A 57671-nucleotide genomic window follows, 5' to 3' on the forward strand; every position below is an offset into this window, starting at 1 on the left:
TGGTGGAGCCTAGCGGGATCGAACCGCTGACCTCCTGCATGCCATGCAGGCGCTCTCCCAGCTGAGCTAAGGCCCCAATTCATCGGAGACGCGTGAAGTATAGTCTCACGCGCTCCTGATCAAGTCCAATTATCAGGACTTCTTGTCTTCGTCCTCGTCATCCTCGCCGTCATCGTTATCATCATCAAGGTCGAGATCGTCCTCGCCCAGATCAACGTCATCTTCGAGGTCGAAATCCTCTTCTTCATCGTCGAGGGAGACTTCGTCATCGTCATCGTCGTCGATGCCGTCTTCGTTGAAGCCGGCCGGAACCTTGCCGGGTGCAGCTTCTTCGTCTTCATCTTCATCGCCGCCCTCGAGAACAACCTCATCGGCGTCTTCACCGAGTTCACGGGAGGTTTCGTCTTCCTCCTCGTCGTCCTCTTCATCTTCATCGCCGTCGTTGTCGTAATCATCATCACCGCCCTCATCATCGTCAGCAGTCGATTTTTTCTTGCGGCGCTTGGGCGATTCTTCTTCGAGATCCTCTTCCTCATCCTTCGGCACGGAGCTTTTGGCACGTTTGGCCTTCAGCTTCGCACTGGTCGAACGAACCTCGTCATCATCCGGGTCGAACTCAGTCTGACACTTCGGGCAAACAGCTGGACGCTTGTTCAGATCATAGAACTTTGCCTCACAGCTGGGACAAATCTGTTTGATACCAAGATCGGGATCGGCCATAGGTCTTGGGTCTCCGCACCTCGAATGAAATTATGCGGGGGCGCTTGCCAGAAAGGCGCGCCCCTGTCAAAGCGCTTTTCGCCAGCTTGTGCAGAGGAGATGCAATTGGTCTGGACCTCCCACCCTGTTCCCCGCTTACAGGGCGTCATACGGGCGCCCGGCGACAAGTCATGTTCACACCGTGCCCTTATGTTTTCAGGCATTGCAAACGGCACTTCGGAAATCTCCGGGCTGCTTGAAGGTGCCGACGTCATGAATACGGCCAGGGCGATGGCCGCGCTCGGCGCTGATGTCAAAAAAACAGGTCCTGGTAGCTGGACCGTTACCGGGGTTGGCGCAGCCGGGCTCAAATCACCCGGTGAAGACATAGATTTCGGAAATTCCGGTACAGCTGCCAGGCTCATGATGGGTCTGATGGCAGGCTATCCGCTGGAAGCCAACCTCATTGGCGACGAGAGCCTTTCAAAACGTCCGATGAACCGGGTGATCAGCCCGCTGGAGCGCATGGGAGCAAGGTTCAAGCATGATGGCGCAGGCAAACTGCCAATCCGGCTCAGCGGGTCCAGTACGCTGGATGCAATTGAATATGCCCCGGAGCAGGCCTCCGCCCAGGTAAAGTCTTGCGTTCTGCTGGCTGGCCTCAATGCCGTCGGCACGACCCGGCTGACGGAAAGCCGGCCAACACGAGACCATACCGAGAAAATGCTGCGTGGTTTCGGTGCCAGACTGTCGGTGCGACCTGGAAGCGGGAACCGCCAGGTTGTCGAGATCGAAGGCGGGCAGCTCCTGCAACCGGTCGACACGGTCATCCCCGGCGACCCCTCATCAGCAGCATTTCTGATCGCCGGGGCACTGATCTCACCTTCAGGCGGGGTTGTCGTCGAGAATGTGATGTCGAACGAGACACGCGATGGCTTTTTCCAGGCCGCCGCGCGGATGGGCGCGGCTATTGGCGCAGAAGATACAGGCGATGCCGCAGGTGAACGTCTCATCGACCTTCAGGCCGCCTCTGGAGGCCTGAAGGGACGAGCCATTCCGGAGACACTGGTCGCCTCCATGATCGACGAATTTCCGGTCCTCGCCGTGCTCGCAGCGTTTGCCGAAGGGGAAACCGTCGTGACGGGGGCTGAGGAATTACGCGTAAAGGAAAGTGATCGCATAGCTGCGATTGTCGCCATGCTGCGTGTCAACGGTGTTGGGGTGGAAGAACGCGCTGACGGCTTTGTCGTCCTGGGTTGTGCTGGGCCGCCTCCTGGCGGGGGATTGGTCGAGACCCATCATGATCACCGCATCGCCATGAGCGCACTTGTCATGGGAACCGCTTCCCGCAATCCGGTCTCGATTGATGATGCAGCCATGATCGCGACAAGCTATCCCGACTTTGCCGCGCACATGCACGAACTCGGTGCCGACATACGGGAAGGATAGGTGAGAAGGGATGGCACGCTGAAGGCCTCTTGTGCGTTATGCAAGACAAAGGACAAGGAGCAAGTATCGTGGCAGGAACCCTCCAACTTCATCGCGGCAACATTCTCGACATAACGTGCGATGTCATCGTCAATGCCGCCAACTCCTCCCTGATGGGTGGCGGCGGCGTAGATGGTGCCATTCACAAGGCGGCAGGGCCTGAGCTTAAAGAAGCCTGCAAACCGCTAGCCCCCTGCCCCACTGGCGAAGTCCGGGTCACGGATGGCTTTGGCGTTGGGGACCGGCTGATCTTCCACACCGTCGGCCCCGTCTGGCGCGGCGGCGACCAAGGCGAAGCTGAACTGCTGAAAGCCTGCTACAGTCACTCTCTCAACGAACTGCTGAAACGCGAACTCAGCTCAATCGCATTCCCCGCCATTTCGACAGGCGCTTACGGATTCCCTGCGAATGAAGCTGCAGGCATCGCCGTGTCAGTATGCCGGGATTATATCGAAACCCATCCGCTAACGATAACCCTGGCAGCCTTTGACGAAACCAATGCGACCGCCATCAAGGCTGCGCTCAACCAGCCTTAGCCAGCAAGCCTCTCAAGGGTTTCAAGCGGCGTGCGGATATTCAGGCCCTGTTCGTCAAGCCATGCCGGATTGAAATACGTATCCGAGTATCGCTCACCACCATCGCATATCAGGGTGGCGACACTGCCAGCACGTCCAGCTTCACGCATCTCCGCCATGAGATGAAGCGCGGCCCAGACATTTGTGCCCGTCGAGCCGCCGCATCGTCGCCCCAACACACCTTCCAGCCAGTGAATCGTCGCGAGCGAGGCTGCATCCGGCACCTGCATCATCCGGTCAATTACACGTGGCTGGAAAGAAGCCTCCACACGCGGGCGACCGATACCTTCGATCCGTGAGCGTGAGTTTATCCGCAGGTCGGATTCACCGCTGACATAATGGTCATAGAACACGGAATTTTCCGGATCCGCTACACAGAGCCGGGTCTTCGACGAAAGATCCGAGCGATACCGGATATAGCGACCGATAGTGGCCGAGGTGCCGCCTGTCCCCGCGCTCATGACCACCCATTCCGGCAGGCTATGCTCCTCGAGGGCAAGCTGGGCAAACAGGCTTTCAGCAATATTGTTATTGCCACGCCAGTCTGTCGCCCGTTCCGCATAAGTGAACTGGTCCATATAATGGCCGCCACATTCGCGGGCGATACGCTCAGCTTCCGCATAAATATCAGGCGCCGGCACAGCATGTGTCTCGGCTCCATAGAAACTTATCTGGTCGAGCTTTTTACGAGCCGTGCCTTCAGGAACCACGGCAATAAAGCGCAGACCGAGCAGACGGGCAAAATAAGCTTCAGAAACCGCTGTCGAGCCAGACGAACTCTCAACGATCACGGTATCAGGACCGATGGCCCCATTGCACAAGCCATAAAGGTAAAGGGAACGCGCCAACCTATGCTTCAGGCTGCCTGAGGGATGAATGGACTCATCTTTCAGATAGAGCGTCTGGTTCGGAAATCCCGGCAGGTCAACCCGGACGAGATGGGTATCCGAGGACCGGTTAAAGTCAGCACTAATGCGCCGCATCGCCTCACACACCCATTGGCGCTCCGCACATATTTCCTGCATGATAGGCCTTTCCTGTCCCAGCTTGTCCTCATGGTGAGGCCATAGCTGACTTTGCTTGGCAAGTCGTGCTTGACCGCTCACCCACCGTCGCGCATTTCTCCCCGCCATGATTATCGCCATCGACGGAACACTCGCATCCGGCAAGGGGACTATTGCGACGCGGCTGGCAGCGCATTACGCCCTGCCCCATATGGATACCGGCCGCCTCTATCGCGCTACAGGTGTTGCCGCGATACAGGCCGGCGTTGCCCTGGATGATGCCGATGGGCTTGCCGAACTGGCCTCAAGACTCGATCCGGGTATTTACAATGAGGCGGAGCTGCGCACGGCCGAGGCGGGAATAGCTGCGTCTAAAGTCGCTGCGCTCCTTCCTGTCCGGGCAGCGCTCCTGGAGCTGCAGCGGGCCTTTGCTCATCAGGCAACAGGGGCTGTTCTGGACGGTCGCGATATCGGAACCATTGTCTGCCCCGATGCAGATGTGAAGCTATGGGTCGATGCCGATGTCGAGACCCGAGCGACGCGCCGGCACAGGGAGCTGGCCACTGCTGGCGACACCATCACGCTCGATGAAGTTCTCCGGCAACTGGAAGAACGCGACAGCCGTGATCGCGACCGCAAGGACGCTCCAATGAAAATGGCGGCAGACGCGGTCTTGATCGACACCACTCATCTGACTATAGACGCGGCTGTGGAAAAGGCGCGGGCGGTCGTTGATGCGGCCAAGGCCCGTCAGGAGTAGCAAGGCCCTGAAGCACAATAGCTTCAAATCCAAAGGCCACGCCTCCGCCCAATCCGTAAAAGACTGACAGCGTATACGCGCCAGCAATTCCGCTCGGCGCCATGAACTGCGTTGATCAGACCTTTGGAGAGAACATGTCTGATACCGAAACAATGAATCCGAGCACCGACGATTTCGCCGCGATGTTCGAAGAGAGCACTGGCGCATCGACGCTTCAGGAAGGCCGTGTTGTGCCTGCCACGGTCGTTGCCATCTCCGGCGACAACCTGATCCTGGATGTCGGCCTCAAGGTCGAGGGCCGCGTGGCCGCCAAGGAATTCCTGCTCGAAGACGAGAAACCCAAGGTCGGCGACATTGTCGAGGTTTTCCTCGACCGCATCGAGAACCTTATGGGCGAAGCTGTGCTTTCGCGCGACAAGGCGCGCCGCGAAGAGAGCTGGATCAAGCTGGAAGACAGCTACAACAAGGAAGAGCCCGTAAAGGGTGCGATCTCTGGCCGTGTCAAAGGCGGTTTCACCGTCGACCTCGGCGGCGTCAACGCCTTCCTGCCGGGCTCGCAAGTCGACATTCGCCCTGTCCGCGATGTCAGCCCGCTCATGGGGGAGGTTCAGCCTTTCGCCATCCTCAAGCTGGACCGCCCACGCGGCAACATCGTTGTTTCGCGTCGCGCAATCCTTGAGGAAAGCCGTGCCGAGCAGCGCGCAGAAATCGTCGAAGCGATGAATGAGGGCGATGTCCGCGAAGGCGTCGTCAAGAACATCACCGATTACGGTGCGTTCGTGGATCTCGGCGGCATCGACGGCCTGCTGCACGTCACCGACATGAGCTGGAAGCGGATCAACCATCCGAGCCAGGTCGTCAACGTCGGCGATACGGTCAAAGTCCAGATCATCAAGATCAACACCGAGACCCAGCGCATATCGCTCGGCATGAAGCAGCTCGAAGCCGATCCGTGGGAAGGCGTCGAGAGCAAGTACATGGTCGGCACGCGCCTTCCGGGTACGGTCACGAACATCACCGATTATGGTGCGTTCGTTGAGCTGGAAGACGGCGTTGAAGGCCTGATCCACGTCTCTGAAATGAGTTGGACCAAGAAGAACGTCCATCCGGGCAAGATCGTCTCCACCTCGCAAGAGGTCATGGTCGAAGTGCTCGATGTCGACGCCGAAAAGCGCCGCATCTCGCTTGGCCTGAAGCAGACCCAGGACAACCCGTGGTCAGCTTTCATGGCGGAGTACCCGTCGGGCACCGAAGTCGAAGGCGAAGTACGTGGCATCACGGAATTCGGCCTGTTCATCGGTCTCGGACCGGAACTCGACGGCATGGTCCACATCAACGACATTTCCTGGGATGTGCCAGGCGAGCAGGCGATCGCCAACTTCAACAAGGGCGACGTCGTCCGTGCCAAAGTCCTGGATGTCGATGTCGAAAAAGAGCGTATCTCGCTCGGCATCAAGCAGCTGGCCGGCGACCCGATGTCCGATATGGACATTCGCCGCGGCAGCACGGTCACCTGCACGGTGTCGGAAGTGACATCGGGTGGTATCGAGGTTCAGTTCGGCGATCCGGCCATGACGGCCTTCGTCCGCCGCTCCGACCTGTCGCGTGACCGTTCCGAGCAGCGTCCGGAACGCTTCTCTGTCGGTGACAAGATCGACGCCAAGGTGACGCAGATCGACAAGGCAGCCCGCCGCGTCTCTGTTTCGATCAAGGCACTTGAGATCTCCGAAGAGCAGGAAGCCGTGAAACAGTACGGCTCTGCAGACAGCGGGGCTTCGCTGGGCGACATCCTCGGCGCCGCACTTGCCAAGACCGACGGCGACGCTGACGGAGAAGATGAAGCTCCGACATCGAAAGCCAAGAAAGCCTCCAGCAAGACAACGGAAACAGCCGATGAGGCCGAAACCAAGTCTGAAGAGGTCGAAGCTGACGCTGAGGAAAAGCCGAAGAAGGCTTCAACGGCCAAGAAGTCTGCCTCGAAAGCGGCAGACGAGGGCGACAGCGAGGCTGAATAAGCCAGTCTTTGCGGGATAAATTCCGCTAAATGACAAAAACAATATGATGTTTGGGGCGGAACCACTGGTTTCCGCCCCAAATTTCGTTTACATTCAAAGTCATGCTCAGGTCAGAACTTATCGACAAGCTTGCGGCCGAATACAGCCACCTGAAACACGACGATCTGGAGAAGATTGTCGCGGTCATTCTCGACGAGATTGCCCAGGCGCTGGCTGAAGGAAACCGGGTCGAACTTCGCGGTTTCGGGGCCTTTTCTGTACGGGAACGAAAACCTCGTGTCGGGCGTAACCCGCGTACCGGCGAGAAGGTCATGGTAGACGCCAAGACCGTACCGTTCTTCAGGCCCGGAAAGGATTTGCGTGCACGGGTGAACGGAGGCGACGATCCTGAAGCCAGATAGATGGCCTACTGCTCGTGACTGGGACACGACAACTTACTAGTTGACCACTACAAGCTTTACGCGAACTATCCTTCTTACTGGTGCGATAACCGCACGCAGATTGGAGGGACAAGATGTTCAAGGAATTCAAGGAATTTGCAATGAAGGGCAGCCTGGTTGACCTGGCTGTCGGTTTCATTCTGGGGGGTGCGTTTTCCACCATCGTCAAATCGCTGGTCAATGACATCATGATGCCTCCGATCGGCCTGCTACTTGGTGGAGTAGACTTCGCAGATTTGATCATGCCGCTTGATGGCAATACGTATGAATCCCTGGCGGCCGCGAATGAAGCTGGCGCACCTGTCATCGCCTATGGGCTATTCATCAACAACCTGATTTCCTTCATTATCATGGCGCTGGCACTTTTCTTTGTCGTAAAGGGCGTCAACAACCTCAAACGCAAGCAGGATGAAGCCCCCGCAGAAGCGCCTGCCCCGGCACGCCAGGAAGTCTTGCTGGAAGAAATTCGCAACCTGCTGGCCAAGCGGTCGTAAACTCTTAACCAGATTCAGCGACACGGATGCCAGTAGAGTTAGTTGCGTGTTTGAAGGGCGTGGCCTGTCTGGTCCCGCCCTTCTTTCTTTCTGGCGTTCAGCTTATTCAGACAGGATCAGTATTCGTAGACTTCCCAATCGGTCATCTCGATCGTGTAGGCCGTGTCCGCGAGATCGGAGGTCTGCTTGCGTGTGCGCAGCGTGCCCTCAATCCAGACGGCCTGCGAAAGGTCCTTCAGCTTGATCTTGTCTTCGGTCCTGACAAATACCGTCTGGTTCGGTGGAGGCGGTGGCGCATGCAGACAAGCTCCATAGTAAGGCACAAGCAGGAACTCACTGATGGCCGCGTCCGAGCCGTATTCGAAAGGCACTGTATAGCCAGGCAGGCGGACCTTCAGTCCATTTGCACCCTTGCCGTTGATTTCCTCGACCGTGTTGAAAGTCCCGATCTGAATTGCCTGGTCACGCACAGACCCTTCTGCTACGGCCCCACCTCTGGAGTATAACTGGGCCATTTGCGCCTGATACATTTCGGCTATTCGCTCCTCCTCACCCTCCGGCATCAGCTCTTCCCAGCCGATTTCCATGACACCACGCGCACTCAGCGCGTCGGCTCGGGCTTTTCCTTCATCGGCAGCTTCATCCGGATCGGGAACCCTGTCGCCGACTTCCGGCTCTTCCGATGTCTCTGCACGGGCCAGCTCAACCGCTTCGGGTGTGTCTTCAGGCGAGGCGGCCGCATCTTCGTACGGTGCCTCACTAGCCTGGCTGCAGGCAACAACTCCAAAAAAAGCCGCCGCAATGGCGCTTGTCAGAATCTGTCTCATGACTCTTACCTAGGTGTCCCTGCCTGATGCATCCATATTCATGTACACTCCTTGCTTCAGAGTTTCACGGTCAGTCCGTCAGCCAGTGACCGGCGCAAGGCCGTGGCTGCCGGGACAGTTCCGATGAGAAGGGCCGCACCGGTTACAGCTAACACAGTCCACAAGTCGATCATGGACAGTCCCAGTCCCTGTAGCTGGACTCCATAGGATGATGAAAGCACCGGCCCCAGAAGAGCGAGCCCGAGCTGAACCAAAACCAGACCAGACAAGGATCCGACCAGTCCCAGCAAACCGGCCTCGGCCACCATCAGGGTAAAGATATGGCCCGGTCTTGCCCCTGTCGCCCGAAGGATCGCCATTTCACGGCGGCGCTCATTCAGACTGGTGAGGATACTAGTCAGAACAGACACGAGGCCGACAGCGATCACAAAGATGGACACCGCGATCAGGGCGCGTTCCACCACACCGGTCACTTGCCAAAGCTCCCCCAGAGCCACGCCGGGTATTATGGCCAGCAAGGGCTCTCCCTGGCGGGTATTCAGCGCACGCTGGGTCGACAGGATGGAACCTCGACGCTCAAGACCGACGAAGACCGCTGTGATTGTGCGTGGTGTAAGGTCGAAATCACGGATCATATCCTCCGTAATCGTATCGGCCATGGGGCTTCTGGTTCCCGTTTCCCAACCAACGTGAATAGCCGTCATCCCTTCCAGAGGAATATGGATCGTCTGGTCCACAGGCGTTCCTGTGGGCTCCAGAATCCCAGTCACGATAAAAGGCCTGTCCTCGTGATCCGTCAGGCCCGCCGAGCCGAGCCCATGTGTGAGTACGATCTCGCTTCCTGTTTTGTAGCCCAGCTCCCGCGCGACACCTGCTCCTATCACCGCCTCATAGATATCTTCGAAGCGCTCTCCCTGTGTCAGGACGAGCGGCGTATCGTTCGAATACCTGTAGCGTTCGAAATAGGTCTGGTCTGTTCCCATGACACGGAACCCGCGATGACTGTCCCCGAGTGAAACCGGGATCGTCCAGGCAATATCTTCGCGTGCGGTAATATCCTGATAGGTCTGCCAGCTGATTTCTGCTGTCGCATTACCCAGCCGGAACACTGAATAGAGCAACAGGTTGATCTGCCCCGTGGGAGCACCAACGATCAGGTCGGTGCCCGATATCGTATTATCGAAGCCGGCACGCGCACCATTGCGTGCCTTGTCCACCCCCAGGAAAAGAGCCACCGAAAGGGCAACTGCAAGGATGGTAAGCAGGGCGGATGCCTTACGGTTCAACAGGCTGCGCCAGGCGAGACCAATAATCGAAGCGTTCATCATGCAATCGCCCCAGCCCGGTTTATTTCGCCAAGATCGACACTACGGTCGAAATGCCCGGCCAGCGTGGCATCATGGCTGACAAAGAGGAGTGCCGCACCGTATCTGGCGGCCTCTTCGTTGAGCAATTCGATGAATCGGTCACGCGTATCAGCATCCAGGGCTGATGTCGGCTCATCTGCGATCACTAGGCTTGGCCCTCCAATCAGGGCCCGCGCGACCGCCACCCGCTGCTGCTGCCCCACGGATAGCTCGGTGACCGGGCGCTGGAGCATCTTTTCTTCATTCAGACCGAGCCTGGCAAGCAGACGCCGCGCTTCTTCAACCGGATCCCCGGATATTGCCTGCCGCCGTGTTTGCGAAAACCGACATGGCAGAGTCACGTTCTGAACAACAGAGAGGTAAGGCACGAGGTTGAACATCTGGAAAATGACGCCGAGTCGATCGGCCCGCAACCTGTCCCGCCTGGCGCCAGACAGGCTTGCCATGTCATGCCCAAGAACATCGACACCTCCGGCTTGCGGAGCAAGCACGCCTGCAATCAGACCAAGCAGTGTCGATTTACCCGAACCGCTTGGCCCTCTCAGGAACAGTCGCTCCCCTGCCGCGAGCTCAAACGCCGGAATGTCCAGAAGGGCCGGCCCCTCAGTCCAGGCGAATTTCAGCCCCTTTATCTGAACAGCGGCGGTATCGCTGATCAATTCAGTGAACCTCCAGAACGGTATTCCCAGGCCTTAGCTGTGCCGCCGACTGTGTTGTCTGGGAAGCATATATAGCCTCGATGGATTCTAGGGACGGATACGACCCCATCATGAGAAACTCTACAGTCTCAATGGCTGCCGGGTTATCGCAGGAATACACATGCTCAACCTCGAGCGCCCCATGCCCATCACTGATATGAGTACCAGACGAGGTCGTGATCGGCAGGCAGCTTGCCTGCCCATTAATCGCGACCATGTTGCCAGGCACCACAAAGGCATCCTTAAGCGCATCAAGCGCAGCCTGCTGCTCTGGTGTCTCGGCTTCATGTTCGAAGCCGACAAGCGATGCCAGCGGGGCTTCAAATGTAAACGTGACCTGCTCACGGTCTACGGCAATTGCCAGCCTGCCGTGGCCATGTTCGTGCGCTTCAAGGCGCCCCCCTGCCTCACTCGGGTTGCTTGAACGCGAATAGGTGTGTGTCTCGACGCCGGGCGTCTCAGCCTTTTCGGAAGGCGAAACCATGGACTTGGTTGCGATCTCCTGCTGGCCGTCACATCCGGCCGCCCAAAAAAGGACTGAGGCCGTGCCAAAGAACAGAAATGTAAAAGCACGCATCCTGTCTTCCTGTGTTCGACTGCTGCTGACAACGTTCATCATGAGTGAGAAATCGTTCGCAATCCATAAAATGCGATACTATAACGTTCCGGCAGGGGCAATCACTCTGGAAGAATTTATCAACTGCCGATCAGGCAGTGCGCGATGGGCAAGGCAAATCTGTTAATGTGGAGTTCTCTTCAGGCACCGTTATTTTTCGGGCTGATCGCAGCTTTTTTTACGACCGTGGGGCTCGTTCTGGTTGCACAGCGCGCGCCGTGGAGCGAACGCAACGCGTCCCTGTTCGGACTTGCCGCCGCCGGCATGCTGACGACGCTGGCCTTCCTTCACATCATTCCTGAGGCTTTCTCATTATCGACTATGGCGCCAGCCTGGCTTGCCACCGGATTTTTCGCTGGACTGCTTCTCAACAATTTCGTCAAAGCCGTCTTTCCGGACAAGGAAGGCGTGGCCAGCAAGCACGAAGCCATCACCCCCATTCTAGCGATCGCCGTCCATTCTTTCATAGATGGTGTGATCTATTCAGTGACCTTCGCGGCCAGTTTTGCGTCCGGGGTCTATGCCGCCATCGGCCTGACACTGCACGAATTTCCAGAGGGCGTAATCGCGTTTGCAATTCTACGCCGTTACGGCGTGCGAAACATGACAGCCTTCTGGTTTGCATTTCTTGCCGCAGCAGCGACGACCCCCCTCGGTGTTCTGGTCTCCGGACCTTTCATGTATGGACTTGATGAACAGGCTATCGGTTCGCTCTTCGCTGTCTCGGCGGGGCTTCTCATCTATGTCGCCACAGGCCCGCTCATGGCACCACTGAAAGAGATGACTCCCGTCAGAGGACTCGGAGCTGTCGCGACCGGAGTCGCCGTCGCTATTCTGCTGGTCCTCGCACCAATAGGCGGCCATATCCATGATGCGAGTGATCATGGCGCCCTGCCAAGATTTATATCTAGCTCTAAAGCCTGAAAAATTTCAGCCCGGCTTTTCAAAGCCTTTATGTGATCTCTTATCAAAACCCATGAGCCAGGATCGCACTTTTCTAGCCAGAAAAGCCTGATTGAGCTCATGGCTCAAAGTTCCGGCATCGCTTTTGCAGGCAGGCATGGTTATCAAAAGGTAAACTGCCGGAGTGCCCCATGAAGAAACGGCTCTTGCGCTATCTTAGCGCGCTGATCGCTTCGCTGATCTGCACCTATACCGGCTTGCGTGCGCATGCTGAAACGATTGATCCCGCCTCATGCGGGCTAACGGATGTCTCTGCATGGCAGGTCGCGCTTGAAAACCCGGAAGAAGAAGGCACGCCCACATACATACAATCCGTCACGGAAAACTTTATCGCGCGTTGCCCGAACCGGCCTGAAAAAGGCGAGGCACACCGGATCGCAGGCACAGCAGCAGCATGGGCTGGTGACGTTCAAGCAGCAGCGTCTCATTTCGAGAAAATGGGCCATGTAACAGACATGGAGTCGCTTCTAATGCATGCCGCCGTAAGGTTTTCGCTTGGTGAAACAGAGCGCGCGACCTCAATTCGTGACAATGCCATAGATAGCTGGACTGGCCGGCTTGAGCGTCTTGGGCTAGCCACGGTCGAGACCGAGCGCACCCAACACGGTGAAATCATCCAGGTCGCATTCAACAAGACACATCCTGAAGTGCGCATGTCCCATATGTGGATTGCACGGCCTGATGCACTGGCCTGGCCTGCCGCATTGCTGGTTACATCCGAACGCCAGCTCAACGCCTTCCACCGCCTGAAGGCGGGGTATACAGCCCCCACCCAGCATTATATTCGACTTTACCGGTGCAAGGCACGCAAGCTCATGGCGAAGACCTCAACAAAATTGAGCCAAACCGATATGACAACTGCGGCACGGCTCAGCCTCACCGCCTATATGGCCAATCCCGACAGACCGACAGCAGGCAACCTCTCTGCCTGTCTGTTCAACAGCCGCATTCTGCCCGATGTCAGTTACACCAGCAGCATTCCGGTTCAGTAGGGATATCCTGCCACTTCTGCATTGCTGGCGATTTTCCTGGAGCGATAAGACGCGACATGCGTAAATCGGGCAATGACACTGGTTCGTGACAGCCTACTCTGCATCAGTGCAGCCTTCCTGTGCGCGCCACTGGTCGTATACCTGCTCGACTCGCTGGTCGGTCTTGGACGGATCGACCCGCTGACACTCTCCACACTCATTGGCGGGGCAGGAGCCTGTGGTCTTGCCCTTAGTCAGGGACGCCACTGGGGGCGGTTCTTTATCGCCTTGCTTGCCGGGCTTGGCGTTGTTGCCTTGCAGGTTTACGGAATTGCCTTTCTTGTCCTGCAAACCAGCCAACTCTAAGCCGGCTTTTCTGCACAGACCTTACTCTTCGCACATGCCCAGCCTGTTAGCCTTCCGCTAGCCACAATCAGTCCGTAGACAGATTCTTGATGGAATTGCCGCTGGCTGAAATATTCACGGACCGATAGATGAACGCCGCCAAGAGCGCCCATATGACACCGATCTGGCCCCTGGTTCTTGCCGGTGTTTTGATAATTGGCACCATACTGCTTCTCTCTGCGCCAGAGGTTTTCGCAGGCAACCTGGCCGGCAGCGATGACATGATGCGGATGCAGCAGGTGCGAGACCTGATCGGCGGACAGAACTGGTACAATGTCGACCAGGCAAGACTGCTTACCCCTGAAGGCGGGGATATGCATTGGTCAAGACTGCCAGATATATTCCTGGCAGGGATTATCCTCCTGGCACAGCCTTTGATCGGCCGCGAGATGGCGGAGGTGCTGGCCGTAACACTCTGGCCGCTGATGCTGTTGAGCTGGGCCCTTGCCGCCCTCGCGACCTGCCTGCGCCGACTCAAAACCTCCCTGCCTGGCCAAATCGCCGGCATGGTATTTTTCTGCGCCTCTTTTGCCATCGTGACGCTTCTGCCGGGCCGCGTCGACCATCACGGCTTCGGCATCGCGCTTGCCCTGACAGCCCTGGCCTGCCTGCTTTCGCCGCAAAAAAGCGCTCGGTCTGCAGCAATCGCAGCAACATGTGTCGCTGCAATGTTTACATTGGCGCTCGAGAATGTGCCTGCCGCCACACTCATAATTGCAGGTTTCGCCCTGGCCTGGGTTCTGCGGGGAGATGGGGAAACAAACAGGTTGCGTGTTTTTGGTGCCGCACTCGTGGTCGGGGCCCTTATCGCGTATGTCTTCGATACGCCAGGTGCAGGCGGGATACGTGTTGTCTGCGATGCTTATGGTCAGTCGCATTTTGTCAGCCTGCTGGTCACAGGTGCAGGGCTGTTCACTGTGGCGACTTTCATGCCCTCTGCGCCTCGCTTGTTGTTGCGCGTTGTCGCAATGCTGCTTGTCACCGGGGTCGTTGTCTGGAGTTTCAGAGCGGTCAACTCAGAGTGTTTCGCACTCCCCTATTCCAATCTCTCTGGAACGGTCGAATCCATATGGTTCAGCGCGGTATCGGAAAGCCGCTCACTTCCAGACATGTTCGCGGGCGAGCCGGCCAGCGTGTATTTCCTTTACGGTTTCCCGGTAATCGCATTCCTGGCCACCCTGTATGCATGGTGCGGGTCGCCCCGGGCAGACCGTTTCAACATAGCATGTCTTGGTGTCGGGCTTTTGGCGGCCCTGTTGCTTTCAACATGGCAAGTGCGTGCAGCCTCGCTGGCACATGCGCTTAGTGCAATCTCTTCAGGATATTTCATTGGTATCCTGCTCGGAAGACGTGCCGCAAAGGACCATCTGCCAAGACTGAGCCTGCTAGCCGTCGCCATTCTGATAGCGTCTCTTCTCGGCTGGCAACTGCCGCAGCTACTCAGTAACAGCTTTCGTCAGGCTGAGCCGGCCATAGCCAATTGCACGTCCAGGCAAGCTTTCCAGCCTGTCGCAGCCGCTCCGAGAATGATCGCCTTTACGCCCATGGATCTTGGCGCACCGCTAATTTTCCATACGCGCCACTATGCAACTGCCGCGCCCTATCACCGTAATTCTGCCGCAATACAGATGACGGTTTCCGTTTTTACCGATCCTGTCGATACAGCCCGGACAAAGATGGAGAGAACGGGCGCGACACATCTCATATATTGTGCCGGTATGGGCGAACTACGCACTTACGCCAAGCACGCACCTGAGGGCCTCGCCGCCGCCTTGGAAGCTGGCAACGTTCCGCCTTGGCTAACGCCACTGACCACCAGTCAGGAAGGGATGGGGCCGGTCGTATACACAATAGATTATGAGCGCGATTGACGCCGCGTCGGCTTTGCGGCAACGGGGGGCATGTCAAAACTGGAAACGCCCGAACACGTCGCTGACACCCTGGAAGAGCTCTACGCCGAAGCTGTCAGCGCCCTAACATCAAGCCTCGAACGCTATTTGCAGGATGGCACACCACCATCACCTGACCTGCGCCAGTCCAGGGCATTCTGTTATCCTGCGCTGATCATCCGCTATGATCCGGAAGGGCCTCCTCCACCAATTTCCCGCGCTTTTGGAAAGATGTCCGAGCCGGGCACATATATTTCGACAATCACCCGGCCCGACTATTTTCGCGATTACCTGATCGAGCAGCTGAGCCCGCTGATGCGCGATTATCCGGTTGAGGTGGAGGTCAAGGCTTCCAGTTCGGAGATTCCATATGCCTATGTCTGGGACCAGGCCGAGGCAGGCGGTCTGGATGAAGTCAGTCCGGCAGAACTGGCCAAGTGGTTCCCCTCACCCAATCTTGGCATGATTGGAGACGAGGTTGCCGATGGCGAGCCCTATGAGCCCGGCTCTAACCGCCCACTCGCTCTCTTCGACGGGCCGCGTGTCGATTTCTCCCTGAAGCGCTTGCAGCACTATACAGGCACGCCTGTTGAGCACATGCAGCGCTACGTCCTTTTCACCAATTACCACCGCTATGTCGACGCCTTCTGCGACTGGAGCGTCGAACAACTCAAATCAGGATCGCGTTACACTGGCCTTTCCGTTGCAGGCGGCCTGGTCGTCGACGGGAAAACCCCAGACGCCAAGAGCGCCATAGACGCTGCGCCATGGCGGCGCGCGCAAATGCCGGCCTATCACCTGATGGCAGACGACCGGACGGGGATAACGCTCGTGAACATTGGTGTCGGTCCCTCCAATGCGAAGACCATAACGGACCACCTTGCCGTGCTTCGCCCGGAATGCTGGCTCATGGTCGGCCATTGCGGCGGGCTGCGTCACAGCCAGCAGATCGGTGACTATGTTCTTGCCCATGCCTATCTTCGCGACGATCATGTTCTGGATGGTGTGCTGCCGCCGGATATCCCGGTCCCGCCAATCGCCGAAGTCCAGGTAGCGCTGCAGGAAGCAGCTGCCGATGTCACAGGCGAAAAAGGCGATGGCCTGAAGAAACGCTTGCGCACCGGCACAGTGGTGACGACCGATGATCGCAATTGGGAGCTTCGTTTCTCTGAGACCGCGCGACGCTTCAACCAGTCACGGGCAATCGCGATCGACATGGAAAGCGCGACCATTGCTGCAAATGGGTATCGCCTGCGGGTGCCTTATGGCGTGTTGCTCTGTGTCTCTGACAAGCCCTTGCACGGTGAGATAAAACTGCCCGGAGCCGCCAATCGGTTCTATGAGCGCGCAATCGGTGAACATATCCGTATCGGCATCCAGACGCTGGAGCGGCTGGCACATGAAGGTGGTGCAGCCCTGCACTCACGCAAGCTGAGAGCCTTCGACGAACCGCCGTTCAGGTAATCCAAAGGTATCGCATTGACGCAGGCACCTGTGAAGTCCGTCTGGCGCCACGCAGGCCGGCATGATTTGCAGGCGGTGTCAGCAATCGCCAGCGAGGTCCACCCCGACTATCCGGAAAGTGATCGGGTCTTTCTCGATCGGCTTGGCCTGTTTGCGAAAGGCTGCATGGTCCTTGAGAGCGGGCGAGGCATTGATGGTTATTTCATAAGTCATCCATGGCACCGGCACACGCCTGTGCCACTGGACACCGAGCTACACCAGCTCCCCCATGATCCTGACTGTCTATATCTGCATGACATCGCGTTGCGCCAGACGGTGCGCGGCAGCGGAGCTTCGCAAACCGCGATCGCACATATTGAACAGCTTGCCAGAGAGCATGACCTCAACCTTGTTGCGCTCGTCTCCCTGCCAGCAGCAACCCGGTTCTGGCACATGGCCGGGTATGAAACACGCCCCTGTGACGGCCTCCAGAGCTATGGGGACGATACCGCCTACATGGAACGCAACGTAAACAGCTTACGCTAGGTGGCGGGTAGACCTTGCATGCCGAAAGCTCTAGCTCATGCCGTGCAGGAACAGCCAGAAGGCGCATGATATGAAGGACAGGGTCAAACCGCTCGAAGGAGTCAGGAACTTCCGGGATTTCGGTGGATATGAAGGTGTGGACAATGCACGGCTGAAGCCCGGTAAACTTTACCGCTCCGGCCATTTCGGCGAGGCGTCTGATAACGATCTCGCCGCGATCGACCTGATGACCATTACTGTCCAGGCGGACCTGCGCCGTCCGGACGAACGCGAGCGGCATGGCGACAAGTGGCCTGTCTCTGGCGTGCGCCGGCTGTACTCAGATCTCGGGCGCGAGCAGGACGCTCCTCACATCAACTTCCTCAAACAGGTTGCCGCTGACGGTGAGGCAGCCAAACAGTGGATGTGCGATTACTATACTGAAGCCCCCTACCGGCCGGCACTGGTCGATACATATACGGCCTGGTTCGACCATCTCGCCTCACTTGATGAAAACGAAGCCGCTCTCGTCAATTGTGCCGCGGGCAAGGACCGGACCGGTATTCTGTGTGCGTTGACCCATCACGCGCTCGGCGTTGCGAAGGATGATATCTTTACCGACTATGAGCTGACCAACACAGCTGCAGACGTTGATGCTCGATTGCCGGAGGCACGTGAGTACTTCAACACGATGCTCGAAAAGAATTATGACGATGAAGTCTTCAGGCCTTTCCTGGGGGTCGAACGGCGTTTTCTGGAAACAGCCATCGCCTCGATAGAAGAGCAGTCCGGGTCGCTTGACGCTTATCTGGACGAAACCTTGAGCGTAGATTCTGCGAAACGCGAAAAAATACGGCGAAACCTTCTGACCTGACGCTGCGTCACTGGCCGACAGGGCTTTTCCTCTCCCTCATTATGGTCAAGTTTCCTTCCAAAGAGAAAGCGACAGCAAGAGCGCTATCCTTTGGGAGGAAATCCATGAGCGATGCAACGCCGGCACCTGCCGACCCCCTCGTCGAACCCAAAATCGACCTGGGGGGCGCCCTGAACAAGCGCGGCTTTGCCTGGGCAATCTTCGAGTGGGCGCGTAATCCCTATTATGTCCTCATCGTCATTTATATCTTCGCGCCCTATTTCGCCGGGATTATCGGGCAGAACCTGATCGCAAGCGGCGAACTCGACGGGCTGGATGGGGCTGCCCAGCGCGCGGAAGCAAACGCCGCAGGCCAGGCCACAATATCGGCGCTGGTCAAGTATGCCGGTTTCATTGCGGCCTTCACCGCTCCCTTCCTTGGCGCGGCCCTCGACCGGGGCGGGCGCCGCAAGCCTCTGCTCGTTGTGTTTCTCGGCACACTTGCAGTTATGTCCTTTTCCCTCTGGTGGATCAAACCCGGTGATGCCGGAATGCCGGTCTGGATGGGCATGAGCGCGCTTGTGCTGGCCGCAGTCGGCTACACCTACTCTGAAGTCACGCACAACTCGATGTTGAATGTGAATGGCCGTCGCAGTGCCTTGCCCGCAATATCGGGACTGGGACTGGCGCTTGGCAACCTCGCCGGCGCCCTGATGATGTGCTTTATCGTGTTTGCCTTCGCCATGCCGGCCCTCGTCGGATGGCCCTTTGAAGCCCCGCTGTTTGGAATCAACGTCGCCGAAGGCGAGCACCAGCGTCTCGCGGGACCGCTCTGTGCAGTCTGGCTCGTCGTTTTCTCAATCCCCTTCTTTCTCAACGCGGAAGACGGGGGCACGAAAGGAGCCAGCTGGTCACGTGCTATCAAGGACGGCGCAGGAGGCCTCGTCCGGACAGTTCGGAATGCATCGGAGAACAAGAATATCCTGAAATATCTTGCCGCGCGAATGCTCTATGCTGATGGGATGCAGGCGCTTCTGGCTCTCGGCGGGGTCTATGTCGGGCTTTACCTTGAGTGGAATGTGGTTGAACTTTCGACCTTTGCCATCGTCGCCTCTTTCTTTGCCTTCGGCGGCGGCATTGTCGGTGGATGGCTGGATGGGCTTGTCGGGCCGAAGCGGGCTCTCGTCATTGAGATCCTGGGCATGATCGCAACCCTGGCGTTCCAGCTGTCGATTACATCCAACAGCGTCCTGTTCGGCATGGTTCAGGGATTTGAAATCTGGGACGGCCCGATTTTCAACACGCTGTCAGATGTAATTTATCTCAGCACAGCCGGGGCCATTGCTGTAACAGCCACCGCCAGTATCTCCTCAAGCCGCTCGCTGCTCGTGCATCTGGCACCTGAAGGGCGTGTAGGTGAGTTCTTTGGCCTTTACGCCATCGCTGGCACAGTCACAGTCTGGCTAGGCCCCCTCCTCGTTGAGTCCTTTACCAAGTGGTCAGGCGATCAGCGTATCGGTATGAGCGCCATCGGTCTCTTGTTCGTTCTGGGCCTGATCGTCCTGTTGACGGTTCATTCTCCGCATCATCCCGCCGTTGACGACAAAGACTGATCAGTCATCCCGGACACGGGCGACATGGCTGACGCGGCGTGGACGCAGGTAGAATTCATCCCGCAGCGTCTTCTTTGTCGTAAAGAAATAGCCAAGCGTGGATTCATAATCATACTCGACTTCGGCATAAACAACCGAACCATCCTCTGGCACGAGGTTTTCTGGAACCTCGATCACCTTGTCTTCCTCATATTCTTCAAGATGCAGGCCGTCGCTCCAGGCCACCCTGATCGTACCGTCATCATCATACAAACTGGACACACGCATCCGTGCATCCTCAAGCGGGTTCGGCTCAAGAATCATGCGGGAGGCCTGGAAGATATCCTCCAGGTCTTCATCCTTGATGGTCGCAGCGCGCGCTACGAGGTCTCCCATGGAGGATGAGGCACTCGTGACTTTGCGGTCCAGCAGCATCATGAAGGACAGCTCGATACACGCAAAATAGATCAGCAGCATGAGCGGTGCGATCAAGGCAAACTCGACCGCGGAGATCCCGCTCTTGTCGGCGCAATACTGGCGAAAACGTGCAGTAAACATCGTAACTGACCTCAGAATGGCTCGTTGCGGAAGACAACGGTGGCCTGGAGCAGGCGCCTGTTGCCACTCAGGTTGGCGAGTGGCGCACTCAAGACAGGCGTCATCAGCTCCCACTTGTAGAAGGCCCGTACCACGACGATTTCGTCACGCCCGCCCGGGTCAAACTCGAATCCGGACTCGTTGACTTCGCCATCTTCATCAATCGGGCTGGGGTTCCCCGTGGAACCGAAACTGTCAAACGTCTTCACGTCGAGCAGGATCTTCCCCTTGCAGGCGAACATGTCGAAAATTTCGGCGCAGACAATCTCTTCAAAGGCATCACGGTTGAAGTCTTCACCGCTCTGCAACTGACCGGTACGTATCCCACGCGCGGCCTCGCTAAGACCATGCTCCATCACCGCCGACATGATGAAAATCACGCAAATCTCGAGCAAGCCGAAAATCAGGAAGAAGAACGGTGCCGCAATCATTGCGAACTCGACGGCCGCCACGCCGCGCTTGTCAGCGGTCCAGCTCTTCAGGCGCTTTAACCATAATGGTGCCAACACACCGGGAAAGATCATATCAGACATCAATACCTTCGCGCTGCTTGAAAGGCGCCCTCTTGATCGTCACAGTTAACAGCCAGCAGTTTCAATCGCGTTCAACCGGTCTGTGAAATTTCACGGATATGTGTCTCTGCTTTAACCCTGCAGCCATTCGCTTGCGGCTGTGGCCTTTACCTCGCCATCTTCTCCCCCCAAATTCAAAGAGTGCGCATTGTGAGGCAAAAGGAATCCCGATGAGCCTGAACCCCGTAAGACCATGGCGCTCCATCGAAAGGCGCAAGTCCCGCAAGATTCACGTTGGTTCCGTTGAAATTGGTGGTGATGCACCAATCGCCGTCCAGACCATGACCAACACACCAACCGAGGACGCCGAAGCCACGATCGAGCAGATAGCACGCTGTGCCGAGGCTGGTGCAGACATCGTACGCGTTTCATGCCCTACCGAGGAAGCGACAGCCGCCATGCCGGCGATTTGCCAGGCCTCGCCTGTTCCGATCGTTGCCGACATCCATTTTCACTACAAACGCGGCATCGAAGCCGCAGATGCAGGCGCAGCCTGTCTACGCATCAATCCTGGCAACATCGGTAGCCATGATCGCGTTAAAGACGTGGTAAGCGCTGCCCGCGCCAATGGTTGCTCGATTCGTATCGGCGTTAATGGCGGCTCCCTCGAGCGTCACCTGCTGGAAAAGTACGGCGAGCCCTGCCCTGATGCGATGGTCGAAAGTGCGCTCGCGCATGCCCGCATTCTCGATGACCTTGATTTTCACGACTACAAGATTTCGGTGAAGGCATCAGACATGTTCCTCACCGTGGCAGCATATCAGCAGCTGGCTGACGCCACCGATGCGCCTCTTCATCTTGGTATTACCGAGGCAGGTGGTCTTCGCACGGGCACAGTCAAATCCTCCATTGGCATGGGCAACCTGCTCTGGATGGGAATTGGCGATACGATCCGCGTCTCGTTGTCAGCCGATCCTGTCGAAGAGGTGAAAGTCGGCTTTGACATGCTGAAATCGCTCGGCCTGCGCACACGGGGCGTGAACATCATCGCCTGCCCATCCTGCGCACGTCAGGGGTTTGACGTCATCAAGACGGTTGAAGCGCTTGAGGAGCGACTTGCTCATATTTCGGAGCCAATCTCCCTCTCGATAATCGGCTGCGTTGTTAATGGCCCCGGTGAAGCGGCAATGACCGATCTCGGGTTTACAGGCGGTGGCCAGGAAAGCGGCATGATGTATGTCTCGGGCCAGCGCGACCACAAGGTTTCAAATGCCGACATGATCGAGCATATTGTTGAACAGGTCGAGCAGAAAGCCGAGCGGATGCGCGCCCAGCGCAAAGCCGACATTGTCGCAGCAGAGTAAGTAACTGCCGGTTTCATAACCTAGCTGTAATGAATTTCATCGTGATTTTGTGATATTCTCCGCGCCTCAGGTGGGAGAGAAATCATGCTTTCGATAATTATCCGCTTCGCCGGTGTGCTAGCACTGACGATTGCTTTTGGCCTGTCTGTCATGCACGCGCAGGAACGCCCTGCCCGCATGATCCCGATGCAGAAAACGATGGCCAATGATTGCTCGCCAGACAATTTGACCTCAGTTCTGAATATGAGCCCGGACAACTTGTCCAGTGCGTATTCGAAACAACTCGTGACCTGGTGCAAGTCTCAACAGGCAGCCGAGAAGGCCGCAGAGACAAAATCAATCAGCCTTTCCTCGTCACGAGCACCTGCCGCACCCGATCCGACACAGGTGGCAATGGATGACGACACTCTGGCGTTATGGTGCGGACGCAATAATTGCGTATGTTGGAAGGGCAAGAGATACGATGGTTGCCACCACACCGACATTATGTGCCGGCCAAACACATTCAAATGTGTTGGGAAAATCTGCGGCTGTACGACGGTTGAATAGACCTGAAAACACTGCACCGGGCGGCTCACAATAAGGTGAAACGCCCGATCGGGCCTGTGCTCCAGAAGATCTCCCTGCTAGGCAATTTGCCTGGAAGGGATATGCATGGGCCTGACACCAAGGATGCTAAGCTGGATTGGCCGTATAGCGATCGCCATATTTCTGGTCTTCGGTATGGCGAATTGCACAAGGCTTGGCCTTAACTATGCAAGCCTGGATATCGAGGGCAAACCCACCGCATGGCCACCTGTTGCCGACGAACCTGAAACATTCCTTCAAAACCGCGAAATGTGGAAAATCCGGCTCGAGGATCACATCTTCGGTCCTTTCCCTGAAGGCCTCGCCAGTAAACGTATCAGCCACAAAGTCATTGATGATAACTATCTGCATGGGCTTGGCACGCTTGAGGAATACATTATCGAGATCAGCGGCGCGGGCAACACAAAGCGCTTCACGCTCGGTATCGCCTGGCCAAAGACTGAAACCCCCGCACCCCTCATCATCAGCCAGTCCTTTTGCGGCAACCAGACTGCATTCCAGACTGCGGCCATGTCACCACCACTGACACCTGGCGTGACCGATTTCTGCGGCAGCGGAGAAGGTTCGGTTATGTCGCGCGTCGCTCAGCTTGTGTTTGGCCGATACATTGCCAGCCCGCCCATGGAACAAGTTCTCTCGCGTGGCTACGCATATGCGAGCTTCTACACTTCGGAGCTCATCCCGGACTCCTCCGGGGCTGCCCGCGCCATGATGCCTGACTTTCCACATGCTGAGCGCGGCGAGATAAGTGGAGCAGTCGCCGGCTGGGCCGCAGGGTTTTCAGCTGCCCTTCACGTGCTGGAAAATGATCATCGCATCGATGCTGCGCGCACAGCCATTATTGGCCACTCCCGGTCCGGGAAGTCAGCACTTGTCGCGGGGAGTTACGATGAACGTATCGACGCGGTCATTGCCCATCAGGCCGGGACTGGTGGGACCGCACTCAGCCGGGCAAAAGCAGGGGAAACCGTCCCAGAAATGCTGGAAAACTATCCCCACTGGTTCTCGCCGGCCTATCAGGAATTCGATGCGGGCGGTGCCTACACCACACCAGTGGATATGCATGTGCTTATCGCGCTTAACGCTCCAACCCCTCTGCTTATTGGGAATGGCCGACGCGATGTCTGGTCAGATCCGAACGGCACATGGCGCGCAATGCTTGAAGCTGCGCCTGTCTACGAAGCTGCTGGCGGCAACAGCCTCAAGCAGGATACGATGCAAACCCCAAATCTTGATGCCAATCTCGTTTTCTGGATGCGGCCTGGCGGCCACTCAATAACGGCAACGGACTGGGACGCGTGGCTGACCTGGCTCGACAATGTCATGCCGCAGGGAGAAGAGGTGCCAGCCGCACCGAACGCGGCTAGCATGCCTCCCACATAACTAGCTGGGAGGCCCAAATGCCGTTTCAAACCGAAGATCTCTTGCCCATACTCGCGCTTGTCGTGTGGACGCTCGTCATGTTCGTCTGGATGTACCTGACCCGCATCCCCGCCTTTTCCAAAGCCGGTATAAATCCCGACGACGCTCGCCACCCTGACGCAGGTTACAACAATAAAATCCCCTCAAACGTCCGGGCCATCGCCGACAACTACAATCACCTGCATGAGCAGCCGACTATCTTTTATGCCCTTGTCGTCTTTGCGGCCCTGACAGGCGGCGGCGACAACATCTTCATGTATCTCGCCTGGGCCTATGTCATCCTCCGTATAATTCACTCTCTCGTCCAGGTTCTGTCATCGAAAGTGACCAACCGGTTCCTTGTCTTTGCAATCGGCACACTGGTTCTGATCGCCATGGCGGGCAAGGAAGTGATCCGCGTGCTGGGCTGAATGCCAACACCAGCATGACTGACAGATTAGCGGTGCTGGGTGCTTCCACTCCCTGCCGTTTCGTTTTAGATGCGGGACATGGCCAATATACCCATGTCCCGCCTCGAACAGGTGATCGACCGGTTCGATCAGGTTGAAGCCCGTATGGGCGCGACAACCGACAGTGACGAAATCGTCGCGCTGTCGCGTGAGCATGCCGAGCTAAAGCCCGTCGCTGACAAGGCGAAAGAGCTACTGGAACTCAAGAAAGAGCTCACCGAAGCTGAGACCATGATGGATGGTCCGGACAAGGAAATGGCAGAGCTTGCCAGCGAAGAGTATTACGAAATCAAGGAGCGACTGCCTGCGCTCGAGCAGGAAGTTCAGGTTCTCCTCATCCCCAAGGATGTCGACGATAAGGCTAATATTGTCCTTGAAGTCCGTGCCGGGACAGGCGGTGACGAAGCTGCCCTGTTCGCAGGCGATCTTTTCCGGATGTACACCCGTTACGCCCAGATCGAGGGCTGGAAAGTCGATGTCGTTTCCATGTCTGATGGCGATGCTGGCGGCTACAAGGAAGTTATCGCGAATATCGAGGGAGACGGCGTATTCGGCCGGATGAAATGGGAAAGTGGCGTCCACCGCGTCCAGCGCGTACCGGAAACCGAAAGCGGCGGGCGTGTCCACACATCGGCCGCTACGGTTGCCGTCCTGCCTGCTCCTGAAAACATCGAGATCGAGATTCGTCAGGAAGACTTGCGGATTGATACCATGCGCTCCTCTGGCGCCGGCGGCCAGCACGTGAACACCACCGATTCTGCCGTCCGGATCACTCACCTTCCCAGTGGCATTGTCACGACGAGCTCGGAGAAGTCCCAGCACGTCAACCGTGAACGCGCCATGGAGCAGCTCAAGATTCGTCTCTACGAGCGGGAGCGTGAGGAAAAGGATTCCGAACGCGCCTCGGCGAGAAAAGACCAGATCGGGTCTGGCGACCGTTCTCAGAAGGTGCGCACCTATAACTACCCGGAAAACCGGGTCAGCGACCACCGCATCAACCTGACACTGCATTCACTCGACAAGATCATTGCCGGCGACAAACTGAATGATGTTATCACGGCCCTGATTGCCGAAGATCAGGCGCGCAAGCTGGCTGCGATGGATCAAGATGCATGAGGCAAACAACTATAAGGCCCTGCTCGTAATCGCATCGAAGCGCCTGAAAGCTGCCGGAATATACAAACCTGCGCGCGAAGCCCGTCGCCTGATAATGCATGCCAGTGGCCTTGACGCCGCCGGCCTTATCAGTAGCGAGCTCTCGGAAATGCCGCCACAGACACGCGCGGCCTATTTCGATCTGATTGAACGGCGGACGGCAGGAGAGCCGTTCGAGTATCTGACCGGAGAAGCAAGTTTCTACGGTCTTGATTTCATATGTTCTTCCGCGACACTTATCCCTCGGGCCGACAGCGAAGTTGTCGTCGATGAAGCACTTGCCAGGCTCCCGCTTGGTCGCAAGGCACGTGTCGCCGACCTTGGCACCGGAACGGGCTGCCTTCTGATCGCCTTGATGAAGAATCACCCCGGTTTGCAGGGTATTGGAATCGAACAATCATCAGAAGCGGCAGAGATAGCGCGCCGCAACCTGGCCCGGCACGGCCTGACCGACCGAGCCCTTATCCTGCCGGAAAGCTGGACAGACACGTCGCAATGGCACAGCGCAGAACTTGTTATCGCCAATCCGCCCTATATCGCAGCAGCAACAATCCAGTCACTCGACAAGAGCGTTAAAGCCTTTGAGCCGCTAACAGCCCTTGATGGCGGTGATGATGGGCTTGAGGCCTACCGCAGCATAATTTCTCTTGCTGCCCAACATCTTTCTCCGGGTGCCTGGCTCGTTTTCGAAATCGGATATGACCAGCGCGAAGCCGTCTCGCGCCTCTTGCAAGAACACACCTTTACCTCCATTTCTTCAGTGCAGGATCATGGCCTGAGAGATCGTGTCGTATCCGCAAAACGCTGAAAGCGCAGCAGGGGGCTTGGCGAAGCAGGAAAGACTCGCTAGATGAGTCACAGGGCTGAGGGCTCCATCATAAAATCTGGACGCCCCGCCACGAGCAAGCGGAACATCTTCGAGTATATTCCCGACCGGGATGTGGCGCGATTGGTCTGAATTAACGGACAAGAACGGGATCAGGAATTTAGCGTATGCAACGCAAGCGCGGACGTGGACGCCGTTCAGGCGGAAACAACAACAATCCGAACCGGCATTACGAAAGCACTGGCCCGGACGTGAAAATTCGCGGCTCGGCACAGCAGATTCTTGATAAATATCTGCAATATGCCCGCGATGCTCAGACCGCTGGAGACCGCGTTAAAGCGGAAGCTCACTTCCAGCATGCAGAGCACTATGCGCGCATTGTCGCCACCTTCCAGAAAGACAAGCAGCGCAATAAGTCCGACGACAATAACAACTCTGACGACGACGAGAATGACAACAACCCGTCAGATTCCCGATCGGACGACGGTAACAACCAGAACCGGAACGATCAGGACCAGAACAGGTCCGGCGACAGTGACGGAAATGACGGCAAGAAACCCAAGAGCCGTAGCCGCAAGCCGCGTGAAAACAAGGACGATCCACTTCGCGTTATCGGAAGTGACGGTGAGACCAGCGGATCCGACAACAAAGACGATGAAAAGGCTCGCGAAACCGCGGATTCTTCAGAAAATGAGGAAAAGCCAAAACCGCGCCGGCGCACTTACCGCAAAAAGGCTGCCGAGCCTGAAGAGAGCGTCGAAAATGAAGGCGTAATGTCTACGCTCTCCCGGGGACGCTCGGACTCATCTGACAGTGATGACGACAAGAAGCAGGCGAATCAGACAGAGGCCGCCGAATAGAACCCAACTTTTTCTTTACCTTACAAATAAAAGGGCGCCTCCTGCGAGGCGCCTTTTTTTGTGGCGTTTCGTCAATATTGGTTATTCAGCAGCGACGTGACGCTTATGCTTGTCAAACATGGCCCAGACACCCTCCTGGCCATGCCAGTCGCCTTGGGTCGCGCCTTTGGAGTATTCCGTCGCACGCGCCTCGAAGAAGTTCGCATGCTCCACACCGTTGAGAATTTCCGTGAGCCACGGCAGCGGGTGCTTGTCGACCCCATAGATCGGATCGAGCTTGAGCTGCCCCATCCGCCAGTCAGCGATATAGCGGATATAGTTCTTGATATCAGCGGGCGTCATGCCCTGCACTTCACCCGCCTCAAAAGCAAGATCGATGAACTTGTCTTCCAGTTTTACGACCGTCTGACAGCAATCGGCGATATCGTCTTTTACCGACTTGGTAAGTGCGCCGGTTTCTTCCGCAAACGTATGGAACATTTTCATCATGCCCTCACAGTGCAGCGACTCATCACGCACTGACCAGGAAACGATCTGCCCCATGCCCTTCATCTTGTTGAAGCGCGGGAAGTTCATCAGCATGGCGAAGGAAGCAAAGAGCTGCAGGCCTTCCGTAAACCCGCCAAAGACAGCCATCGAGGTCAGGATGTCCTTTTCGGTCTCGACGCCAAACTGGCCGAGATAGTCGTGCTTCGCCGCCATCTCTTCATATTCCATGAAGGCGCCGAACTCGCTGTCCGGCATGCCGATCGTCTCCAGCAGCAGCGCATAGGCAGCGATATGCACAGTCTCCATATTGGAGAATGAGGCGAGCATCATGCGCACTTCAACCGGCTTGAAGAGCGGCATATAGTTTTCCATGTAATTTGCGCCGACCTCGACATCAGACTGCGTAAAGAAGCGGAAAATCTGCGTCAGCAGATTACGCTCTTTCTCGGTCAACTTGTTCGACCAGTCCTTGCAATCCTCGCCCAGCGGCACTTCCTCAGGCAGCCAGTGAACCTGCTGCTGGATCTTCCAGAAGTCGTATGCCCAGGGATAACGAAACGGTTTATAGGCGCGGCTCGGCGTCAAAAGGCCGGGGGCTTTGAAGTTTCCGTCTGCCATGATCATACCCTTTCTGAGATTCAGCACCATATATGGTGCCAAAATTGCCTCTCGAGCGCAATATATACCCTGCCCGAGGTTAACAATTTCCACAGCCAATCACCGGCCTGTGGATTAGTAGGCAATAGACATGGACACTGCACCGAACCTCTGCGGCCCATCCTGCCGCTGGAATTCCTCTGTGCGATGCACATAGGTAAAGGCGAGCTGCACATTACTTATGTGAACAGCCAGGCCCGCCTGCACATCCCCGACAAGCTTGTTGCGATCAGAAACACGCGGGCTGTCACGGAATGCATTCCCGTCCAGAAACATGTCACGCAGCACGAAACGTCCGTCCAGTCCGGCAAAAAGATATGCGCCGAAGGGCTGCTCGGGTGAAAACGTACCGGCCCCTGTCAGCGCGGGCCGGATTCGTGGCGGGCCAAAGTCAGATTCGAGATCCCACCCAATACGTCCAATAAGGCCAGTGCCTGCATAAGTCCGCACATTGCCAAGCGCACCCCCCGCATATGCGCCAAAGTCCGTCTCCAGCCCAAGCGGGAACGACGGCCCATCGAAAAGCGCCATACGCTGCGCAATAATCTCGATTCCGGGCTCATCCTTGAGCTGGTAATTCCATCCTTTCGGCTGCTCTTCATCAATCAGGTCGTGCCAATTGGTCTGCACAAACTTCCCACCTGCCGAAGGGCCGACAATCCCAAGATTGATCTGAAGAACATCCTGGATGTTGTCATCGGAGGCCAGTGCGGTACCCGAGACATACAACCAGCCCGCATAAGGCCGGTCATTCGGGTCCGGAAGCGCCCGAGAGATGTCTTCGGGCGTGAAGATCGCATGCGACAAGGCTAACCCCTGCCGCAGGTTGCGCCGGTCGAGGTCGAGAAAGGGCAGTCTTCTGGCCGCCCATTCCAGCGCAGGAAGCACCTCATTTTCTGGAGATACGCGCTCAATGCGGATACCATTAGAATAATTGCGGTCTGTGCCGCCAAACAAGTCATTCTCAGATGTCAGCGACCAGACCCCACGATGCAGTTCCTGTTCTTCGTCAACAGACTGGGCGAAAGACGGAAGGGCAAGCAGAAATATGCCCGCTGAAATGGCAAGACAGAATGACTTCGATACCATGATAGTAGAACAGACCCGCAGCTTCATGAACGCGGTCTAGACCGCAGCGCTGCGAACGTCAGCTTAAAATACCGAAAATCTATCAGACGCAAACAACCTAGCGGCGCAGCGTGAAACTGATACCGGCGAAGTCCTCAGTCTCTTCCTGCCCCCGAATGCCGCGCTCATTATACTCAACCTCACGGCGAATATAACTCAGCGAGAGCTGCCCACTACCACGTGTGAAGGATACACCGGCCTGCATATCACCGACCGTCACCTGATCACGCAGAGCCATACTATTCGTGAACTTCCGCTCGCGATATGGCTCGTAGACAAGTGCCTCACCATCAGCGCCAGCAAAAAGATACCAGCTCTTGGCATCTACATCCTCACCGCGCTGGTCAAAATTCTGACCAATGCGGATCTCCCCCCCAAAGCGGCGTGTCTCGAACTGGCCATCTTGCCGGACGCTCATGCGCGGCACAACACCTACATCAAAGCCAAGGCCAGTCTGCGCATTGCCTGCGGACAATGCTACAGAGGCATCAAACGCCTTCACTGCACGCGCTGGCGAGGCAAGGTTGGCCGATGTGCGGGCGCTCTCGAAATCAATAATGCCGGGCGCATTGGAAATACGCAGCACCGAAAAGTCACGCTTCGGACCTATTTTGGCATTAATGCTCCCCTGGCCGAGGACAGGTGGAGCAGAGAATGACGACTGCATATCCGTCTGGGAGCGGAGAACAGAAACATCAGCGCCTGCTTGCAGCGCCGGCACGGAAACCGCCTGCGCAAATCGGCCCGAAGATGATTTGCGCGCCCCCTCTTCTTCGGACTGATAGGTCACGACCTCGGACTGAACGCCACTCAAAGAATAGTTGTTTGCAGGGAGAGCTTCGCATCCCTGACAAGCCAGAACCATGAGTGTGGAAACACTGAGTATCATGCCTTGTTTTACGCCTCTATTGGCACGGACGCTCCCTTCCTCAAGTACGTTGAAGCATCACGTGTAATTCGACTCTAGCATGAAGGTCGCGCGTGCGGGACCCCCGCCGGAAAAATTAATGTTCATCTTGCATATCAGTAATTCGCTTTGCGCAAACCCGTTCCCAGCCCGATGGAATATACAGTTTGCGGCCTGCTTCAGTCGCACTGAACGATTGGCGGAAATTATAGATTTTTTCGATCTGAGTATTTCTGATGCTCGTCAGGCCTCTCCCGCACTTTTGGTATCTGGTGTCTTGCATGGAGGCACGCGCCTGTTATGAAGTAACGCTATGTGTGGCTGGTCACCTTCATTTGTTTTCAAGCTTGCCTTCGTAAGCCTGTTCCTCTGGGTTCAGGGCGTCGCGATCGCAGATGCAGCCGCGCACGGCGAACAACCTCACAAGCACTATGGCGTTTCATGTGAACTGCACGCCGTCGCCACCGAAGTGGCACCGCTGCCAGCGTCACCGCCCCTTCCCCGGCCGCCAAGTGTCTTTATACTGGCAGAGCAGCCTGCCACGAGTTTCCGTCCCTGGTCGCTTCCACCTGAGCGCGGCCCACCGCCAAGAGCCCCTCCGTTCCAAGATCAATAGCCATCATCGCCGCCCGCTGCGCCAGTGAATCGATGTGCGCTGCCGGGCGACATGCCTGTTGATTAAAGGAACTTTTTCAAATGACACCCCGCATACTCCGTCGCACTGTGGCGGCGACCCTGCTCGCAAGCGCGAGTCCTTTTGCTATCGCCCAGCAATCCGATAATGACGACCCCGCAAAACTTTCCACTATTATTGTTACAGGCGTCGGCCCCCAGCGCGATACGGATGAAATGATTGGCAATGCCAGCGCTGTCACACGCGACGACATTGTCGAAAACCTGCAAGGCTCGCTTGGAAATACGCTCGACACTGAGCCGGGCGTTTCAACAACCCACTTTGGCCAGGCTGCCAGCCGCCCGGTCCTGCGTGGACTCGGTGCTGAACGCGTGCTGGTGCTCACCAATGGCATAGGCGTCATTGACGCATCCGCCGCCTCGCCAGACCATCAGGTTGCAGGAGACGGCATCGACGCTGAAAAGATCGAGATTTTGCGGGGCCCAGCCGCGCTTGCCTATGGCGGCCAGGCCATTGGCGGCGTGGTCAATGTCATTGACGGTTTGATCGCCGAGGAACTGCCGGAACGGAATTTCTCGGGTGAGGCCTATGGTGCGTTTAACAGCGTCAACGATCGGGGCGAAGAAGGTGCCGTAAAGACCAAGATCGCCTCAGGCCCCTTCGTCTTCACCTTCTCAAGCTCGGGGCGGGACTTTGGTGACTATGACATTCCCGGCTTCGCTGAATCATCTGCTTTGCGGGCCAGTGAGGGACATCATGAAGAGCACGAGGGCGAAGATCACGCCGAAGATGCCCACGGCGAACATGAAGGTGAGGCGCACGAGGAAGCCCGTGACACACTGGAAAACTCCTTTGTGGAGACAGGCTCGCTGGCTGCCGGCTTATCATGGGTCGGCGAGGAAGCCTTTCTCGGTGTCGCCGTGCGCCGCCAGACCTCGAAATATGGCCTACCGGGCCACGATCATGCTCACGGCCATGAAGAAGAACATGCAGGTGAAGATCACGAGCACGAAGAGGAAGGACACGAACACGAGCACGAAGACCACGCGCATGGTGAAGAGGAAGGATCTCCTTTCATCGACCTTGAGCAGACACGGATCGACGTGCGTGGCGGCCTGGACCTCGGTGCCGGGCCGCTGACCCGGCTGGCAGCCAATCTGTCTTTTGCCGACTACGAGCACACAGAGTTCGAGGCGATTGGCGAACCCGGTACGGTGTATGAGAGTGACGGCGCCGAGGGCCGGATCGAGCTTGGCACCGATATTGCCGGCTTTGAAGGTGCATTAGGCGTGCAGGTCCTCGACAAGACGTTGGACGCCTTCGGTGAAGAAGCCTTCATTACGAAGACCGATACCAAGTCGACAGGGATCTTTGCCTACCAGACTCGCGAATGGGATGGCGGTTTCGGTATAGAGGGTGGCATACGCTATGATGCGACCGAACTCGACAACGTAAACTTCGGCACGCGTGAGTTTGATCTCTTCTCCGGCTCCGCCGGTGTCCACCAGCACTGGGATAATGGCTGGTTCGTTGGTAGCCAGGTCTCACTGACCGAGCGCGCACCGAATGAAAGTGAACTCTTCGCCGATGGCGCACACCTAGCAACGAGCCAGTACGAGGTCGGCAACACCAGCCTCGACAAGGAACGTGGCGTAAATATCGAAGGGACTGTACGCTGGCGCGGGGACAATTTCGGCTTCGGCGCGAATATCTTCCACGCTGAATTCGACGGCTTCATCTATCTCGCGCCAGGCACCACGACGGTCAATGGCGTTGCCGTGGACGAGGTCGACGAGCTGCCGGTCTTCTTGTTCACGCAGGAAGACGCAAGTTTCACAGGCAGTGAGATCTATGCCGACTACCGGCTCGACAACGGACCGCTCGGAGCCGACTGGGAGGCTGAAGCAAGCGTCGACTTTGTTGAAGCGGAGCTCGATAGTGGGGGGAATGTCCCCCTGACACCGCCGCTCACCTTCAATACATCTCTGGATGGCGACTGGGGCATGATCTCGGCCGGTGCGAGCGTGACCGTGGCCGGCGATCAGGATGATCCAGGCGCAGGCGAGCTGCCGACCGAAGGCTACACGACGCTCGACGTGCGCACTGCACTGGACGTCTCCAACTGGGGGATCGGCAGCCCGGGAACTGAGCTTTTCCTTGAGGCGCGGAATGTGACCGATGAGGAAGTGCGTTATGCAACATCTGTCCTGAAAGACAGTGTACCCGCACCAGGCCGTAACATTCGTGGCGGTGTGAGGCTCGTCTTCTAGCGTCACACCTGACCTTTCGGGCTGCCCGCTACGCCAAAGCCGGACAGGCTACAGGCGGTGGACGCAAAGGTGTCCATTCATGCAAAAACCCCGGCTCCTTCGAGCCGGGGTTTTCTTTAGTCATCGGTGACCGAGTAAATCACTGGCAGGCCAGACACTCGTCATAATCCGTCATCGGCATGTCCATGCCCTCAGCCTTTTCCTTGTCGGCTGCTCCCGCGAAGCTCGCGCGCTGAACCGATTTGGAGCGGCAGTAATAGAGCGACTTCAGGCCCTTCTCCCATGCCGTCCAGTGCAGCATGTGAAGGTCCCACTTGTCGATATCAGCCGGCAGGAAGACGTTGAGCGACTGCGACTGGCAGATATAGGGCGTGCGGTCGGCCGCAAGTTCGATGATCCAGCGCTGATCGAGCTCGAAGGCAGTCTTGAAGACAGCCTTCTCGTGCTCATCAAGGCCTTCGAGGTGCTGGACGGAGCCCTCATGCTCGAGGATCGAGGTCCACGTCTCTTCATTGTCGAGCCCCTTGGATTCCAGAAGCTTCTGGAGCTGCTGGTTCTTCACCGTGAAGGAGCCTGACAATGTCTTGTGGGTGTAGACATTGGCCGGGATGGGCTCGATGCCGGCGCTGGTGCCACCACAGATGATGGAGATCGAGGCCGTCGGCGCGACAGCCATCTTGTGACTGAAACGGGCCATCATGCCAGCGTCGCGCGCATCCTCGCAGGGCCCGCGCTCCTTGGCGAGCTTGACCGACGCCTGATCGGCGCCTGCCCGGATGTGCTTGAACATCTTCTCGTTCCACACCTTAGACATCGCGCTTTCAATTGGCACGTTCATGGTCTGCAGGAAGGAGTGGAAGCCCATCAGGCCGAGGCCGACAGAGCGCTCGCGCTTGGCGGAGTAGACGGCGCGGGCCATCTCGTCCGGCGCACGGGCGATGAAGTCTTCAAGGACGTTATCGAGGAAGCGGTAGACGTCTTCCAGGAAGTTCTCGTCCTTCGACCATTCGAGGAATTTTTCCGCGTTCAGCGAGGACAGGCAGCACACGGCCGTGCGGTCTTCGCCATTATGGTCGACGCCAGTCGGCAGGGTGATTTCGGAACACAGGTTGGACTGGTGAACCTTGAGGCCGAGCTTGCGCTGGTGCGCCGGCATGGCGTTGTTCACCGTGTCGGTGAAGAGCAGGTAGGGCTCACCGGTCTGGATGCGCAGCTCGAGGATTTTCTGCCAGATCTTGCGGGCATTCACCTTGCGCAGGACCTCACCGCTCTTTGGGCTACGAAGACCGAACTCTTCATCATTCCGGACGGCTTCCATGAACTCGTCGGTGATGTTGATACCATGGTGCAGGTTCAGCGACTTGCGATTGAAGTCCCCGGAAGCTTTCCGAATTTCGAGGAACTCTTCGATTTCCGGATGGTGGATGTCCAGATAGCAGGCCGCAGAACCGCGGCGCAACGAGCCTTGCGAGATGGCAAGCGTCAGCGAGTCCATTACACGGATGAACGGGATAATGCCGGAAGTCTGCCCGTTCTGGCCGACCTTCTCACCAATCGAGCGGACATGCCCCCAATAGGTGCCGATGCCGCCGCCGTTCGAGGCAAGCCAGACATTCTCTGTCCATGTCTCGACAATGTCGTCCAGCGAATCGCCGACCTGGTTCAGGAAGCACGAAATCGGCAGGCCGCGGTCAGCACCACCGTTCGACAGCACTGGTGTGGCCGGCATGAACCAGAGTTTCGAGATATAGTCATAGATGCGCTGGGCATGATCCTGATCGTCCGCGAAAGCGCGCGCCACCCGGGCGAACATATCCTGATAGCTCTCACCCTTGAGAAGATACCGGTCTTCCAGCGTCTTCTTGCCGAACTCTGTCAGCAGTGCATCGCGCGACTCATCGATCTCGATTTCGATATCGGTAACGAGCTTCAGATCCGGGCGTATCTGCCCCTTTGGTTTGCCCCGGCGCAGGGCGGCTTTTGCGGTCGTCGCAGCATTGCTCGCAGACATTCTCTAACCTCTCCAATCGGCCCGTCATATATGGGGATCCTGCCACTGAGACGCCATATATCCGGTGCCTCAACCCTTCCCCAATACTAGATATAGTGTTCCCAAGGTTAAGGCTTGGTCAATGGGGCAAGCGAAAGTTTCCACATCTAAGCCGTGGAAAACCCGTAAAACTATAGTTAACACAGCCCTGCCGGGCCCGTCATCATGGGCGAAAAAGCCCCACAAAAAAATACAAACCGGAAAGCCCGAAAAGAAGCCTTGTCCCACCATATACAGAAAGGTGGAGCTATTCGGCGGAATTCCGGGACCTGTTTGAGGGTTTCACCGCGAATCAGGCCGGCAAATTACGGGGAGCTGTCAGGCGAATTCACCCACTGCCTGCGTCCTGCGCAACCAGCGACCGGATCACGAAACAATTACAGACAGATGGATGGTTTCCGCCAAAGTCAGGGCTTAAACGGTGCGCCTGCAAATGCCTCTTTGTAGGCAGGCTTCAACGCAGAAGCGAAAGCTTCATGAGAGACAGCCACCTCGTAAACACCTTCGGCATACGCACCGACCTCATACGGGGCGAAATGGTAGACGAAGCCGCCTGCCTTACCTTCCTCGCTGGAGCGCGCGATCGTAAATCCCTCAAAAACGGCATCATTGCCCTCAAAAGCCGGATTTACCCATGACTTCATCAATTCATCATCGCTGAGACCGGTGCTTTCCAGACGCTCCCGCTTGACCTTCAGAAGCTCCACCTTGAGCGCATCCGTCATCAGATTGCGTGCGGCGTCCACGTCCTTGAAGAAATCTTCGAAAACGAGTGCCGTCTCCGCTTCCCGATCCCAGTTGAGCATATCGAAACCAACGTTCGGATGCGCCCCGCCGGTATAGGTTGAGTAAGTCCCCAGATAGCCGGCCAGACGTCCGGTTTCTGGGCCGACCTCGACCCAGTTTACATCAAGTGAATGCGGGCGAAACTCGAACCCCTCCCTGGCAGCTTCGGCCTTGTCAGCCTCTGCAGCAGAAACGAAGTCTTCTGTTCCGCGGTTGGCACGTTCGCGGATTTCCTCCGCGAGCGGCGCAGGCAGGTCGGCAATGTTGGCCGGCAAGCTGATATCAATTGTAGCCGCCTGCTCACCATTCACGACAGATATCTGTGGGGCATCGGTGAAGAGGTCACCTGTGCTGGCCTCTGTGCCCTTGGCGCCTTGTGGGACAGAGCCAGCCGCGCTGCCAGAAGGTGCCTGCTCTGCGCCGCAAGACGCAAGCGTAAATGCGCCTGCAGCGAATATCCAGCTGACCTGACCCATGAACTCCCCTCTTCAGTAAGGAAAGCTTTATAGACTCAAAAGCTCAGGATCACCACCTTGGGCTGTAATATCCACGGTGACGACACGCTCGGATCCAAAGCGCAGCATGTAGTGGGGCCCGCCCGCCTTTGGTCCAGTGCCGGATAACCCCTCTCCGCCAAAGGGTTGAACGCCAACAACAGCCCCCGTCATTGTCCGGTTCACATACGTATTGCCAGCATGAACCGCCTTGCGGACCTTGCGAGCAAAACTGTCGAGCCGTGAATGCACACCCAGGGTCAGGCCATAGCCCTTGGCCTCCAGCGCCGCACCGACTTCCGAGATATTATCCGGGTCATAACGCAGGACATGCAGGACCGGCCCAAAGGTCTCCCTGTCGATCTGGTCGATCGAATCGAGCTCGATAATTGCCGGGCCAAAGAAGTGTCCGCCCTCCGGCGCGTCCAGTTGCTTGATAAGCTTGCCTTCTCGCCTCATGCGCGTGAGGTAATCCGTAAGCATGGCGTGCGCTTCACTGTCGATGACAGGACCAACATCGGTATTTGCCTCGCCCGGGTGCCCGAGCTTCAGCTGGTCCATTGCGCCGCAAAGCCCTTCGATCAGGAAATCAGCCGTATCATGCGGAAGAAAGAGCACGCGCAGCGCCGAACAGCGCTGCCCGGCGGAGCCAAAAGCGGAGACGAGCACATCATCGATCACCTGTTCGCGAAGCGCCGTCGTATCCACGAACATACCGTTGAGCCCGCCTGTCTCGGCAATCAGCGGGATAATCGGGCCTTCGCGGTCAGCCAGGGTCTTGTTGATAAGTCGGGCCGTATCTGTGCCCCCGGTAAAGCAAACCCCTCCGGTTCGGCGGTCCTTGGTCAGCATTGCGCCAACGGTCTCGCCACGCCCTGGCAACAGGTGCAATGCGTCTCCCGGAAGTCCTGCCGCCTGGAAAAGACGCACAGCTTCATAAGCGATCAGGGGCGTCTGCTCCGCGGGTTTTGCAATGACTGTATTGCCCGCTCCAAGGGCCGCTGTGATCTGGCCCGTAAAAATGGCAAGCGGGAAGTTCCAGGGCGAGATGCAGGCGAAGACGCCCCGACCGTGCAGTGAGATATGATTGGTCTCACCGGCCGGGCCAGGCAGGCGCGTCTGCCCTTCAAATTTCTCTTCGGCCTGGATGGCATAGTAACGACAGAAGTCGACAGCCTCGCGGACCTCGGCAATGCCGTCACTGAAGGTCTTGCCGCCTTCCTGCGCCATCAAGGCACAAAGCCGGTCCATATTCGATTCGAGTGCGTCGCCCATTGCTGTCAGGATACCAGCACGCTTTGCACCGCCCAGCTTATCCCATTCCGGCTGGAAGGCGGTCGCCGCATCAAGCGCGGCATCGACATCGGCTTCACTCGCCTCCAGCACGGTCCCGAGCGTTCGCGACAAGTCAAAGGGAGGTGAGACAGGCTCGCCGCCTTCCGTCTTCGGCGCACCGGAAATGATCGGGCCTGCTGCAAGCGATGGGCCGCTTTCGATCTTGGTAACGTTCTGCTCCAGCACCTCGCGCTCGCTTGTCTGGGAAAGGTCTACACCGAGCGAATTCTTCCGCATCGGCCCATAGAGACGCGGTGGCGTCGGGATACGTGGGTGGCGGCGGGGGCCGGCTTCAACCTTGGCAATAGGGTCATCCACCACCTTCTCGACCGGCACATCCGGATCGAGGAAAGAATGCACGAAGCTCGTATTCGCCCCGTTCTCCAGCAAGCGGCGCACGAGGTATGGCAACAGGTCCTTGTGCGCGCCTACAGGGGCGTAAACGCGAACTTTTCCAGCCTTTTCCGCGGCCCGATAGAGCGGGTCGCCCATGCCATGCAGGCGCTGGAACTCATAATTCGTGATGCCTTCGGCTTCCGCCATCATCAGGATCGCAGCTAGGGAGTGTGCATTGTGCGTCGCAAACTGGGGATAAAGACGCGGGCTCGCCTGGATAAGTGCATGTGCGCACGAAAGATAGTTCACGTCCGTGCCCGGCTTGGTGGTGAACACAGGGAAGTTGACCATGCCATCTTCATGGGCGTGCTTGATCTCGGTATCCCAGTAAGCCCCCTTTACCAGACGCACCATAAGGCGCCTTCCGGTTTCGCCTGAAAGTTGTGCCAGACGCTCAATCACCTTGTGCGCCCGCTTCTGGTAGGCTTGGACAGCTAGCCCCAGACCGGACCAGTCCTTCAGCGCAGGCTCTCGTACCAGCCGCTCGAGTATCTTCAGGGATATGACAAGCCGATCGGCTTCTTCCGCATCTATACAGAGGTTAATGTTGTGCCGGGCAGCTTCTTCTGTCAGCGCGAGCAGACGCGGATAGAGCTCGTCCATCACACGGGCTTCATTGATCGCCTCATACCTCGGATGCAGGGCGGACAGCTTGACCGAAATACCATTCTTGTCTTCAGGGGCGAAGGATGGATCACCATCAGCACCAACATCCTTGATCGCGTCCATATACGACTTGAAATAGCGCTCCGCATCGTCATCCGTACGGGCACCCTCGCCCAGCATGTCGAAGCTGAAATTGGCCGCCTCACCCGCCTTTATCATGCGCCGGCCACGCTTCAGCGCTTCCTTGGCCGTACGTCCGAGCACAAACTGCTCACCCATGATTCGCATCGCCTGAAGCATCGCGGTGCGGATCACAGGCTCGCCGCTTTCACGGATGAGATTATGCAGAAAGGTATTAGGGCCTTTTTTCGCATCTTCCGGCGGGCCGATCACACGCCCGGTCAGCATCAGCCCCCAGGTTGAAGCATTGACGAGCCAGCTGTCTGACTGGCCAGAATGCGCGCCCCAGTCACCGGAACGGATTTTCTCTGCAATCAGCTCATCGCGAGTATCGGCATCCGGCACGCGAAGCAGGGCCTCTGCCAGGCACATAAGGGCCAGGCCCTCAGCGTTCGACAGGCCAAACTCCTCAAGGAAACTCTCCATCATCCCCTTCGGACGTCCGGCCGCGCGAGCGGCCTGCACAAGCTCACGCCCGCGCCTGACAGCCGCAGTGCGCGCACGCTGATCCAGCGGCAGAGCCTGTAAAATATCCGCGACGAGGGCTTCTTCGTCGGCAAATTTCTGTTCATCGAGCTCGTCCCATCCGGTGTGGGAGAGCGTTGCAATATCTGACATGTCTAAACTCCTTCCGGGACCCTGCTGCAACATCGTTCCATTTACAACTGTCCAGCGGGTTTACGCCTGCTTGAATGCGCCTAAAAGTGTCGCCACAAGGCCTGTAAAGAATCAGGTGCCGGTTCAGGAGATCGTATGCGTATCATGCTCATCACCGACGCGTGGGAACCCCAGGTCAACGGCGTCGTGCGGACCATGAAGCGTGTAATCGCCGAATGCGAGGCGATGGGGCATGAGTGGGAGGTGGTTTCTCCAGCTGATGGCTTTCTGACTGTGCCGCTGCCTACTTACAGTGAGATACGGCTTGCGCTGTTTGCCCGTCAGGCGATTACAGAACGTTTCGAGAGCTTTCAGCCCGATGCCGTCCACATTGCGACTGAAGGCACGCTCGGCCTCGCTGGCCGCGCCATGTGCCTTAAGGAGAAACACCCTTTTTCGACCTCCTATCACACGCGGTTTCCCGAATACGTGTCCGCACGCTTTCCGGTGCCAACGGCCTGGGGTTATGGCTTTGTACGCTGGTTCCACAAATACTCCGGCAAGGTCATGGTCGCCACGCCATCCATGCGCCGTGAGCTTGAAGCCCACGGCTTCAACAATGTCGTGTCCTGGACTCGCGGGGTCGATGTCGACATTTTTCATCCCTCGCGCCGCATTGAAGAGGGCGAAGCAGGCGATCCGTTCGAAGGTCTGCCACGCCCGATCTTCCTGAATGTGGGACGGGTCGCGGTTGAGAAGAACATCGAAGCATTTCTCAAGTTGGACCTGCCAGGCACCAAAGTCGTCGTGGGCGAAGGGCCACAATATCTCGAACTCAAGAAAAAATATCCGGATGTTAAGTTTCTTGGGGCCCGGTTTGATGAAGACCTCGCGAACTGTTTTGCCAGCGCCGATGTGTTCTGTTTCCCAAGCCTGACCGATACATTTGGCCTTGTAATTCTTGAAGCGATGGCGAGCGGCACCCCGGTTGCTGCTTTCAATGCGCCAGGGCCACGCGATATCATTCCTGGCTCGGATGCAGGGGTAATCGGGGAGGATCTTGCACAGGCCTGCCTGGACTGTCTTCCTCTCAGCCGTGAGACGACACGCACCTATTCGGAAGGGTATAGCTGGCGGGTCTGTGCCGAAGCCTTCATCGAAAATCTCGACCCCCTGCCCGTGCCGGAACGCAAGCGCTTCTGGCAGAAAATCCGCCTGCGCCGGCGCAGGAAGAAACCTCCGATCGACCCACCAACAGGCAAGTAAAACCCTGCGTAAGTAATTTTCATAAGGCCCAAAAGAGGCCGGGACGCCCTAAAAGGCGCCCCGCTGACGCACCTACCAATACAGCCTAGCTTTCTGCGCCCATTGGCACGAGTGCCAATGCGTGTTCACGCTCAGCTTCTCGATCTTCTTCCGAAAGCGGGATCAGCCCTTTTTCCACCAGGTAGCCCGTCGGCCCCCACGCATCCTCCTGCGTGAATTCGCTGACATAGCCCTCAATGCCTGACACCAGCGGCACATTCTGCTTCTTCACATAGAAGAACATGGACCGTGATATGCCATACTCACCGCTGGCAATATTGGAGAAAGTCGGCGCTATGCCACCAACATGTGCCCCCTTCAGCCTGTCCAGGTTCTGCTCCAGAAAGGAGTAACCCATGATGCCGATACTGTCCGAGTTCTTCATCAGAGTCTGGACAATGGCAGTGTCGTTTTCACCAGAGTCGATCCATTTGCCATCATTCCGGATCGTGGTTGCCTTCTTGCCAAAAAGGTCCTTGTCCTCTTCTTTCAGGGCCGCCAGTTCAGCAACCTCTTCTGCACCACTTTCGAGGGCAAGCTCTGCGAACGCATCGCGGGTCCCGGATGTCGGAGGCGGGCCAGAAACAAGGATCGGCATGTCTGGAAGATGATCGGCGACGTCATTCCACGTCTCGTTCGGGTTTTCCTGCCATCCGCCATTGCCATCCGGCAGCTCGGCAGCAAGGGCACGGAAAATTTCTTCCTTCGTAAGATCAAGTACCGGGGCTCCCTTCGCATTGGCGAGCACAATCCCGTCAAACCCGATCTTTACCTCGACCAGTTCCGTCACGCCACCTTTGCGGCAAAGCTCTATTTCGGACTCTTTTACGCGCCGCGACGCATTTGAAATGGATGGATGGTCCGGCCCTATGCCGTTGCAGAAAGCCTTGAAGCCACCGCCGGTGCCTGTTGTCTCTACGATGGGAGTCGGAAACTCTGAAATGGCGCCAAACTGTTCCGCCACCGTGGTAGAAAATGGCGCAACGGTAGAAGAGCCGACAATCTTGATACGCTCATCCGGAGAGGCAGCAAACACCGGCGCACTTCCGCTGCTGACATCAATCTCTGACAAATCGGTCTCGGGCGAACAGGCAGCGACCAGAACTGCCAGACCGAACATTGCGCATAGTGTACGCATTTTCGCGACTCTCCTGCTTACTTCCATGTCCGATTATCGAAGTTTTGTGACAGTCAGATGTGCCCTCTCAAGCTTTCTTCACCTGCACTGCCATCGATCACGATAATATCGTTAAATCCAAAGCGTCGGCTCACCTTGATAAGCCGCGCGCTTCCAGCTGGCTCTCCACTCAGGAAAACGCGGCCGGAAGAACGTTTATTCGGAGAGAAACTGCCCGACTGTCGCGACAGGATTCGCAATGTCTGTCGTGCGATGGCACCACCTGAATCGATATAACGCACAGGATACGGAGCAGCAGCAGCAAGCTGCTCCCGCACCAGCGGGAAATGCGTACAAGCAAGTACAATGATGTCGAGGTCAGCTGCCCCTTCTGCCTCGAATAGCGGTCTTTGCGCCGCAGCAAATCCCGCAGCATCATATGGTTCTCCGGCTGCATAGGCCTCCGCCAGGCGAACCAGCTCAATGCTGCCATGGAGGATCACCGTTATATCGCGCGCAAACTCACTTATCAGGTCTGCGGTATACTGGCGGCGGATCGTTCCGGGCGTTGCCAGAAGCCCTATCGTACCTGTCCGGCTTTCCAGCGCGGCCGGCTTGATCGCTGGCACCGTGCCCACAACCGGAATAGACAACCGGGCACGTACTTCATCGAGCGCCAGCGTGCTTGCAGTATTGCAGGCGATCACGAAAACATCGGGGCATGCTTCTGCAACGAGGCGCTCTGCGATGTCAGGCAGGCGTGCGCGCAGTGCTTCGTCAGACTTGTCTCCATAAGGAAAAAAACCGGTATCTGCAGCATAGTCCACGGCGACATTCGGAGCTCGCGCCATAAGCTCCTGGGCGACGGTTAACCCACCCATCCCGGAATCGAAGACGAGGACACGGCCTGCCTCCGGAATAGGCACAATTTGGCTAGACAGGATTTTTTCGTTCGCCATGGCTCGCCTGTTTCGTTGTCAGCATAAAGTGCTTCGTTATTGGCGTTAATATGACGTGCACGCACTTGGAGTGCCTTGGTTCGTGTCCCAAGGATTCGTCTCGGGCGGATGGTGTATCTTTCAAGAGAAACCGGTCCCATATTCATTTTTCTTGCTAAGGCACCTAACGAGAGCTATGCTGCACCGCAACATTGCTGCGAAGGATCGCTTCCCATGAAGACTGCTGAAGCACACATGAGCCCGATGTCCCTCTTCACCGCATCGGTTGCTGCCTGGAGTGATTTCGGTCGCAGCGCCGGGGAAGCCTGGATAGAAACCATGCTTTCACTGAAGCCCGACATGAGCAGGAGCGGGCCTGAAGATTTCACACGCGATCTTTTTCGCAGACTTTCTGATCTCAATCTCCAGCACTGGGAAAATACGGCCAAGGTTATTGAATCCATGCCAGAATGGATGCGCTGGCCTCAGACCGTACCGGGCGGCATGATGACGGATTGGTTTGACCAGATGCGGCGCAACGGGCCTGCTGCAAGCTTCGCCGCGTTGCTTGATATGGCAAATGGTCTGGATAGCAGCCCTATGGACACCATGCGCCGTCCATCGGCTATCGACGCGCCGGAAGGCCCGGCTGACGACCTTACCCTGATTAAAGGCATCGGCCCAAAGTTGTCACAGACGCTCAACGAGCTCGGCATCTATCACTTCCATCAGATCTCGGCCTGGGAAGAACCAGAAGCCATGTGGATCGACGATTTCCTCGCCTTCAAAGGGCGAGTTACCCGCGAGCAGTGGATAGAACAGGCCCAGAAATTAGCTTCAGCCAGCATGCTCCACTAATCCGGCATCCAGCGCCGCCCTCAAGCGGCACTAGCTGTCTCCAGGCAGGAAACCATCATCGCGCTCACGCGACTTTGCTGATCCAGCCTTCTTGCAGATTTCCTGCAGCGCCGGTTTCAGACCCTCTTCAAATGTCGGGTGATAGAATGGCATGTCGAGCAGCTCACTTGCTGTGACGCCCTTCTGTATGAACCAGCCGATCAGATGTGCCAGGTGTTCAGCCCGAGGCGCCACCATGCGTGCCCCGACCAGCCGGCCATCCCTGCCATCTGCATGGATTTCGCATATCCCTCTGTTCGTATTATGCACCTTAGCACGACCCTGGTCAGAATAATCTGCCGTGCCTGTAATTTTCCCGCCACCTTCGTCAGGGTCTCCAAGTATGGCCATAGCAGGATCAGTAAACATGATCTGCATGGTGGTCTTGCGGTTCATACCCTCAACCCGTGGCCAATTGGCGGCATTACAACCGGCAATCGTGCCCTCGGCGGAAGCTTCATGCAGCACCGGCATGTCATGATTGGCGTCGCCCGCGATGAATATGGGGGCGGAACCACACTGCAAGCTTTCCGGATCAAAGCACGGCGTACCATGCTCATCGAGATCCAGCCCGGTTGCTTCGAGGTTCAGCGGCTGAAGTTTTGGCGCGCGTCCTGCAGAAACCAGTAAACGGTCGAACTCACGTGAACCGTTATTGTCTCCCCACCATTGCAGGCTTATGCCCTCGGGACCACGTTCAGCCTTCGTCTTCACCCCGAAATGGATCGGGAATTCAAGCGATAGCGCCTCGCGCAATGACGCTTCAATCCGCCCACCCGGAAGACCGGCAAGCGTATTGCCACGGTCAAAAACCTCAATGTCGACGCCGAGCCGGGCGAGCGCCTGCGCCATCTCCAGCCCCAGCGGCCCAGCTCCTATAATCCCGACAGAGCCGGGAAGGCTTTCAAGTTCAAAAAGATTCTCATTTGTGAGGAGAAGGTCTTTGAACTGTTGAAACGCGCCCGGGATGTGCGGCTCTGCACCCGTGGCGATAACGATTGCTTTTGCCCTCAGAGTGCGCGCTTCATCAAGAAGGAGTTCCAACGGACCAGTGAAACGCGCCCTGGCTTCAATGCAAACGCCTTCAGGCAAGGCGTCAAAAGCCTTCTTGGTGGCACTGACAAACTTGTCCCGCTCGGTTCTAAGCCTGTTCAACACGGCCGCCCCATCGATCTCAGGATCAGGGAGCCTTATTCCGAACGGCTCTGCTTGACGGGCAGAATGCGCAACTTCGCCAGCAGCGATCAATAATTTTGAGGGCATACAGCCAACGGTCGCGCATGTTGTGCCAGCGAAAGCTTCGTCAATCAGCTTTGTACGCGCGCCTTTAGCACGGGCATGACGTTCTGCCGCCAGACCAGCTGTTCCCGCACCGATAATTGCGACATCTGTCTCGATATCTGCCACGCCTTACCCACTCGTTCATTCCAGAAAAAGCGGCTCAAGTGGCAGACGGTTCCCGGCAAACTTTTCCCGTCAGCCAAGCACATCGTAAAGGTCTGTGCGACGATCGCGGAAAAAGCCCCAGGCGGCGCGGTGACGGTCAATGAAATCGAGATCGAATTCTGCGGCGATCACGCCTTCTTCATTGCGACCAAGCTCGGAGACAATTTCGCCGGCATGATCGGCAATAAAGCTCGTCCCATAGAAGATCTGACCGTCTTCATCGCCTGTGCGATTGGCGGCAACGACAGGGATAACATTAGAGACCGCGTGGCCCTGCATGGCCCGACGCCAGCGGGCTGCTGTATCGAGGTCGGCATCATGTGGTTCGGAGCCGATGGCCGTTGGGTAGAACAGGATATCCGCGCCCATCAGGGTCATTGCCCTGGCGGCTTCCGGGAACCACTGGTCCCAGCAGATACCTACCCCAATTCGGCCTTTCATCGTCTCCCAGACGCGAAAACCAGTATTACCCGGGCGGAAGTAGAACTTCTCCATATAGCCCGGCCCATCTGGAATGTGGCTCTTGCGGTAAACACCGAGCGGCGTTCCATCAGCATCAATGATGACAATAGAATTGTAATATTCCGGCCCATCCTTCTCATAAATGGAAACCGGAATCACAACGCCGAGCTCTTTCGCAAGAACAGAAAGCTGCTCGACGGCAGGATGCTCCGCCCACGGATAGGCTGTGGCAAAGTATTTTTCGTCCTGCACCTTGCAGAAATAATGATCACAAAAGAGCTCCGGCGGCAGAATTATATCAGCGCCTTTTCCAGCAGCTTCGCGCACCAGCCCGCATACCTTGTCGATATTGGCCTGCATGTCCTGACTGAACGTGGCCTGCAAACCCGAAACTTTCAGCATACGGCTCATTTTGCACCTCCAGTTATTGCCGGCACTTGCTGGCTCATGCAGTGAAAGCTCCCTCCGCCAGCAAGTATGTGATTGGCAGGCAGAGAAATGATTTCATGCTGAGGCATAAGCGCCTGCAGCTCCGCCAGCGCACGTCGAGAATGTTCGCCTTCATATACCGGCAGGATGACCCGGCCATTCGATATGAGGAAGTTCATGTGACTGGCCGGCACAGGCATTCCTTCTTCCTCGATGCGTCCTGGCGACGGAATAGTCGAAACCTGCAGTTCAGCCGCGCGTAAGGTGCCCTCGATTTCTCTCAGGACATCCGCATTCGGATCATCTGCTCCAGACGGGGTCTGGCAGACGACATGGCCCGGCGCTATGAACCTGGCAATGTTATCGACATGGCCGTCCGTGTGGTCGCCCTTGAGACCATCGCCAAGCCAGACTACGCGGTCGATATTGAACGCCTGCCTGAGAGCAGCTTCCGCCTTTTCCTCGCTCCAGCCAGAATTCCGGTTCGGGTTGAGCAGGCACTGACGTGTTGTAATCAGATTGCCCGCCCCGTCCTGCTCAATTGCGCCGCCCTCGAGAACAAAATCATGCCGCTTGAAAGGGCAACCTTCGAGACATGCGAGCGCTTCGGCTGTCTCGGTATCTCCTTCAAGCTCATACTTTCCGCCCCAGCCATTGAAATTGAAACCGAGAGCCGAGAGGCGGCCATCCTGCGCAACGAAAATCGGTCCGGTATCTCTCAGCCAGACGTCGCCCATGGGCGCCTCGTGCAATTCAGCATGTTGACCGACCGCCGCCTCAGCAGCGGATCGGGAATGGTCTGCGCCGATAACGAGTTTGACCTTCACCACTGGCGCGAGTGCTTTTGCGAGTGCGGCGATCTCGCGCTGGGCCCCCTCATAGTCATCAGCCCACGCCTCCTGGAGGTGCGGCCAGCCAAGCCAGACTGCTGATTGCTGCGTCCATTCGGGCAGCACGGAAGAGAAAGATGTCGCTGTCATTTCCGCGCGATCTGCCACATGCGCACACAAAGAGAAAGGGCGACCCGCTGTGGAGCCGCCCTTCCCGTTCAATCTTTTTTTCAGGCGAAGCCTAGAAGTCGTAGCGCACACCGACGCGAACCGAGTAACGCGATGCGTCACCGATACGGGCTTCCGGCTGGGCGCCCGGCGCGACACCACCCGGGAAGTCCGGCTGGCGCTGGATGCCCCACTCGTCATTCAGCAGGTTGGTGAAGTTATCGATCGTGACAAAGGCACTGGAGCGATGGTCGGCCAGGATACCCGGGAATTCCTGCTCCAGGGTCAGGTCAACCTTACCCCACCAGCTACCTTCCTGGGCATTGCGCGTGCCCGGCTGGAGCAGTTGCGTGTTCCCAAAGTCGACAAAGACATCACCATAGCAGCACTGCACACCAGCGATGGAGTACGGCTTGCCGGAGTTGGCGATACCAAGCGCTGAAAGCGTGGTGTTATAGTCACCGAAGAACGCCTTCTCATAGTTCACAAAGGCCGTAATGCGGTGCTCGGTGTTATAGTTCGATGTCGAGAGCACCTGCTCCTGAGGGTCAAAGAACTGGCGGTTGGTATAGTTCGAGAACGCCACCGAGCTGGTCATCGGCTGAACATCTTCAGCATCGTTGTAGGCATAGCCCAGCGTCCAGTCGAGGCCGAAGTCATACTGCTTGGCTACGGTGACAGACGCCGTCAGGGACTCGTTGCCGACCTTGGAATTGGTCAGAACGAATGCCGGTTCCCGGACACTGTCATAGATCGGGTAGCCGTTGGCATCTGTACCGGCTTGCTCAACGTCACCACGCAGGATGATCGCGGAATCCTGACCACGCGAGACGATAACATCCGACTTCACAATATACTCGCCACCGAGAATGCCTGGCGCCGCGACAGTCGGGATCCAGGTCATGCCCAGTGAGAACTTCCATTCCGACGGGATCACGAAGTCAGGGTCGAGATAGTTGATCTCGAAGTTGTCACCGACACCCTGTGCAACCGCATCGGCCAGCTCCTGCGGGACACAGTAGCCTGGGCCGCTCGGTACACCGTCTTCACACATGGTGTACTGGACACCCGGGTCGAAGAGCGAGCGTGTCCCGTCCGTATAGCCGAAGGAACGGCCACGCTGGCCAAACTGGAGGACGTTGTTCGCCGAATAGTTGTTCGACAGCCAGACATTCGGGTCACCACCGGAATAGAGGCCAACACCGCCCTGGAAGCTCAGCGTATCACTGTGGTCGTAGTTGAACGCGAAGCGTGGCTGGAAGAGATCCCGGCCGTCCAGCGTTTCGGAGTTCGAGAAGCCATAGTCAGCGACAAATTGCGGGTTCTCGACCGGCGCGTCATCCGTCTGCCAGAAGTCATAACGAGCACCGATCGTGAAGCTCAGCCGGTCGGTGACATCAATCTCGTCCTGCAGGTACAGGGTGTTGATGGCATAGCCCCAGTCGGCTGCGGCATCCTGCGGATTACCGGACGGTGCGTTGTTGTAATAGATCGCGTCAGCAAAACCGTTCTCGAAATTATCGATACCGTCAAAGCGGATTTCGGTTTCGCTGTGCTGAACGAACAGGTTGTAGATGTCGTACTCTTCACGCTCATAGCCGAATGTGAAGTTGTGAACGTCATACTCGTAGAAGCCCTTCAGCGCCATGTTGAAGATCGAGTATTCCAGAACGTTCGACTGGCGTGAGTCATCGCCACCCAGATAAACGTCGACATCGTCGGTAGCGACCCGGATTTCCCCGAAGTCCGTACCACCAACCGAATCCTGACGATTCTTCAGATCGACATAACCGACACGTAGTTCGGTGGAGAAGTTGTCGGTCCAGTCAGAGTAGAGGAAACCGACATACTGGTTCAGCTCTGATCCACGCTCGTAAAGGTGGTTGGCGAACTCGAACTCGCTGAGATCACCATCTGACTCAACGGTGTTGTAGCCATCGTTGTAGTTGTAGGTGAAAGCTGCACGGTGATCGTTATTGATGTTCCAGTCGAGCTTCACGAGAAGCTTCTCGTCTTCATTATCGAAACCGGACGGAATGCCACCCGGATCATACTGATAGACATCACGAGCGATCTGGGCGATCCGGTCAAGCTCTGCCTGTGTGATATTCACCTCATTGATCGCCCCGGAGCCCTGGGCACCACGGTCAAAAGTATTGACGCCCTCTAGCTTCTCGTAGGCAACCGAGAAGAACAGCTTGTCTTCAATGATCGGACCACCGACCTGGGCACCGTAACGCTTTTCCTCGAACGATGGCAGCGTGATGTTGTCGCCCTCAAGGCTGTCGCCCTGCAGATCATCGCTGGTGTAATCGTAGAAAACATTCCCGTGGAACTCGTTCGAGCCCGACTTGGTAACGGCATTGATGTTACAGGCCGTGAAGCCACCATATTGCACGTCGAAAGGTGCAAGCTCGACAGAAACCTGCTCGATCGCGTCATACGGGAAAGGCTGGCGCTCTGTGGGATAGCCGTTCGAATTCAGGCCAAAGCCGTCATTCAGGCGAACACCGTCAAGCGTGAGTGAGTTGAAACGCGGGTTTTTGCCGCCACACTGAATCGGGTTGATCTCGCCGCGGCTCTCGTCAACATAGACGCGAGGATCAATCCGCAGGACATCCGTGATGTTGCGATTGATTGTCGGGGCCTGCTCAAGTGTTTCGATGTTGAAGCTTGTCGACGGGCCGGTCGCGACCTGCGCGATAGCGCTGGAGCCAGTTACCACAACCGTTTCCATCGTGCGGTCGCCCTCGGAGAGCACGAAATCGACATCCGAGACATCACCGAGCGTCAGTGTCACGCCTGGAACTTCCTGGCTCTGGTAGTTTGTCGCCATGACGGAGACGTCATAGCTGCCGCCAACTGGCAGGTTACGCAGAACAAACTGACCGTTCGAAGACGTTGTCGTTGTACGGACAATGCCGGTTGCATCGTCACGCACGATCACATCGGCATTCGCTACAGGCGCGCCACTTTCGTCGATGACACTGCCACTAACGCCGGATGTAGTGACCTGTGCTTCGGCAGGTGCGACGATGGCTGCGCTCGCCATGATGGCGGCAGCAACGCCGGAATAAAGCTTCCAGTTGGACATGAAGAACCCCTCTTCGGTTGGACCGCTCCGGCACCAAACAAACACCACCAGAGCAATTGCCCGCGCCTCTATTCATCTCGCGCAACACTTTTGTGACAATCATGTTACTGTTCTGTGCACCGCAACAAACCGTCCGGAAGGCTTGCAAAAAAGCCACAGTTGAACGAGGAGGCTGGTCAAGGCCCCCTTGAAAGGCTAGCAGCGTAAACGATGGTAAACGGCATAAGTGATAACAAGTCGGCCGCACGTCTTACTGCGTTGATTTTGGGCTGCCTTTTGGCCATTCGTGTCGCGGGCATACTGTTAAGCCCGCTGGAACTATATGCCGACGAAGCACAGTACTGGCGCTGGGGCCAGACGCTGGACTGGGGATACTACTCCAAACCGCCCCTCATCGCGTGGGTAATCCACACAAGTACCAGTGTGTTTGGCGATTCGGCATGGGCTGTGCGTTTACCTGCACCCTTCCTGCACACGATCGCGGCTGGATGCCTGTTTCTGCTTGGACGCAGCATGGGCGGACCGCGCATCGGCTTCATGGCGGCGGTTGGCTACGCACTGATGCCCGCTGTCTTTCTGTCATCTACGGTTCTTTCCACCGACGGCGTGTTGATGCCGATCTGGGCGTTGGCCCTCTGGCTCCTCTGGCGCGTCCGCGAGGGTCGGGCAGCCTGGTTAGGCTATGCCGCACTTGGACTTGCTGTGGGGACAGGCTTCCTCGCCAAGTATGCGATGATCTATTTCACAATCGGCATTGGCCTGGCCATGCTGATTGACAAACCAATGCGTCAGAACCTCCTGTCTGCACGAGGCGCAGTAGCACTTGCTCTAGCTGGCTTGGTCATTGCCCCACATATTGCCTGGAATTTTGCCCATGACTTCAAGACAGTCGGTCATACTGTCGATAATGCCAATCTCGGCGGCGAACTCTTTAACCCCGGCAACGCGCTGAAATTCCTTGCCGACCAGATGGGCGTATTCGGCCCGATCAGCTTTCTAGGCCTGCTTGCCGGCATGATCTTCATGCGCCGCTCTGTAAGTGATGAACCGGCCCGGCGCGAGCACTGGCTGATCTGCTTCATCGCCCCTGTTCTGGTCATCATATTCGTACAATCCGTGCTGTCGCGTGCGCATGCGAACTGGGCCGCAACTGCCTATCCGGCAGCCTCTGTGTTGATCGCAATGATATTCCTCAGGGCCCGGCCCAACCGGCTGCTATGGATCGTCATAGCCGTACTCTCGGCATTCGGTTTCCTGCTGGCTCCCGACTTTACATTACTTGCCCGGCTCCTCACAGGCCTTGCGGTCGCTGCGGGTATTGGCGTCTTCGCCCTGATGTCACACTATAAACCAGAAGGTCTTTTCTGGGCCGGGCTGACCCTTCACGCCGTTCTCGGCCTCGTCATGACAGCCGCTGTCACTTTGCCCCAGATGCTCTCAGGACCGCTGGATCTCGACAATTCGCTCAAACGCACCCGTGGCTGGGATGCGATCTCCGACAAACTGGTGTCCTTTGTTGACGAGGCAGGCACCCCCAGCGCTGTCCTCGTGGACGAACGCGAAATATGGCACGGGCTGGACTTTTATCTAAAAGACCGTATCGACGCTCCCCTCATCTTGTGGCGCTATAATGAGGGCGCTTTCAGCTTTGCCGAACAGCGTCCGCTTACAGATGAGATCGACGGCGATGTTCTGGTCGCAAGCTACCGGCCAAACCGCCGCCCGGCGATCGCGGCAGACTTTGAAACTTTCGAGAGAGTCGGCGAAGTGAATGTCGATCTCGGCGAACGCGCAAATGGGTGCCCGCTCAACAGGCGCCTCGTCCTCTACAGAGCCGCTGGGTTTACCCCTCTGCCACGCACGCAGGCCTGGGTAGAACGCTACGAAGACCAGACCATGGATGCGCCGGAACCTTGCCCCGCCCGCGATTGAGCGCCAAGTTCTAGCAAGACGACCTTTCTAAAGCCGCAGTTGCAGGAACATGAGCAACCTCAAGGCCGTCCTCGGCCCAACCAATACAGGCAAGACCCACTACGCCATCGAACGGATGATGGGGCATAGCACGGGCATGATCGGCCTGCCGCTGCGCCTACTCGCGCGTGAGGTCTATGACCGTGTGGTCAAGGCCAAGGGAGAACAGGCGGTTGCCCTCATAACAGGTGAGGAACGGATTGAGCCGCCACGGGCGCGCTATTGGATATGTACAGTTGAATCCATGCCTGTGCACAAACGTGTCGAGTTCCTTGCCGTCGACGAAATCCAGCTCGCTGAAGACGAAGACCGTGGGCACGTTTTTACGGACCGCATTCTTAACGCCCGCGGCACGGCAGAAACGCTACTGCTCGGGGCCGAAACCATGCGCAGCGTGTTGAGGGACCTTGATCTCGACGTAGAGACGATGGCCCGGGAGCGCTTCTCTGAATTGCATTATTCAGGCCCCGCAAAGATCACCAAACTGCCCAAGCGCACGGCAATCGTCGCCTTCTCCATTGATCAGGTCTACGCGATAGGCGAGTTGCTCAAACGACAGAAGGGTGGCTCTGCAATCGTGATGGGCGCGCTTTCCCCGCGCACACGCAACGCACAGGTAGACCTCTATCAGTCCGGCGAGGTGGATTACCTGGTTGCCACTGATGCGATCGGTATGGGGCTCAATCTGGATGTCGACCGCATCGCCTTCGCTTCCCGTTCGAAATATGATGGCCGGCGACATCGCTGGCTCAGCAATGCCGAAGCCGGGCAGATTGCCGGGCGCGCAGGCCGCTTCCGCAGCGATGGTGAATTCGGTGAGACCGGCGACTGCCCTCCTTTTGAGCAGGAAGATGTCCGCGCCATTGAGGAGAACAGGTTCGAACAGGTCGGCGAAGTGCAATGGCGCAACTCCAGTCTCGACTATCGCTCCATCAAGACCTTGATCGCAAGTCTCGCCCGCCCGTCCGGGCATCCTGCCCTGCGCCAGTATCCACACGCTCTCGACGAATGGGTACTCAGGCGTATGGCTGAAGACGGTGATATCGGTCCCAATGTGCGCGGTGAGCGATATGTCCGCCGTTTGTGGGATCTCGCACGCCTACCGGATTTTCGTAAGACCGGACATGAAGGCCATGGCCGTCTCGTTCTCGGGCTCGCAGAAACACTTGCCGACCCTGACGCCCGGCTTGGCGATACGGCTATGCAGTTGAGACTCGAAAATCTGGAATCCAATGTTCCTGACATCGCCAGCCTTCAGCAGAGGCTTGCCATGATCCGAACATGGACCTATGCCGCCCACCGAGATGACTGGCTAGAAAATCCTGCCTATTGGCGGGAAAAGACCCGTGAAATCGAGGACAGATTGTCCGATGCCCTTCACGCGGCGCTGACATTGCGCTTTGTTGATCGTAGAACCACGGCCCTGCTCGCCGGCCTCAAAAGGGAAGACCTGCTCGTGACCGAACTGTCTGATAATGGCGAAGTGACCGTTGAGGGTCATGTCGTCGGCAAACTTGTAGGCCTGCAGTTTGAACCGGCCTCGACAGCAAAGACGCTTGAAGGCAAGGCCGTCCGGAGTGCGGCTGTCTCTGCGCTCGGACCGATCCTCGCACAACGTCTCGGCGAACTGGCCGATGCACCCGCAGAAGCCGTCAGCTTAAGTGATGCCGGCACGATCCTTTGGCAGGATGCGCCAGTCGCCCGGCTTGCGCCCGGCCCCGATTGGCTCAGCCCCAGGCTGGAGCTCATCGGTGCCGAAGATGCCGAAACCCACCGTAAGGACGCGGCGCTGAAGCACCTCGAAGAATGGCTGGCCGCAGAAGTATTGCGTGTATTGCCGACACACGCCCGGCTCAAATCAGGCGAGAGCGGCAAGGAACTGGAAGGCATGGCCCGCGGCCTGGCTTTCCGCTTGCTGGAAACAGGTGCGGCCATAGACCTTCGTGAAGAAAGCCCGCCACCTCATGTGACAAGAGAACAGCGAGAGGCCATGAAGGCTGCAGGCTTACGCTCAGGCCGCGTCGCTGCGCACATACCGGATTCGCAGAAGCCAGCCGCCCAGCGTCTGATCGCTATCCTGCAAGCCAGCCAGACTGGGGAAGCCCGCCGGGTCGCGCCTGAAGGTGCAGGCTCCTTTCCGCTTGATGGAGAGTGGCCCGAACGGGATCTGCACAGCCAGGGCTATCTACGCTTTGGCAAGCGTGCCGTCCGCGCTGACCTTGCTGAACGGCTAGGCTGGGAAATCTCCAAACGCCGCAAGGAGGCAGACAAGCCGGTTTTCGAACTCCCCGCCGAACTTGCCTCGGTTGTCTCCTGTCCCGGCGACGAATTTCCAGCAATCGTGAAAGGCTTCGGACTTGCGCCGGCCGAGAAAGACGAGGAAACGGGCGCTGTCACCAAGTGGCGCTATCTTGCCCGCCACCGTGGCGAGGGCGGTCCGCACAAGAACAAGCCAGCAGGCGGCAAGCCGCCAAAAGGCAAAGGCGGTAAAGCAAAAACCGGAGGTAAGCCTCAGAGCCGAGCATCCCATGCACGCCAACCGGACCCGGATAGTCCGTTTGCCGCATTGGCCAGCCTGCTCCCGCCGCCACCGCCCCCCAAACCAAAAAAGAAGAAAAAGAAAAAATCCGCGCAGAAGGCGGCTCCGCCCAGCCAACCTGAGGGCAGTGAACTGAAATCCGGGTCTGAACCCGACACCTCCCCGCCTGCCTCGCCTACGGATACACCTTCAAAACCGGAGTCGTCCTCATAAGCGAGGAGGTACGTCTCGATGTCTGGCTATGGCGGTCCAGGTTCTTCAAGACGCGCTCGATAGCCGCCAGTTATATAAGTTCCCGCGGTGTGCGTGTCACGCGCGCCGGTTCCACACGCAAGCAGAACAAGCCGGGCGCACGTATTGTACCCGGAGATATTGTAAGTCTGACACTTGGCTCACACATCATGGAACTGCGAGTTATATCTGCCGGGAAACGCCGCGGGCCAGCCACTGAGGCCCGGTCACTCTATGAACGCCTGGACGCTGGCAACGAAGGAGATGAGTAAATGCTGGAGGCATTGAAACGGTTTTTTTCGGGCCGCCCTGCGCCGGTTTCGCGAGAACTCGACCCGCAGGTCGCGGCAGCTGCGCTCCTGGTCGAAGCTGCATTGGTGGATGGTGTCTACGCCAATCTCGAGAGCGACCAGATCGCGGAAATCCTGATTGATAGCCTTGGACTTGAAGCTGAGCAGACCGACGAAGTTCTGCGGCAGGGCGAAGAGCTGGCTGAAAACTCCACAGGGGCTCACGAATTCACAACACATGTAAAAAAACTGCCCCTCCTTGAACGTGTCCGTGTCATTGAAGGACTTTACCTTGTCTCGCTGGCTGACGGGGCTGCCTGCAAGTTCGAGGACGCCTTTATTCGCCATGTCGCCAGTCTGCTGCACGTAGACGACATCCGACGTGCCCAGGCACGCCGTCGCGCTGAATCGCGCCATTCCTAGCAATTGACACAGCACCCCTAAGCGGCCAAATGCACCGCGGTAAACACAGGACAAAGCTCAGAAACGCCATGACCTATATCGTTGTAGACGCCTGCATCCGCTGCAAATACATGGATTGTGTCGAGGTTTGCCCGGTCGACTGCTTCTATGAAGGCGAGAATATGCTCGTCATCGATCCGGACGAGTGCATCGACTGTGGCGTCTGCGAGCCCGAATGCCCAGTTGAAGCCATCAAGCCCGATACCGAGGACGATCCCGATTCCAAGTGGCTAAAACTGAATACTGATTACGCCAAGGTGTGGCCAAATATTACCCGCATGAAAGAGCCGCCAGAGGATCGCGAAAAATTCGCTCAGGAAACCGGAAAACTCGAGAAATATTTCAGCGCGAGCCCCGGCACTGGTGATTGAACTCGGGTCATCGTCACGCGACGGTTGTGAAATAGTCGTTTTTCTGATACATATTGACGGTCAAACCGTTTGAGGGAGCCTGCACATAATCTCCGGATCGACGATTCATGTCACCGGAGGCGTGGAGGCTCTTGTTGTGTAGAAAGGCATGATTTCATGGCAAAACAGGCACAGGGTGATACCGCAGAGCTCACATTCGAGATCGGACAGTCCGTTGTCTATCCGGCACATGGTGTTGGAAGTGTAACAGGCATCGAGAAGCAGACCGTCGCGGGTATGTCACTTGAAGTGTATGTCGTTTCCTTCGATCAGGACAAGATGATCCTGCGTGTTCCCACCAACCGCGCCGAAGCCTCCGGTATGCGCGCGCTGGCCGGGTCCAAGCTTGTTGATGATGCCCTGAAGACCCTGGGCGGGAAAGCCCGCATCAAGCGGACCATGTGGTCTCGCCGCGCGCAAGAATACGAAGCCAAGATCAATTCCGGTGATCTCATCTCCATCGCAGAAGTCGTTCGCGACCTGCACCGGGGTGAAGACCAGCCGGAACAGTCCTATTCCGAGCGCCAGCTTTATGAAAGCGCCCTTGACCGTATGGCGCGTGAACTCGCTGCAGTCGAGAACACCGATCATGACACGGCCATGGATCGCCTGGCGAAGTCTCTCGCCAAGAAGAAGGCCGCCTGATCGGCCTCTTTTTTGACCGCTTCCAGAAGCACCAAGGCCCTGCCAGACCGGCAGGGCCTTTTTTTGTCCGCCTATTAAATAAGTGGTTTCCCATATTTTTGTGATCCACTGCGTCCGTCCTCCCGTAGCAAATAGCAATAAAGAACGATTTGCACGCGCAAGGAGGGATTGATGGCCACAACGATGACACCGGAGAATGCCGACAGGCAATTTGTCAGGCAGGCCATGAAGAAACCCATGCTCAGCCAGGAGCATGAAATGCACCTAGCTCTGCGCTGGCGTGATGAGGGTGATGAAGCCGCGCTCCATGAGCTGACAAGTGCTTACATGCGTCTTGTCATCTCAATGGCTTCGAAGTTTCGGCACTATGGCCTCGCCCTTTCAGACCTCGTGCAGGAAGGAAATGTCGGACTCATGCAGGCTGCCGCCCGTTTCGATCCAGCACGTGAAGTCCGTTTTTCCACTTATGCCTCTTGGTGGATCCGGTCCTCGATACAGGATTTTGTCCTGC

At 57.2% G+C, this 57671-nt stretch carries 51 protein-coding genes and 1 tRNA gene (1 of these 52 running past the window's edge); 31 read left to right on the forward strand and 21 right to left on the reverse strand.

Features of this window, described 5'->3' with window-relative positions:
• Positions 1-76: transfer RNA gene (locus Q1K31_RS04160), tRNA-Ala, on the reverse strand.
• Between the two features lie 56 nt (positions 77-132).
• A complete protein-coding gene (locus Q1K31_RS04165; RefSeq protein WP_300377044.1) occupies positions 133-720 on the reverse strand; it encodes a TIGR02300 family protein in 588 nt (195 codons plus the stop codon).
• 99 nt (positions 721-819) lie between these two features.
• On the opposite strand from Q1K31_RS04165, the gene aroA reads away from it, so the two are divergent.
• Both aroA and Q1K31_RS04175 read left to right on the forward strand, forming a co-directional pair.
• Positions 820-2148, forward strand: coding sequence for a 3-phosphoshikimate 1-carboxyvinyltransferase (gene aroA / locus Q1K31_RS04170; RefSeq protein WP_300377046.1), 1329 nt, complete (start codon positions 820-822; stop codon positions 2146-2148).
• A gap of 38 nt (positions 2149-2186) precedes the next feature.
• On the forward strand, positions 2187-2723 hold the full coding sequence (locus tag Q1K31_RS04175; protein ID WP_367187524.1) for a macro domain-containing protein: 537 nt from the start codon (positions 2187-2189) through the stop codon (positions 2721-2723).
• Here Q1K31_RS04175 and Q1K31_RS04180 read toward each other — a convergent pair.
• Positions 2720-3787, reverse strand: coding sequence for a PLP-dependent cysteine synthase family protein (locus Q1K31_RS04180; protein WP_300377050.1), 1068 nt, complete (start codon positions 3785-3787; stop codon positions 2720-2722). The genes Q1K31_RS04175 and Q1K31_RS04180 overlap by 4 nt on opposite strands.
• A gap of 106 nt (positions 3788-3893) precedes the next feature.
• Here Q1K31_RS04180 and cmk point away from each other — a divergent pair, with 106 nt between their 5' ends.
• The 4 genes from cmk to mscL all read left to right on the forward strand — a co-directional run bounded on the left by cmk (position 3894) and on the right by mscL (position 7475).
• Entirely contained in the window at positions 3894-4526 is a 633-nt protein-coding gene (gene cmk, locus Q1K31_RS04185; RefSeq protein WP_300377053.1) for a (d)CMP kinase, read from the forward strand.
• A 134-nt stretch (positions 4527-4660) separates the two neighbouring features.
• Complete coding sequence (rpsA, locus tag Q1K31_RS04190) at positions 4661-6541, forward strand: 30S ribosomal protein S1 (protein WP_300377055.1); 1881 nt, start codon at positions 4661-4663, stop codon at positions 6539-6541.
• A 101-nt stretch (positions 6542-6642) separates the two neighbouring features.
• Positions 6643-6942 carry an integration host factor subunit beta gene (locus Q1K31_RS04195; protein WP_300377057.1) on the forward strand — a complete coding sequence of 100 codons (300 nt, stop codon included), beginning with the start codon at positions 6643-6645 and terminating at the stop codon, positions 6940-6942.
• Between the two features lie 113 nt (positions 6943-7055).
• On the forward strand, positions 7056-7475 hold the full coding sequence (gene mscL, locus Q1K31_RS04200; protein ID WP_300377059.1) for a large conductance mechanosensitive channel protein MscL: 420 nt from the start codon (positions 7056-7058) through the stop codon (positions 7473-7475).
• Positions 7476-7591: 116 nt separating this feature from the next.
• On the opposite strand, the gene Q1K31_RS04205 is transcribed toward mscL, so the two are convergent.
• From Q1K31_RS04205 to Q1K31_RS04220, 4 genes are read right to left on the reverse strand one after another with little or no spacing between them, the layout of a single operon-like run.
• Positions 7592-8302 carry a DUF3299 domain-containing protein gene (locus tag Q1K31_RS04205; protein WP_300377061.1) on the reverse strand — a complete coding sequence of 237 codons (711 nt, stop codon included), beginning with the start codon at positions 8300-8302 and terminating at the stop codon, positions 7592-7594.
• A gap of 56 nt (positions 8303-8358) precedes the next feature.
• A complete protein-coding gene (locus tag Q1K31_RS04210) occupies positions 8359-9630 on the reverse strand; it encodes an FtsX-like permease family protein (RefSeq protein ID WP_300377063.1) in 1272 nt (423 codons plus the stop codon).
• The gene (locus Q1K31_RS04215; protein WP_367187532.1) at positions 9627-10325 is read right to left on the reverse strand and encodes an ATP-binding cassette domain-containing protein; all 699 of its coding nucleotides are present in this window, start codon (positions 10323-10325) and stop codon (positions 9627-9629) included. Before Q1K31_RS04215 ends, Q1K31_RS04210 begins: the two co-directional genes overlap by 4 nt.
• A gap of 4 nt (positions 10326-10329) precedes the next feature.
• Positions 10330-10944 (reverse strand): DUF2796 domain-containing protein, encoded by a 615-nt coding sequence (locus Q1K31_RS04220; protein ID WP_300377067.1) that lies wholly within the window; start codon positions 10942-10944, stop codon positions 10330-10332.
• 144 nt (positions 10945-11088) lie between these two features.
• Between Q1K31_RS04220 and Q1K31_RS04225 the strand changes: the two genes are divergently transcribed.
• The 8 genes from Q1K31_RS04225 to Q1K31_RS04260 all read left to right on the forward strand — a co-directional run bounded on the left by Q1K31_RS04225 (position 11089) and on the right by Q1K31_RS04260 (position 19645).
• The gene (locus Q1K31_RS04225; RefSeq protein ID WP_300377069.1) at positions 11089-11907 is read left to right on the forward strand and encodes a ZIP family metal transporter; all 819 of its coding nucleotides are present in this window, start codon (positions 11089-11091) and stop codon (positions 11905-11907) included.
• Positions 11908-12077: 170 nt separating this feature from the next.
• A complete protein-coding gene (locus tag Q1K31_RS04230) occupies positions 12078-12938 on the forward strand; it encodes a hypothetical protein (protein ID WP_300377071.1) in 861 nt (286 codons plus the stop codon).
• Between the two features lie 72 nt (positions 12939-13010).
• Entirely contained in the window at positions 13011-13283 is a 273-nt protein-coding gene (locus Q1K31_RS04235; protein WP_300377073.1) for a hypothetical protein, read from the forward strand.
• Positions 13284-13435: 152 nt separating this feature from the next.
• A complete protein-coding gene (locus tag Q1K31_RS04240) occupies positions 13436-15193 on the forward strand; it encodes a hypothetical protein (protein ID WP_300377075.1) in 1758 nt (585 codons plus the stop codon).
• Positions 15194-15223: 30 nt separating this feature from the next.
• The gene (locus Q1K31_RS04245; protein WP_300377077.1) at positions 15224-16675 is read left to right on the forward strand and encodes an AMP nucleosidase; all 1452 of its coding nucleotides are present in this window, start codon (positions 15224-15226) and stop codon (positions 16673-16675) included.
• A 75-nt stretch (positions 16676-16750) separates the two neighbouring features.
• Entirely contained in the window at positions 16751-17200 is a 450-nt protein-coding gene (locus Q1K31_RS04250) for a GNAT family N-acetyltransferase (RefSeq protein ID WP_300377079.1), read from the forward strand.
• A 70-nt stretch (positions 17201-17270) separates the two neighbouring features.
• A complete protein-coding gene (locus tag Q1K31_RS04255) occupies positions 17271-18053 on the forward strand; it encodes a tyrosine-protein phosphatase (protein WP_300377081.1) in 783 nt (260 codons plus the stop codon).
• Between the two features lie 104 nt (positions 18054-18157).
• A complete protein-coding gene (locus tag Q1K31_RS04260) occupies positions 18158-19645 on the forward strand; it encodes an MFS transporter (protein ID WP_300377083.1) in 1488 nt (495 codons plus the stop codon).
• On the opposite strand, the gene Q1K31_RS04265 is transcribed toward Q1K31_RS04260, so the two are convergent.
• Together Q1K31_RS04265 and Q1K31_RS04270 are read right to left on the reverse strand one after the other, a co-directional pair.
• A complete protein-coding gene (locus tag Q1K31_RS04265) occupies positions 19646-20182 on the reverse strand; it encodes a TadE/TadG family type IV pilus assembly protein (RefSeq protein ID WP_300377085.1) in 537 nt (178 codons plus the stop codon). It abuts the gene before it with no gap.
• Positions 20183-20193: 11 nt separating this feature from the next.
• Positions 20194-20754, reverse strand: coding sequence for a TadE/TadG family type IV pilus assembly protein (locus tag Q1K31_RS04270; protein WP_300377087.1), 561 nt, complete (start codon positions 20752-20754; stop codon positions 20194-20196).
• 209 nt (positions 20755-20963) lie between these two features.
• Here Q1K31_RS04270 and ispG point away from each other — a divergent pair, with 209 nt between their 5' ends.
• The 7 genes from ispG (at position 20964) to Q1K31_RS04305 (ending at position 27397) form a co-directional block, all read left to right on the forward strand.
• Entirely contained in the window at positions 20964-22097 is a 1134-nt protein-coding gene (gene ispG / locus Q1K31_RS04275; protein ID WP_300377089.1) for a flavodoxin-dependent (E)-4-hydroxy-3-methylbut-2-enyl-diphosphate synthase, read from the forward strand.
• 84 nt (positions 22098-22181) lie between these two features.
• Positions 22182-22646 (forward strand): hypothetical protein, encoded by a 465-nt coding sequence (locus Q1K31_RS04280; RefSeq protein ID WP_300377091.1) that lies wholly within the window; start codon positions 22182-22184, stop codon positions 22644-22646.
• Between the two features lie 105 nt (positions 22647-22751).
• The gene (locus Q1K31_RS04285) at positions 22752-24068 is read left to right on the forward strand and encodes an alpha/beta hydrolase (protein ID WP_300377093.1); all 1317 of its coding nucleotides are present in this window, start codon (positions 22752-22754) and stop codon (positions 24066-24068) included.
• Positions 24069-24085: 17 nt separating this feature from the next.
• On the forward strand, positions 24086-24517 hold the full coding sequence (locus tag Q1K31_RS04290; protein WP_300377095.1) for an MAPEG family protein: 432 nt from the start codon (positions 24086-24088) through the stop codon (positions 24515-24517).
• Positions 24518-24595: 78 nt separating this feature from the next.
• Positions 24596-25672, forward strand: coding sequence for a peptide chain release factor 1 (gene prfA, locus Q1K31_RS04295; RefSeq protein WP_300377098.1), 1077 nt, complete (start codon positions 24596-24598; stop codon positions 25670-25672).
• Positions 25665-26519, forward strand: a complete 855-nt coding sequence (gene prmC / locus Q1K31_RS04300; RefSeq protein WP_300377100.1) for a peptide chain release factor N(5)-glutamine methyltransferase — start codon at positions 25665-25667, stop codon at positions 26517-26519. The genes prfA and prmC overlap by 8 nt, the downstream gene beginning before the upstream one ends.
• A 185-nt stretch (positions 26520-26704) precedes the next feature.
• Complete coding sequence (locus tag Q1K31_RS04305) at positions 26705-27397, forward strand: DUF4167 domain-containing protein (protein WP_300377102.1); 693 nt, start codon at positions 26705-26707, stop codon at positions 27395-27397.
• 81 nt (positions 27398-27478) lie between these two features.
• Here Q1K31_RS04305 and Q1K31_RS04310 read toward each other — a convergent pair whose 3' ends face one another.
• The 3 genes from Q1K31_RS04310 to Q1K31_RS04320 all read right to left on the reverse strand — a co-directional run bounded on the left by Q1K31_RS04310 (position 27479) and on the right by Q1K31_RS04320 (position 30560).
• The gene (locus Q1K31_RS04310) at positions 27479-28504 is read right to left on the reverse strand and encodes a ribonucleotide-diphosphate reductase subunit beta (RefSeq protein ID WP_300377103.1); all 1026 of its coding nucleotides are present in this window, start codon (positions 28502-28504) and stop codon (positions 27479-27481) included.
• Between the two features lie 114 nt (positions 28505-28618).
• On the reverse strand, positions 28619-29659 hold the full coding sequence (locus Q1K31_RS04315; RefSeq protein WP_300377105.1) for a lipid A deacylase LpxR family protein: 1041 nt from the start codon (positions 29657-29659) through the stop codon (positions 28619-28621).
• A gap of 70 nt (positions 29660-29729) precedes the next feature.
• Positions 29730-30560, reverse strand: coding sequence for a lipid A-modifier LpxR family protein (locus Q1K31_RS04320; protein WP_300377107.1), 831 nt, complete (start codon positions 30558-30560; stop codon positions 29730-29732).
• 714 nt (positions 30561-31274) lie between these two features.
• On the opposite strand from Q1K31_RS04320, the gene Q1K31_RS04325 reads away from it, so the two are divergent.
• The gene (locus Q1K31_RS04325; protein ID WP_300377109.1) at positions 31275-33482 is read left to right on the forward strand and encodes a TonB-dependent receptor; all 2208 of its coding nucleotides are present in this window, start codon (positions 31275-31277) and stop codon (positions 33480-33482) included.
• A 139-nt stretch (positions 33483-33621) separates the two neighbouring features.
• On the opposite strand, the gene Q1K31_RS04330 is transcribed toward Q1K31_RS04325, so the two are convergent.
• From Q1K31_RS04330 to putA, 3 genes are all read right to left on the reverse strand, one after another.
• The gene (locus Q1K31_RS04330; RefSeq protein ID WP_300377111.1) at positions 33622-35493 is read right to left on the reverse strand and encodes a ribonucleoside-diphosphate reductase subunit alpha; all 1872 of its coding nucleotides are present in this window, start codon (positions 35491-35493) and stop codon (positions 33622-33624) included.
• Positions 35494-35939: 446 nt separating this feature from the next.
• Positions 35940-36794 (reverse strand): DUF3298 and DUF4163 domain-containing protein, encoded by an 855-nt coding sequence (locus Q1K31_RS04335; RefSeq protein ID WP_300377113.1) that lies wholly within the window; start codon positions 36792-36794, stop codon positions 35940-35942.
• A gap of 27 nt (positions 36795-36821) precedes the next feature.
• Positions 36822-39947 carry a bifunctional proline dehydrogenase/L-glutamate gamma-semialdehyde dehydrogenase PutA gene (gene putA, locus Q1K31_RS04340; protein ID WP_300377115.1) on the reverse strand — a complete coding sequence of 1042 codons (3126 nt, stop codon included), beginning with the start codon at positions 39945-39947 and terminating at the stop codon, positions 36822-36824.
• A gap of 135 nt (positions 39948-40082) precedes the next feature.
• On the opposite strand from putA, the gene Q1K31_RS04345 reads away from it, so the two are divergent.
• Positions 40083-41192 carry a glycosyltransferase family 1 protein gene (locus tag Q1K31_RS04345; RefSeq protein ID WP_300377117.1) on the forward strand — a complete coding sequence of 370 codons (1110 nt, stop codon included), beginning with the start codon at positions 40083-40085 and terminating at the stop codon, positions 41190-41192.
• 85 nt (positions 41193-41277) lie between these two features.
• On the opposite strand, the gene Q1K31_RS04350 is transcribed toward Q1K31_RS04345, so the two are convergent.
• Positions 41278-42369, reverse strand: coding sequence for a substrate-binding domain-containing protein (locus Q1K31_RS04350; RefSeq protein WP_300377119.1), 1092 nt, complete (start codon positions 42367-42369; stop codon positions 41278-41280).
• A gap of 53 nt (positions 42370-42422) precedes the next feature.
• Entirely contained in the window at positions 42423-43307 is an 885-nt protein-coding gene (gene murI / locus Q1K31_RS04355; RefSeq protein WP_300377121.1) for a glutamate racemase, read from the reverse strand.
• A 108-nt stretch (positions 43308-43415) separates the two neighbouring features.
• Between murI and Q1K31_RS04360 the strand changes: the two genes are divergently transcribed.
• Entirely contained in the window at positions 43416-44144 is a 729-nt protein-coding gene (locus Q1K31_RS04360; RefSeq protein ID WP_300377122.1) for a hypothetical protein, read from the forward strand.
• A 30-nt stretch (positions 44145-44174) separates the two neighbouring features.
• Here Q1K31_RS04360 and Q1K31_RS04365 read toward each other — a convergent pair whose 3' ends face one another.
• The 4 genes from Q1K31_RS04365 to Q1K31_RS04380 form a co-directional block, all read right to left on the reverse strand.
• A complete protein-coding gene (locus tag Q1K31_RS04365) occupies positions 44175-45590 on the reverse strand; it encodes a dihydrolipoyl dehydrogenase (protein WP_300377124.1) in 1416 nt (471 codons plus the stop codon).
• Positions 45591-45659: 69 nt separating this feature from the next.
• Positions 45660-46502, reverse strand: coding sequence for an N-carbamoylputrescine amidase (gene aguB, locus Q1K31_RS04370; RefSeq protein ID WP_300377126.1), 843 nt, complete (start codon positions 46500-46502; stop codon positions 45660-45662).
• The gene (locus tag Q1K31_RS04375) at positions 46499-47500 is read right to left on the reverse strand and encodes an agmatine deiminase family protein (protein WP_300377128.1); all 1002 of its coding nucleotides are present in this window, start codon (positions 47498-47500) and stop codon (positions 46499-46501) included. The genes aguB and Q1K31_RS04375 overlap by 4 nt, the downstream gene beginning before the upstream one ends.
• Before the next feature lie 91 nt (positions 47501-47591).
• Positions 47592-50612 carry a TonB-dependent receptor gene (locus tag Q1K31_RS04380; RefSeq protein WP_300377130.1) on the reverse strand — a complete coding sequence of 1007 codons (3021 nt, stop codon included), beginning with the start codon at positions 50610-50612 and terminating at the stop codon, positions 47592-47594.
• A gap of 276 nt (positions 50613-50888) precedes the next feature.
• Here Q1K31_RS04380 and Q1K31_RS04385 point away from each other — a divergent pair, with 276 nt between their 5' ends.
• From Q1K31_RS04385 to Q1K31_RS04415, 7 genes are all read left to right on the forward strand, one after another.
• Positions 50889-52544, forward strand: a complete 1656-nt coding sequence (locus tag Q1K31_RS04385) for a glycosyltransferase family 39 protein (protein ID WP_300377132.1) — start codon at positions 50889-50891, stop codon at positions 52542-52544.
• Positions 52545-52593: 49 nt separating this feature from the next.
• Complete coding sequence (locus Q1K31_RS04390; protein ID WP_300377134.1) at positions 52594-55335, forward strand: helicase-related protein; 2742 nt, start codon at positions 52594-52596, stop codon at positions 55333-55335.
• The gene (locus Q1K31_RS04395) at positions 55332-55625 is read left to right on the forward strand and encodes a S4 domain-containing protein (protein ID WP_300378255.1); all 294 of its coding nucleotides are present in this window, start codon (positions 55332-55334) and stop codon (positions 55623-55625) included. The genes Q1K31_RS04390 and Q1K31_RS04395 overlap by 4 nt, the downstream gene beginning before the upstream one ends.
• A complete protein-coding gene (locus Q1K31_RS04400) occupies positions 55626-56066 on the forward strand; it encodes a TerB family tellurite resistance protein (RefSeq protein ID WP_300377136.1) in 441 nt (146 codons plus the stop codon). It abuts the gene before it with no gap.
• Between the two features lie 68 nt (positions 56067-56134).
• Entirely contained in the window at positions 56135-56476 is a 342-nt protein-coding gene (gene fdxA, locus Q1K31_RS04405) for a ferredoxin FdxA (protein WP_300377137.1), read from the forward strand.
• A gap of 156 nt (positions 56477-56632) precedes the next feature.
• Complete coding sequence (locus Q1K31_RS04410; protein WP_300377139.1) at positions 56633-57160, forward strand: CarD family transcriptional regulator; 528 nt, start codon at positions 56633-56635, stop codon at positions 57158-57160.
• Positions 57161-57331: 171 nt separating this feature from the next.
• Positions 57332-57671, forward strand: the 5' end (the start) of a protein-coding gene (locus Q1K31_RS04415) for an RNA polymerase factor sigma-32 (RefSeq protein ID WP_300377141.1). The gene runs 545 nt beyond the window's last position; the window shows 340 of its 885 coding nt (coding positions 1-340); its start codon is at positions 57332-57334; its stop codon lies beyond the right edge, outside the window.

The organism is Henriciella sp. (genome assembly GCF_029936995.1).
GTDB lineage: Bacteria > Pseudomonadota > Alphaproteobacteria > Caulobacterales > Hyphomonadaceae > Henriciella.

Bases quoted from the DNA above. Each gene is read 5' to 3' on its own strand.
- prmC (WP_300377100.1), top strand. From the start codon at position 25,665: ATGCATGAGGCAAACAACTATAAGGCCCTGCTCGTAATCGCATCGAAG.
- Q1K31_RS04260 (WP_300377083.1), top strand. From the start codon at position 18,158: ATGAGCGATGCAACGCCGGCACCTGCCGACCCCCTCGTCGAACCCAAA.
- Q1K31_RS04165 (WP_300377044.1), bottom strand. From the start codon at position 720: ATGGCCGATCCCGATCTTGGTATCAAACAGATTTGTCCCAGCTGTGAG.
- putA (WP_300377115.1), bottom strand. From the start codon at position 39,947: ATGTCAGATATTGCAACGCTCTCCCACACCGGATGGGACGAGCTCGAT.
- Q1K31_RS04265 (WP_300377085.1), bottom strand. From the start codon at position 20,182: ATGTTTACTGCACGTTTTCGCCAGTATTGCGCCGACAAGAGCGGGATC.
- Q1K31_RS04245 (WP_300377077.1), top strand. From the start codon at position 15,224: ATGTCAAAACTGGAAACGCCCGAACACGTCGCTGACACCCTGGAAGAG.
- murI (WP_300377121.1), bottom strand. From the start codon at position 43,307: ATGGCGAACGAAAAAATCCTGTCTAGCCAAATTGTGCCTATTCCGGAG.
- Q1K31_RS04305 (WP_300377102.1), top strand. From the start codon at position 26,705: ATGCAACGCAAGCGCGGACGTGGACGCCGTTCAGGCGGAAACAACAAC.
- Q1K31_RS04210 (WP_300377063.1), bottom strand. From the start codon at position 9,630: ATGATGAACGCTTCGATTATTGGTCTCGCCTGGCGCAGCCTGTTGAAC.
- Q1K31_RS04335 (WP_300377113.1), bottom strand. From the start codon at position 36,794: ATGGGTCAGGTCAGCTGGATATTCGCTGCAGGCGCATTTACGCTTGCG.
- Q1K31_RS04225 (WP_300377069.1), top strand. From the start codon at position 11,089: ATGGGCAAGGCAAATCTGTTAATGTGGAGTTCTCTTCAGGCACCGTTA.
- Q1K31_RS04180 (WP_300377050.1), bottom strand. From the start codon at position 3,787: ATGCAGGAAATATGTGCGGAGCGCCAATGGGTGTGTGAGGCGATGCGG.
- Q1K31_RS04235 (WP_300377073.1), top strand. From the start codon at position 13,011: ATGACACTGGTTCGTGACAGCCTACTCTGCATCAGTGCAGCCTTCCTG.
- Q1K31_RS04380 (WP_300377130.1), bottom strand. From the start codon at position 50,612: ATGTCCAACTGGAAGCTTTATTCCGGCGTTGCTGCCGCCATCATGGCG.
- Q1K31_RS04220 (WP_300377067.1), bottom strand. From the start codon at position 10,944: ATGCGTGCTTTTACATTTCTGTTCTTTGGCACGGCCTCAGTCCTTTTT.
- Q1K31_RS04350 (WP_300377119.1), bottom strand. From the start codon at position 42,369: ATGCGTACACTATGCGCAATGTTCGGTCTGGCAGTTCTGGTCGCTGCC.
- Q1K31_RS04325 (WP_300377109.1), top strand. From the start codon at position 31,275: ATGACACCCCGCATACTCCGTCGCACTGTGGCGGCGACCCTGCTCGCA.
- Q1K31_RS04270 (WP_300377087.1), bottom strand. From the start codon at position 20,754: ATGTCTGATATGATCTTTCCCGGTGTGTTGGCACCATTATGGTTAAAG.
- Q1K31_RS04360 (WP_300377122.1), top strand. From the start codon at position 43,416: ATGGTGTATCTTTCAAGAGAAACCGGTCCCATATTCATTTTTCTTGCT.
- Q1K31_RS04410 (WP_300377139.1), top strand. From the start codon at position 56,633: ATGGCAAAACAGGCACAGGGTGATACCGCAGAGCTCACATTCGAGATC.
- aguB (WP_300377126.1), bottom strand. From the start codon at position 46,502: ATGAGCCGTATGCTGAAAGTTTCGGGTTTGCAGGCCACGTTCAGTCAG.
- Q1K31_RS04320 (WP_300377107.1), bottom strand. From the start codon at position 30,560: ATGATACTCAGTGTTTCCACACTCATGGTTCTGGCTTGTCAGGGATGC.
- Q1K31_RS04285 (WP_300377093.1), top strand. From the start codon at position 22,752: ATGGGCCTGACACCAAGGATGCTAAGCTGGATTGGCCGTATAGCGATC.
- Q1K31_RS04390 (WP_300377134.1), top strand. From the start codon at position 52,594: ATGAGCAACCTCAAGGCCGTCCTCGGCCCAACCAATACAGGCAAGACC.
- fdxA (WP_300377137.1), top strand. From the start codon at position 56,135: ATGACCTATATCGTTGTAGACGCCTGCATCCGCTGCAAATACATGGAT.
- mscL (WP_300377059.1), top strand. From the start codon at position 7,056: ATGTTCAAGGAATTCAAGGAATTTGCAATGAAGGGCAGCCTGGTTGAC.
- Q1K31_RS04175 (WP_367187524.1), top strand. From the start codon at position 2,187: ATGCAAGACAAAGGACAAGGAGCAAGTATCGTGGCAGGAACCCTCCAA.
- Q1K31_RS04240 (WP_300377075.1), top strand. From the start codon at position 13,436: ATGACACCGATCTGGCCCCTGGTTCTTGCCGGTGTTTTGATAATTGGC.
- Q1K31_RS04290 (WP_300377095.1), top strand. From the start codon at position 24,086: ATGCCGTTTCAAACCGAAGATCTCTTGCCCATACTCGCGCTTGTCGTG.
- Q1K31_RS04255 (WP_300377081.1), top strand. From the start codon at position 17,271: ATGAAGGACAGGGTCAAACCGCTCGAAGGAGTCAGGAACTTCCGGGAT.
- Q1K31_RS04205 (WP_300377061.1), bottom strand. From the start codon at position 8,302: ATGAGACAGATTCTGACAAGCGCCATTGCGGCGGCTTTTTTTGGAGTT.
- Q1K31_RS04280 (WP_300377091.1), top strand. From the start codon at position 22,182: ATGCTTTCGATAATTATCCGCTTCGCCGGTGTGCTAGCACTGACGATT.
- Q1K31_RS04330 (WP_300377111.1), bottom strand. From the start codon at position 35,493: ATGTCTGCGAGCAATGCTGCGACGACCGCAAAAGCCGCCCTGCGCCGG.
- Q1K31_RS04400 (WP_300377136.1), top strand. From the start codon at position 55,626: ATGCTGGAGGCATTGAAACGGTTTTTTTCGGGCCGCCCTGCGCCGGTT.
- cmk (WP_300377053.1), top strand. From the start codon at position 3,894: ATGATTATCGCCATCGACGGAACACTCGCATCCGGCAAGGGGACTATT.
- prfA (WP_300377098.1), top strand. From the start codon at position 24,596: ATGGCCAATATACCCATGTCCCGCCTCGAACAGGTGATCGACCGGTTC.
- Q1K31_RS04230 (WP_300377071.1), top strand. From the start codon at position 12,078: ATGAAGAAACGGCTCTTGCGCTATCTTAGCGCGCTGATCGCTTCGCTG.
- aroA (WP_300377046.1), top strand. From the start codon at position 820: ATGCAATTGGTCTGGACCTCCCACCCTGTTCCCCGCTTACAGGGCGTC.
- Q1K31_RS04310 (WP_300377103.1), bottom strand. From the start codon at position 28,504: ATGGCAGACGGAAACTTCAAAGCCCCCGGCCTTTTGACGCCGAGCCGC.
- Q1K31_RS04375 (WP_300377128.1), bottom strand. From the start codon at position 47,500: ATGACAGCGACATCTTTCTCTTCCGTGCTGCCCGAATGGACGCAGCAA.
- Q1K31_RS04195 (WP_300377057.1), top strand. From the start codon at position 6,643: ATGCTCAGGTCAGAACTTATCGACAAGCTTGCGGCCGAATACAGCCAC.
- Q1K31_RS04315 (WP_300377105.1), bottom strand. From the start codon at position 29,659: ATGAAGCTGCGGGTCTGTTCTACTATCATGGTATCGAAGTCATTCTGT.
- Q1K31_RS04345 (WP_300377117.1), top strand. From the start codon at position 40,083: ATGCGTATCATGCTCATCACCGACGCGTGGGAACCCCAGGTCAACGGC.
- rpsA (WP_300377055.1), top strand. From the start codon at position 4,661: ATGTCTGATACCGAAACAATGAATCCGAGCACCGACGATTTCGCCGCG.
- ispG (WP_300377089.1), top strand. From the start codon at position 20,964: ATGAGCCTGAACCCCGTAAGACCATGGCGCTCCATCGAAAGGCGCAAG.